Raw genomic sequence first — 57538 nt, 5'->3', positions numbered from 1 at the left:
TCGGCCGGCTGTCGTTCTGGTCGATCAACCGCGACACCTCCTGCTCCTCCTCGTCGGGCGCCACGGGCATCCACCCGGACGCCTCCTCGACGTGCAGCGGCGTCTCGCAGAACCAGCTGGCCTTCAGCGACGCCTTCGCCGCCTTCTGATCCACCCGGCCGCCTCGCGCGGTCCCACCCGGTGCCCCGCGGTCGACGTCGGCCGCGGGGCACCGCCGTGCCGGGCAACGGGCTGCCCGACCTGGGACGCTCCGGGGCGGTGTCGTGGCGGAACAGTGCACGTTCGGCGGCGAGTTGATCAATGTGGGTATGGTCGTACCGGCCGGGGGCAGCCGGGCGGGCGTCGGCCCGTAATGCCGAGCGACGCCGCGGACCGGTACGACCGGACCCGGCCGCCGATTCCCCCATCGAAGGACGACCCCCGTGAAGACCGCTTCCTCCAGCGACGCGCCGATCTACGACAGCCTGATCGCCGAGCGCGGCAACATCCCTGCCGACACCCGGCGGGTGGCCCAGGAGGTCCTGCGCGAGGCCGACGAGGCGCTGCGCGGCTTCACCACCCCGCCCGTCGCCGGCCGCTGGACCGGCCGCTGACCCGCCGAACCGCCCGCCACGGCGGGTTCGGCGCCGCAGCTTCTCCGCCGCGCGTCCGCCGCCCCGGCCTCGCCGCCGCGGGTCCGACGTCGCGCAGTTCCTCGGGCCCGAGACCTCGAACCCCACGCCAGGTTCGCCGCCGCGGGCTCGCCGCCGCAGCCCCGACGGCTCCGGCTCCGCGATCGGCGCCGCGCCCCGAGCACCATGCGGCACCGCCGAACACCGCCCGGCACCCCCGAACACCGCCCGGCCCCCCGAACACCCCGCCCACCGCACCGCCGGAGGCCGTCCGTCAGCGGCCCGCGAGCCGTTCCGCCGGGTCGAGCAGCGCGTCGGCGTGGGCCAGCCCGCTCTCGGCGACGACCTCCTCGATCGTCTGCTCGTCCCGTACGGTGACGAACCGCGTCCGGCCGTCCGGGCCCGTGCTGAACCCGTGAACGGCCGGCCGGGCCAGGCTGTTGTACGTCCAGTGGGTGGAGAAGTAGTACGCCCCGGTGTCCAGCAGCGCGACCACGTCCCCCGGTTCCAGCAGGGGGAGCCGGCGGTCGCGGGCCACCAGGTCGCCGGCGAAGCAGCAGGGCCCGGCGACGTCCTGCGCCGTGACCGGCCCGGTCTTCGGCAGGCCGTCGGAGGTGAACGCGGCCACCCGCAGCGGCCACGCCTCCGGCTTCCACACCGTGCGGGTGGCCACCTGCGCGCCCGCGTGGGTCACCGCGATCGGCCGGCCGCCGGACTCCTTGGTGTACTCCACCACCGACGCCACGAAGCCGTTCTTCGCCAGCAGCGACCGCCCGAACTCCGTCACCAGCGAGTACCGCCCGGACAGCAGCCCCGGCACCGCCGCCGTCAGCGCCTCGACGTAGCCGTCGAACGACGGAGTGACGTCGTCGTCCGCGAAGTTGACGGGCAGCCCGCCGCCGATGTCCAGGCTGGTGATCTGCCGCCGTCCGACGAACGCGTTGATCTCCTCGGCCAGTTCGTACGCCGCCCGCACGCCCGCCGCGATCAGCTCCAGCGGGCAGCCCTGCGATCCGACGTGCGCGTGCAGCCGGGTCAGCCACGGCCGCCGGGCGAACGCCAGCACCACGGCGTCGCGGTTGCCCGGATCGCGCAGCGCCACCCCGAACTTGGAGGTGTCCGTCGCGGTGCTCATCGCCCCGATCGAGCCGGACCCGACCTGCGGGTTGACGCGCAGCCCGACCACCGACAGCGACGGCACCTCGCCCAGCAGGGTGTCGATGCGCTCCAGTTCCTGGAAGTTGTCGGCGTTGACCGCGATCCCGCGCGAGAGTGACGCACGCAGTTCCCCCCACGTCTTGGCGGGGGAGTCGAAGACGATGCGGTCCGCGGCGAACCCGGCGGCCAGCGCCTGCGCCAGCTCACCGGGGCTGGCCACCTCGCACCCCATGCCGCAGGCGGCCAGCAGCCGCAGCACCGGCACCAGCGAAGCGGCCTTGGCGGCGAACGTGTGCAGGACCGGCGCGGTGCCGAAGGCGGCCCGCAGCTCGGCGACCGAGCGGCGCACGCCGTCGGTGTCGATGAAACCGGCCAGCGGAACCCCCTGCCCCACCAGCCCGGCGCCGACCGCCTCGCGCACCACGCGCTCACGGTCCGCGGCCACCCGCGCCGCCCGGCCGCCGTCGACGGGCCCGCCGCCCGGCCGCGGCGAACCGGCCGAACGCGGTGCACCTGCGAGGCTCGGTGCACCTGCGGGATTCGGTGAGTTGGTCGACCCGGTCGACCCGTTCGAACGGGTCGAACCCGTCGTGTTCGTCGTGCTGGTGGAACCGGTGGCGGTGGACATCACGCGACACCCCTTCGCTTGCTCCTCGTCAGCCCGCGCGACTCCCCACGAGCGTTCCACCAGCATGGACGCGCCGCCCCCGCCCGGTCTTCGGCCCCTGGGACAGACTCCGGCGCCTCCTGTTGTCCAACCGGACAGCGTCGCGTCGCACCGGACAGCGGCTTGTCGTACGGGACAGCGGCGCGTGCCGACCGCCGGCCCGGCTCCAACGCCCGGCCTCCACGGTGCGCCGCCCCGGCCACCCGCCCCGCCCGCCACCGGGCGTCCGCCCACCCCGCCCCCGTAACCCCCGCGCCCGCTACCCCCGCCCGACGGCCCCCTCAGCCGTCCTCGCGCAGCAACCGCACCGCCAGCATCGCCAGCAGCCGGGTGTCCGGGTCGTCGAGGTCGACGCCGAACCGCTCCCGCATCCGGCGCAGCCGGTAGCGCAGGGTGTTGGTGTGCACGGTCAGCCGGGCGGCGGCGGCCGCGACGTCCCCGAACTCGTCGAGATAGACCGCCAGCGACTCCAGCAGCTCACCGCCGTGCTCGCGTTCGTGCTCCGCGAGCAGGTGCAGCGGCCCGACGCCCTCCTGCCAGGCGGGGCGTGCCGCGTCGAGCATCCGCAACAGGGTCGCCGGCACGGCGACCTCCTCCAACCGGGCGCTGCGGGACCGGTCGTCGCCGTGCCGCGTGCGCAGCACCCGCAGGACGCGCTCGGCACCGGCCCGCGAGGTGTCCGCCTCCAGCGCGCCGGCGACGACCGGGCCGACGCCGACCAGGACCGGTCGCCGGGGCGTCAACGAGTCGGCGAGCGCGGCCAGTTGGCGTCCCAACTCGGCGGCCTGCCCGCCGCCCGGCGGTTCGGGCAGCAGCACCAGCATCCGGTCCACCTCGCGCAGCACCTGCACCCGGTCCCGCGCCGCGCCCGCGCGCACGACCAGCGCGTTGAGGGTGCGCGCCATGTCGCCGCCGGGCCGCAGCGGTTCGGCGACCAGGACCGCGCACGGCTGGTCGGTGGCCAGACCCAGCGACACCGCGTGCGCCGGCAGGTCGCCGCGGCCGTGCAGCAGCGAGCGGATCGCCTCGTCGCGGCGGCCGGCCGCCGCCTGGTCGCGTACCCGGTGGTACATCAGGTGCGGGACCGCCATCCGGGCCGCGTCGGTCAGCGCGCGCCGGGCCCGGGGCGGCAACGGTCCGCCGTCGGGCGCCAGCCAGAGCGATCCCAGGATCTCGGTGCCGGCCCGGACGGCGATCACCATCCGCTCGGGGTTGCCGGCGTCCGCCTCGCGGTGCACCACCTCGTGGGAGGCCAGCACCGCCCGGAACAGTCCGCTGCGCCGCAGTTCGTCGACCCGCCAGCCGGGCACCCGGCCGCCCAGGATGGTCTGGCGGCGCAACGGGTCCGCCTCCATCCCGGTGCTCGAATGGGCCAGCACCCGGGAGGCGTTGTCCTCGACGGTGACCGAGCCGCCGGTGAGTTCGGCGATGACGTCGGCCAGCGCGGCCAGGTCGCCCAGCCGCGCGCCGGGCCCCTCGGCGGGGTCGGTGGTGGCGTAGGCGACGGCGGTGCGCAGCACGCCCGCCGCGTCCGCCCAGTCGACGCCGGACGCCCGGGTCAGCACCGCGACCCCGGCGGCGTCGGCCGCGGCCCGTACCGCCGGCCGCACCCGCCCGTCGGGGGCCGGCCGGTAGACCACGGCCGCGGCCCCGGCGTCCGCGGCGGCCCGCATCGCCTCCACCGCGCGCGGCGTGAGCGGATCGACGCCCACCGCGAGGACCACGCAGTCCCGGGCCCGCGGCAGGTCGCGTTCGTCGAGCATGACGACGTCGCGCAACGGCACGTCCAGACCGCGCGGCGCGCTCACCACGTCGAGCGCCTCACCCGCGCCGAGCGCGAGCACCGTACGCAACGTCGCCCCGGCCGCGTTCGCCGACGCCGCTGTGTCCGCCGTCTCCGCTGTCTCCGCCGCGTTCGCCGTGTGCGCCGCGTCCTCCGCCGCCATGTGCCCTCCCGTCGTTCCCGTTCCGGTCGGTGCCCTGTCGTTTTGCTCCGGTCGGTGCTCCGTCGGGCCCGCTCCGGTCCGCCCCGTGTCGTCCCTGCCTGCGCCGGCCCGGGACCCGGCGTGCCCGTCCCGGTCCGCGCCGCCCGCCGCTCACCCTGTTCCGTGTGGCGGAAGACCGCGGGCCGCGCCCGGTCCTCTCCGCTCGGGTCCGTACCGCCCGCGGGCACCCCGTGGCGGGCTGCCGCACCCGCCCGCGCGGCGGCGACCCGGTCACTCCCGGGCCGTGAACAGCCCTTCCAGCGCCCGTTCCATCGTGGCGAACGGCAGCGGATCGCGGCCGCCGGTGTTGGCGCGGAAACCGCGGTCGAGCCGGATGCCGCGGATCGTCGCGCCGAGGAACGCGGCGAGTTCCTCGCCGCTGAGCGCCGGCGGCCGGCCGGAGCGGCGCAGCAGTGCCTCCAGTGGGGTGCCGACCCGGCGGTTGAACTGCTCCTCGTGCTCGGTCAGCGCGGCGGCCGCCTCCTTGTCGCGGATCGCCATCAGGCGGAACTCGATGTTGAGGAACAGCCAGCGGTCGTCCAGCGCCCGGTCGGCGATCTCCGTGAAGAGCCGGGCGAGTTGCGGCGCCGGGTCGCGGCCGGTGTCCACCGCCGCCAGACCCTGTTCCACCCGCTCGACCGTCCGGTCGCTCTGCCGCCGGAAGACGGCCAGGAAGAGCTGGAGCTTGCTGTCGTAGTTGGAGTAGAACGCACCGGTCGTGCGGCCCGCACACTGGCAGATGTAGCCGATCGACGCCCCGTGGAAACCCCGTTCCACGAAAGCCCGTTCGGCCCCGGCGAGCAGGGCTTCCACCGTCTTCGACCGTTGCGGCGGCATCCCTCACATCCTCTCCCGGCGCGCCCTTGGCGCGGTGCGCCAGCTTACGGCAGGGCGGCCGGTTTCCCCGGGCCCTCTTTTGCGTAGGGAACCCTACCGGTAGGGTTCCCTACACAAGCTGCGGAACCGGGGAACCACTCCGGGGCCCGCACGCGCGTCCCCGGTCCCCGACCGCCGCGGGGACGCGCGCCCGCCGCACCGCCGTTCGCGCGCCGACCCGCCGGGGACCGGCCGGATCCGCCAGGAGGCTCCCGTGAGCACACCCTTAACCACTGTCCACGAGACCGTGCCGGGCTACCCGCGGGTGCGGGACGACTACGTCGACCCGGCCCGCGTCCTGCTCGACCTGCCGGCCATCAGCCCGCTGACGTTCGCCGGCGGCAGCGTCGGCTGGCTGGTCACCGGCTTCCACGAGGCCCGCTCGGTCCTGTACGACCCGCGCTTCAGCGCCGAACGCTGGCGCGGCGACGACACCGTCCGGCCGATACCGCGCCGCATACGCGAGAACCGCGGCCTCGGCCCCGGCTCCTTCCTGTCCATGGACGCCCCCGAGCACGACCGCTACCGCGGCCTGCTCACCAAGTTCTTCACCGTGCGCCGCATGCGCGCCCTCGAACCGCGCATCGCCGAGATCGTCGAATCCTGCCTGGACGACCTGGAGAACGCCGGCCGGCCCGCGGACCTCGTGCGGCACTTCGCCCTGCCGGTGCCCTCCCTGGTCATCTGCGAGATGCTCGGCGTCCCCTACGAGCAGCGCGCCGGCTTCCAGCGCGCCAGCGCCCGGCTGCTGCGGCAGAACGTCACCGAGGCGGAGTTCGAGGAGAACTTCAGTGCGCTCATCGCCTTCGTCGACGACACCATCCGCGCCAAGCACGCCGAACCGGGCGACGACCTGATCTCCGCCCTCGTCGCCTCCGGTGAGCTGACCGACACCGAGATCAACGGCATAGCCCGGCTGCTGCTGGTCGCCGGGCACGAGACCACCATGAACATGCTCAGCCTCGGCACGTTCACCCTGCTGCGCCACCCCGACCAGATGGCCCGGCTGCGCGAGGACGACACGCTGGTCCCGCTCGCCGTCGAGGAACTCCTGCGCTACCTCAGCATCGTCAACGCCTTCCCGGTCCGCGTCGCCCTGGAGGACGTCGAGGTCGGCGGGATCCTCATCACGGCCGGCACCTGCGTCGCGGTCTCGGTCCCGGCCGCCAACCGCGACCCCGAACTCGTCGAGGACCCCGCCCGGCTCGACGTCGGCCGCTCGCGCAGCAGCCACCTCGCGTTCGGCTACGGCATCCACCAGTGCCTGGGCCAGCACCTCGCCCGGACCGAACTGGCCGCCGGATACCGGGGGTTGCTCAAGCGCTTCCCGGACCTGCGGCTGGCCGTCGCCCCCGAGGACGTGCCGATGCGCAGCGACATGATCATCTACGGCGCGCACGAACTGCCCGTCACCTGGTGACCCGCGGACTCCGCCACACCGGTGTCCGCCGCACCGGTGTGTTTTTGTCCGCTGAAGTGGGATCGGCCCCCGGTGAAGTCCGTCCCCATGGAGTCGGCCCCGGTGGAGTCCCTCCCCTCGCATCCGTCCCGACGAGCACAGGAGCGTTGCGGTGAAAATGCTGGTGGACATCCCCAAGTGCATCGGCTCCGGCCAGTGCGCGCTGATCGCGCCCGACGTCTTCGACCAGGACGACAACGGCATCGTGGTCGTCCTGCGCGAAGACCCGCAGGACACACCGGAGTTGCGCGAGGCGGCCGCGGTCTGCCCGGCCGCCGCGATCGAGTTCGCCGCGGGCTGACCGCCCGCGCACCACCACGGCGGCGAGCCGGACGCCACCTCGCGACCGGCCCGCCGCCACACGGTCGGCCACCGGGCCCGCCACCGCACGGTCGGCCACCGGGGCCCGCCGCCAACTCGCCCCGGCCTTCCGCCGTCCCGCGAATCGGGCACCGTACGGGCATACTCGACCTGTCCGTCCGCCGCCCCACGCGAGGTGAACCACAGTGCGCGTCCTGCTGGGCCTCGCGGGGGCCGTCGTCGTGCTCGGCATCTTCTCCTCGGTGCTGCGCACCCTGGTCATTCCCCGGCCGTCCAGTTCCGGCTTCACCCAGGTCGTGCAGCGCCTGGTCCACCGCCCGTTCCAGCTGCTCGCCGACCGGGTGCCCGGCGCCGCGGGCAAGGACCGGGTACTCGCGCCGGTGGCACCGCTGTCGGTGGTCATCACCCTGATCGGCTGGCTGGTCTCCCTGCTGCTGGGCTACGCGCTGCTGGAGGCCGCCGCCAGCGCGCTCGGCCCCCGGGAGGCGCTGGTCGAGGCCGGCTCGTCGCTGTTCACCCTCGGCTTCGCCAGCGGCAACCGCGTCACGCTCAACGCCATCGACTTCTGCGCCGCCGCCACCGGCCCGATCGTCATCGGCCTCCAGATCGGCTACCTGCCCGCCCTCTACGCCGCCTACCAGAGCCGCGAGACCGAGGTCACGCTGCTCCAGGTCCGGGCCGGCAGCCCGCCGTGGGGACCGGAGATCCTCGCCCGCTACGCCCAGGTCGAACTGCTCGACAGCCTGACCGACCTCTTCCGCAACTGGGAGCGCTGGAGCGCCGCGGTCAGCGAGAGCCACACCACCTATCCGGTGCTCATCCAGTTCCGTTCGCCCCGGGCCGACCGCAACTGGCTGATCGCCCTGCTGGCCGTCATGGACGCCGCGGCCCTGCGCCTCGCGTTCAACCCCGCTATGCCCAGGGCCGAGATCCGCCTCGCCCTGCGGGCCGGCTTCGTCTGCCTGCGCCAACTGGCCGACATCCGCGGTATCACCTACGACCAGGACCCCGACCCCGACGGCCCGATCCGACTGGATTACGCCGACTTCCTCAACGGTGTCCAGCGCATGCGCGAACAGGGCTACCCGATGGAACGCACCCCCGAGCAGGCCTGGCCGGACTTTCGCGGCTGGCGGGTCAACTACGAGTCCCTCGCCTACCGGCTCGCCCACGACATCGACGCGGTCCCCGCCCCCTGGTCCGGCCCGCGCCGCACGGCCCTCGCCATCGACGCGCCACGCACCCCGATGGACCGGCGGCCCAAGGGGTAGGGATCCGGTCGCGGGTCCGGCGGGTGCTTCGCGGCCGGGGCGGGGCGGGCGTGGAGTCGGCGCCGGTCCGGTGTTCACCGGGGCGGAGCCGGCGAACCGCCGTCCATCAGTCGTCCATCAGCCGTTCACCACGGCGGCGAACCGCCGCGACACCTCGCGCCATACCGGCTCCGACGCCGGTTCGTCGCGCAGCGCGGCGGCGTACAGCTCCTCGCGGTCGAAGCCCTGGGCGGTGAGCCGGTCGGCGTCCCAGCCGCGGATGCGGCCGGCCGGGACCTCCGGGTGGAACTGCACGCCCCAGGCCCGGTCGCCGACCCGGAACGCCTGATGCGGACAGCGTTCACTGCTCGCCAGCCAGGTCGCGCCCGGCGGCAGGACGGTGACCTGGTCGACGTGGTGCTCGACGGCGGTCACGCGGGCCGGCAGCCCGTGCAGCAGCGGATCCCCGGCCGCCTCGGGACGCAACGTCAACTCCGTGCTGCCGCACTCCGGCCGGCCGTGGGCACCGCGCACCTCACCGCCGGCCAGCCGGGCCAGCATCTGCCCGCCCAGGCACACCCCGAGCATCGGCGTGGCGGCGTCCAGCGCCCACCGCACCAGCTGCCGGGTGGCCGGCAGCCAGGGGGCGCGGACGTCGTCGTCGGGCAGGAAACCGCCGCCGAGCACCACGAGCGCGTCGTGCGCCGGCCGTCGCGGCAACGGCTCGCCCGCGTGGGCGGCCACCACGTCGAGCACGAGCCCGTCCGCCGCCATCCACCGCCCGAGCCGGTCCGGCCCGCCCGCCACGGTGTTCTGCACCACCAGTACCCGGCGCAACGCCCTCACCCCTCCCCAACGACCGCGCCGAGCCTACGCCGCCGACGGCGATCGCGGCGGAGGGGCCGAACGTGGTGAACGCGGTGGCAACGGTCACATCCGGTCCGTGGCCGGGCCGCGCGGAAGGCCCGGAAGCGCCCCACCCGCACCCCGGTAGGACACGGGGTCCGAAAGACATCTCCGTCCGATCGTGCGACCAGCTCGTGCGCTCAGCTCGTACGCTCAGCCGCCCGTTGCGGCCGGCGGGCGAGGCGGCTGACAGGGCGATGGCTGACAGGGCGGTGGCCGACAGGGCGGCGGCTGCGAGGCGGGTCTGGCACGCTGGTCCGCATGGAAACGCATGCCCATGCGGCGGACGGTTCACTGTCTGCGACGTCCGACACGATGTGCGACCGGATCGATGAGTCGGACTCCGCGATCCACGCCTTCGTCACCGAGTCCGAGACGAACGCGGAACGCCGTGAACGGGTTCGTCAGGAGCTGCGATCAGTGCACGCCCGGTGGCCCGTTGCCGGCTCGCGACCACCGTTGTTCGGCGTCCCCGTCGCGGTGAAGGACATCGTCCGTGTGGACGGACTGCCCACCCGCGCCGGCTCGCTGCTGCCTGCGGAGGTGTTCACCGGCGGACAGGCAGCGGTCGTCGACCGCCTTCGCGAGGCCGGGGCCCTGATCGCGGGCAAGACCGTGACGGCGGAGTTCGCCATGAGCGCCCCCGGCCCGACACGTAATCCGCACGCGCTCGATCACACGCCCGGCGGCTCCAGCAGCGGGTCGGCAGCGGCCGTCGCAGCAGGAATGGTGCCGCTGGCCATCGGAACGCAGACGGTCGGGTCGGTGATCCGTCCCGCGGCGTACTGCGGTGTCGTCGGGTTCAAGCCGACCGCCCGTCGGATCCCGATCGACGGCGTGATCGCCAACGCACCGTCCTTCGACACCCTGGGGATCTTCGCCAGGACGCTCTCCGACGTTTCGGTGGCGGCAGCCGCCCTGTGCGACCACTGGCGGACCGTACGCGCCCCCGAGCGGAGACCCCCGGTGCTCGGCGTACCCGACGGGCCCTACCTGGAACGAGCCGGGGCGGCGGCGCTGGCCATGTTCGAACGACAGGTGGCGGCGCTGACAAGCGCGGGGCTCCCCGTGCACAGAGTCTCCCTGTTCCCGGACTTCGAGCGGAACATCGGCGACCTGTTCACGGTGAACCGCTATGAGGCCGCACAAAGCCATGCCGAGTGGTTCCCCCGGTACGGCGCGATCTACCGGGAACAGTCCATCGCCACGATCCGCCAGGGTCAGGCGATCAGCCGGGAGCAGTACACGCAGGGACTGCGACGGCGGCAATCCTTCCGCACCGACGTGTCGGCGGCGACCGAAGAGGCAGGGGTGGACGTGTGGATCTGCCCCGCCGCCACGGGCCCGGCACCACGCGGGCTCGCCAGTACGGGCGACTCCATCATGTGTCTGCCCTGGAGCAACGCGGGATGGCCCTCTCTGACCATTCCGGCCGGACGAGCCGCGAACGGCTTGCCGCTCGGCCTTCAGTGTGTCGGCCGCGCTGGAAGCGATGAGCGGCTGCTGGACTGGGCCCGGATCATCGCGGGGCCGGTGTCCCCGAACGGATTCGCGACTCACGGATGATGTCCGTCACCGCGGACGGCGCTCGGCGCGCGCACGCCGCAGCCTGCCGGGCCGGTCGGGAAGCCGGTCGGAACACCCGCCGAGCACGTTGATCCGGCGGCGGACGAACGGTAGGAGCCGGCCGCGACTTCCCCGTCGCGGGCATCGAAGGTCTTCGGCCCCGGACGGGCGAAGAGTCCCCCCGGTACCTCGGGCCGAGTCTCGCCGCGGAGTTCAGCTCGGCCGGGAGGACCTCGTACAACCGGCGCCACACCGGCCTCCTCGCCTTCGCTGCCGCGTGCACCTGCTGGAAGAAGCTTGCTCAAGTCATCAAGCAGAAGACGGCCCTACGGACTCGTCGTGGTGACGAGGCTGGAGGAGATGTGGGCCAGGGCGGGGTCTGCGGCGATGAAAAACGTTTCGACCCCGGCCAGTTCGCGGTTCATGCGGGCCATCGGCATTTCGTAGTCCACGTCGTGACTGTCACGGACTCCGCGGATGACCACATCGATTTCGGCTCGGCGGCAGTAGTCGACCAGCAGACCACCGGTGTGCGAGTCGACCCTGACGTTGCTCAGGTCGGTTGCCGCCGCGCGGAGCCGGTCCAGCCGTTCGGTGATGGGAAAGCGGCCGGTCTTGTTCGCATTGAACATCACGCAGACGACGACCTCGTCGAACAGGAGCGCGGCGCGGCGGAGAACGTCCTGATGCCCTTGAGTGACCGGATCGAAGGAACCTGGGAAGAGGGCTCGCACGATCCGAAGGAATAACAAGCGGACGGCTCCGGTAGTGACCTGCCCGGGATTTTGGGCCTGGTGGCGGCGTCGCCAGGTGGACCAGGCACGCCGCCGGGCGGCACTGGGGGTGCGGTGGATGACGAGGGCGGTGAAACAGGTGCCCGAACCTCGTTGACTGGCCGAAGGCCGGGCGTTCTTTGGAGGCGGCGTCCCGGTGCCCCGGACGTCGTCCGACAAGAAGGCGAAGCCCGTGTCACGACAGCTCGCAGGTCCGCGGGGCTGAGACGACTCCGGCCTTTCCCCATGGTCCTGCCACGCTGGACGGCGGCGTGTCGGTCCGGAAGCGCGTTGCTGTTCGCTGGAACCGTTGACTGGACGTTGACTTCGACAACTTCGCTGAATGGGACACGGCGCGAGGTGCGTGGAGCCGGATCGTTCCGGACGGGCTGGGGGAGACGGCGAGGCTGCTGGGCCCGCCGTCCAAAGCCCGGTCACGAGGTGGCGGGACGCAGGGCACGGTCTGATGAGACGCTCTTTGTCGCGATCGTCTCTACGTGCAGGTCAGTGGCTGCGGCTGGCGGGCCTGGCCGCCGTGGTCTTCCTTTGCGGGCCCGGGCGTGGGAGTCGTCGATCATGCAGGCGTCCATGCCAGCAGGCCCGCACCGCGCAGTTCGGCCAGCGGTGTCCGGTGCAAAGCCGGCCACATGCCCGTTTCGGTCCACTCACGCGGCCGGCGCCGGCTGGTTACTCCCGAACAGCCCAGCACCTGGACCGGGACATCACGCCGGGCTGCGACCTTGCGCAACATGTGGATGATGCTGGCCGGTGCCACCCGGATCCGCCTCGGATATCGATGCCTGCGCGCCGGGACGGCGGCAACAACGGCGTTATGCGCTCGCACAGTTCATCCGACACGAGGTCGGCAGGCACCCCGTAGAGCCTGCCGAGGTCGCGTCCGATCTGCGGTGTAAATGACGACGAGCGTAAGTTCCGTGCAGAACCTGCCAGTTCGCACGATCGGAACCCACGCCCGTGTCCCGTCGAGTATCACCCACCGATGCCATCCGCTCCGAGATCGACGCCCTGTTCGCCGGCGACCGTGACCTGGTCGAGGTCCTTGAGGACGTCGCCCGCCTCGGTGCCCGCCTGATCATCCAAACCGCCGTGGAAGCCGAGGTCGACGCCTTCCTGGGTCGCTCCCACTATCAGCGCGCCGCCACCACCGCCGGTGCCGAGGGGCAGGTCACCGCAACGGCCACTGCGATACCACCGTCAAGACCACCGCCGGCCCGATCAGGGTAGCCCGGCCGAAGCTGCGCGGTACCACTGAGAAGTTCGCCTCCCGCCTGTTCGGCACCCACGTCACCCGGACCAACGCCCAGGAAACGCTCGTCATCGCGTCCTTCGTTCGGGGGATGTCGGTCCGCGACGTGGAGGCCGCCCTCGGCGACGCCCACGGCCCCGAAGCGGCCCTGAGCAAGTCGACGGTGGCAACCGTATGCACCGCGATCCAGGGCGAGTTCGAGCGGTGAACCTGCCGCGACCTGTCCGGCCTGACGCTGGACTACTTGTTCCTGGACGCCTCGCACTTCTAGATGCACGACGGCGCGTCGGCCGAACCGGTGCTCGCCGCCTGGGGCATCACCACCGAAGGCAAGCCGGTCTTCGTCGGCCCGGACGCCGCGGCCTGCGAGTTCACGACGCCTGGCACGACTTCCTCACCGACCTGCGCGACCGGGGTCTGCGGCCCCCGCTGCCGATCGTCTCCGACGGCGCGAAGGGCCTGATCGGCGCCGTCGAATACGTCTTCTCCCACGCGCTGCGACAGCGGTGCACCATCCACAAGATGTGCAACGTGCCGGCCAAGGTCTCCAAGGACGACCAGGAGACCGTCCGGGCCGAGTTCTGGCGGATCTTCGACATCGCTGACCCGGACATCCGGCCCGGACAGGAGCTCGTCGGCACCGTGCAGCGGCGCATCGACTCGTTCGTCGCGACCTGGGAGGCGAAATACCCGGCCGCGATGAAGGCCATGGCCACCGACCGGGCCTCGCGCACGACCCACCTGCGGTTCCCCGTCGAGCACCACAAGCGGATCCGGCACAGCAACTTCATCGAGAGGACCTTCGGCGAAACCCGCCGCCGGGCCAAGGTCATCGGCCGCTTTCCCAGCGAGAAAACCTGCACCAGTCTCGTCCGGGCCGTGCTCGACCGGGCCTCCCGCGGCTGGCGCGGCTTCACCATGACCCCCGCCGGCCTCCGCTGCCTGCACGACCTCCGCCGAGCTCTCCTCGAACCCCCGACCATGATCCGCGAGAACACCAACGAGATCGCCGAGACACTCACCAACGCGGCATAAGATGCCCATCACGGCACTCACCTCGTTGAGCTTTTACACCGTTCCGAGGACGCGACCGCCTGCCGACGAGAATCGCCCGACGCGAGCAGACACACCGATCTCATTCTGAAACGATCAGTGAAGGGCGTCAGTTCTGTGCCGCTCGGGAGAGGCCGAAAGCCGACGCCGTCCCGGAAGCCTCTGGGGACGGCGGTGTGTCGGTCCGGAAGCGCGGTCCTGTCCGTTGGAATCGTTGACTGGTTGTTGACAGCGACAACGGTTTGGCGCCGCTAATTCGTTGACCCCCACAACGACCAGTCAACGAATTTGCAAACTGGCACCGCCGCTCCGGCTCGACACGCCGGAACGACCACCACCGGCCCGGTTCGTTCACGGCCTGATCGTGGTCGCGGGGTGTCTGGCCGACGAACGCCTGTGCAACTGCGCCGCCCGCAGTGGGTGCACTTCGGCGGTGGCCCAAGCCCCGGGCCTGAGCTTGTTCTGCAACCCCGCGTCGCGTCGGAGGGTCGCGCGGTGGGGTGAATGTCAGTGCGTGCCGGGGGCGGAGTGGTCAGACTCGTGGCATGACAGCGAAGATCAGCCGCATCAACCCCGATCAGTTGCACGACACGCCGGGCTATCACCACATCACCGTGGTGGAGGCTGGCCGAACGGCTTATCTGGCGGGGCAGTGTCCCCTTGACCAGGGTGGCTCTCTCGTCGGAGCGGGTTCCCTCGACGTGCAGGTCGATCAGGTCGTCGTGAACGCACTCGCTGCCCTTGCGGCGGTGCATGCTCAGCCGCAGCACGTGGTGCGTTCGGTGATCTACGTGCGCAGCGATGACCAGCAGGACCTGGGCCTTGCCTGGCACCGGCTTACCGCTTCCGCCCTCGGGCCGGCGTTCACGTCCGCCAGCACGCTCCTGGGTGTCGCGCAGCTGGGCTTCGCAGGGCAGTTGGTCGAGGTGGACCTGACTGTCGCGCTGCCCGACTGAGCGGTCCTCACGCCTCGTACGGCGTCTGGAACTGCTGCGTCGGCCTGGTCATGTGCCGGACGCCGAGGCGGCCTCCGCCCGATCATGTGCTCCGGCCAACGTGCAGGTGAACGACGAAGGCGGTGAGGGTGGGTGAGGCGTTCGAGGAAGCGTCACGCTTTCGGGACGAGTTCTACGCGTGTCCGACCGTGCGGGGCGACGAGCTGTTCGAGCTGTCGGATGCGGTGTTGTGTGCACCCGGTGCGGTGGCCTCGGCGGTGGAGCTGACGCTGCTGCCCGAGCACGGCGCGATGTACGACGCCCTGAACCGCGGCCGGATCGACACCGGGCGGCTGCGGTCGTTGCTGGCCGGCCCGCCGCCGCCCCGGTTCCCGGACGGCCGCCCGGTAATAGCGGTGGACGTCTCGCCGTTGCTCCGGTCGGACGCGCCGTGTTCAACCGACCGGCTGTTCTGCCACGTCCATGGCCGGGCGAAGGCGGCCTCGCAGTTCATCCCGGGCCGGCCGTACTCGTTCGTCGCGGTACTGGAGATGGGCGCCGTGTCCTGGACACAGGTCCTGGATGTGGTCCGGCCCGGCCGACGACGCCACGGCGGTCACTGCCGCTCAGCTCCGCGACGTCGTCGAACGGCCCAGCTCCGCGGGGCAGCGGCAGCCCGGCGAGCCGGACACCGTCATCGTCACGGACGCCGGTTACGACGTGACCCGCCCGGCCCGGGTCCTGCGGGATCTGCCGGTCGAGTCGATCGGGCGGATCCGCGGCGACCGCGTGACGCGGTTATCGAAGCCGCCGCGGGTCCACGACCCCAAGGGCGGCCGACCGCCCAAGCACGGTCCGCAGTTCCGCTTCGCCAATCCGGAGCCCCGGCCCGACCCGGCGGTCATCACCCACACGGCAACCGCGAACCACGGCCAGGGCCGTCACACAGGCATGGGACCGGACCCACCCATGGCCGACCCACCGGGCCGCACGGCCGGCCCACGAAGGAGAACTTCCCCTGATCGGGGGGACGTTGATCCGGCTGGAGGTCGAGCACCTGTCGAAGGACCGTGAGGCGCCGGCGGTGCGGCTGCGGTCCTCGAGGACGGGCGCCGGCGACGCAGACGTCGACCGGGCACGGCAGGCGTTCCTGCGACGCTTCGACCTGGAACATGCGTTTCGGCTGTTCCAGCAGTTCCTGGGCTGAACGAAGCCCCGACTGCGGGAGCCGGCGGCGGCCGACCGATGGACCTGGCCGATCATCTCCGCATACACCCGGCTCCGGCTGGCCCGCTGGCCCGCTGGCCCGCGGTATCCGTGGGAGGAGCCAGCAGCACCGAGCGCCTGCCCGGGTCCGCCGGACGTTTCGCAACCTCCGCCAGCACCTGCCCTGCCCCGCCAGGTCACCGAAACACCACCGGCCGGGACCTGGACGACCACCCGGCACCAGGATTGCGTTCCTCCGCAGCGGTCAGGCTGCAAGGCCTGCTGGTGGCGGGGTTGTCCGTGAGGATGCGGGCCGACGCGCCGGGGCGGCGGATCAGGGTTGCCCTCCGGCATGGTGAACGAGGCGCCGGCCGCTCGTGTCCCGGCCTTTGCTCGGGCAGCACCACCGCCCCCAGCACGTTGTTGCCGTCACCGGCCACGGAGCGTCCGGCCTCCGTATTCCGGTTCCTGAGCGCGGTGAGTCCGTCGCGGTCGGTGGCAGCACGCATGCCGCTGTCCCGCCGAGGAGGGGGATTATGCCGCAGCACGGGTCCGCGCGGTCGCAGTCGCGAACCTCACGACCGCCGTGCTCCCGCCCGGCCGTCGCGTTCCGGAACGGCCGCTTCGGCGTCGTGGCGGGCCGTCGGGGGACTTCAGCCGAACGTGATCTTCACGGTGGTGTAGCCGAGGGAGTGCAGCATGCCCTGGAGCATCCCCTTGGTGTTGGTCTCGGCCCGCTGCTTCAACTGGCTCTGCTCGGCGGCGTCCTGGATCTTCTTGGTCGCCAGTACTTCCAGTTGCTGCTGCGTGTTGGGGTTGTCGGAGAAGAACGATCCGATGCGGTCGAAGATGCCGCGCTGCTGGGCGAAGACGTAGGAACGCTTGGGATCCAGCGCCGCCTGGGCCAGTTGGGCGTGCGGCAGGCGCAGCGTCGCGGTGGTCCGGTCGGCGGAGACGGTCACCGCCTTGCCGCTCAGGTGCCCGAAGTCGACGTAGGCGTCGACCGAACCGGCGCCCACGTACAGCGTGCGGTTGCCCAGGACCGCCGAGGGCAGGAACTTCGCCTCCTTGTCGAGGTCCACCACGACCTGGAAGTTGCCCTCCGCGCCCTCGTAACGGCTCAGGTTGTCGACCGACTTCAGCAGTACCGGTCCGCTGCGGTCCACCGTCCGTTCGCCGAACGGGTCCGGCAGCCCCGGCAGCCAGCCGAAGTGGCCCACCGCAACGAAGACCGCCGCGATCACCGCCAGCGTCACCGGCAGCCCCACGTACCACGGCACGCGCCGCCGCCCGCCCTCCCCGGCCCTGTCAGCCATCACGCCCAGCTCCTCCGTACCGTTCGACCCGCTTGTCGTGACCTACGTACCCAGATGGTGCGCCCTCACCGCACGAGATGCGAACTGAGCGACGGGCAGCGGGAGTTGTCACGACGATCAAGGGACGACACGGGGGAGTGGGGGAGGGGTCACCCCGTCGCCGGGCGCTCCGCCTGCTGTCCTATCCACGCGTCGACCAGCGCCCACTGCTCCATCAGCCACTCGGCCCGTGCCGCGTCGCCCGGCGGGACGGCGGCGGCCGGTATTCGCCACCAGTGCGCCCGGACCCGTTCCCGCAGTGGCAGCGCTGCCCAGCCGTGCCGTGCGGAGTCGATCGCGTCGAGTCCGGTGTGGGCGACGAAGACCACGTCGGCGGTGGGCGCCGCGTTGAGGACGGCCAGCGGGCCGGAGGTGCGCGGCGGCAGGACGTGCGGCATGTGTTCCGCCTGGCGGGCCGTCCGCCGCAGGCCGTGCCGGCGGAGGCTCGCGATGGCCAGCCGGTGGCGCCGTTCGGTGAAGTTGCCGCCCTCGGGGAACAGCACCAGCGCGTCGCCGTCGCCCAGTCCGGCGGCCAGTGCCGTCATGTCCCGGGTCACCGGCACGCCGCGCGGCGCCGGCACGAAGCAGTGCGGCACCCGGCTGAGCAGCAGGTCCAGGCAGGGGTCGAAGCGCAGCATCCGCTTCAGCACCACGTGCGGCCGCAACCCCGCCTGCGCCAGCAGGGCGTGCACCAGCAGGAACGAGTCGCCCGGCCCGGCGTGCCGCACGAACAGCACCACGGGACCGCCCGCGTCCGGCCCGCCGTCGAACGGGATGGCGGGCGTGACGTCCACGACGACGCCGAAGGCGCGCGACGCCACCCGGCGCACCGTCCCCAGCAGGCGTTCCAGCAGTACCCAGGTGACCGCCGTGAGCCGGGCGCGGTGGGCCGCCGAATACGGTGGCCAGCGCAGCCAGGTCACCACCGCGGCGGCCACCCCGGTGAGGTCCGCCACCACGTAGGCCAGCGCGGCCGACAGCAGCCGGACCGCCCGCCATCTCGCGTTGCCGCGCAGCAGCGACACCGGCGCGGTGCAGAGGGCCGCGCACACCAGCAGCGCGGCGACCACCGGCAGCAGGGCGAGCAGCAGTGCGACGGCGGTCGGTCGGCGGATCGCGCTGAGGGTGCCGCCCAGCACGGCCCGGCCGCGGCCTGTCGCGAGGAGCGGGGCGGTCAGCACGGCGGGGGGCCGTCGCCGGCCCGCGGTGACTGTTCCAGGTAGCGGCAGGACGCTTCGTACGCCCGCTCGATCCGCTCGCCGGTCCGGTCGAAGTCCCGGTGCGCGAGGCGGGCCACGGTTCCCTCGCTCTCCGGTGCTCCGGAGGGCAGTACGTGCACGGTCACCGACGGCGGCAGGTCGGCCATGTCCCGGGCGAACCGGTGCCGCCGGGCGATCTCGAAGGCGACCATCGCCACCTGCCACGGGTACCTCGGCGGGCGCAACGGCGTCTCGATCCGGCCTACTTGCAGGACGTAGACGGTGTCGGCGCCGAGCGCGACCGCCCGGCCGACCGGGATGCTGTTGACCAGGCCGCCGTCGACGTAGGTCTGCCCGCCGACGCGTACCGGCGGCAGCAGGCCGGGCACCGCGCACGACGCGAGCACCGCCTCCACCAGTGGTCCGTCGCGGAACCAGTGCTCGGCGGCCTGTTCGATGCCGGCCGCCACGCACTGGAACGGCAGGGCGAGGTCCTCCATCCGCCCGACCGGCAGGTGCTCGGCCAGCAACGCCCGGAGCGGTTCGGCCGTGTACAGGTGCGTTCCGCTGCTCACCACGGTACGCAGCCGGCTCAGCAGCGAGCCCGAGAAGACGCCCGCCCGGCCGAGCCCGGTCCACAGGCCGGTCAGCCGGTCCACCGCGGCCGGCGACGGATCGGCGGCCACGGCGGCACCGTTGATCGCCCCGACCGACGTGCCCACCACCAGGTCGGGACGTACGTCGTGCTCCAACAGCGCCCGCAGCATGCCCACTTCGTGTGCGCCCAGCGCTCCGCCGCCGCCGAGTACGAACGCGCACCGGCGCGATTCCGCCGCCTGCCCGTCGTCGCCCATGGCCGTAGCGTGCCCCGAGCGGCCCGCCGCATGCGCGAGGGGCTCGGCGGGCCGGGTCTTGGGCGGGGTGGGCCTTCGGCAGGGGAGTCTTCGATCGGGGTGTCGTCACCCGGGGCGGGAGGCCGTCCACCAGCTGTCCGCAGACGTCGGGGTACGCCCCGGGGCCGTGCGCGGGGTGGGAGCGGGGGGAACGGTGCCGGTGGCGGGACGGCGCAGGTGTCCGGGTCGCGAAGCCCCGCGCCGTGGGGCGCGTCCCCCGTACCGCCGTGGGGCGTCCCCTTTACCGCCGTGGGCCGCCCCCGTACCGCCGTGGGCCGCCCCCGTACCGCCGTGGGCCGTCCCCGTACTGCCGTGGCGCGTCCCTCGTACCGGTGACTCCGGCCTGTGGCGTGGTCGCGAACGGGTCGCCGTGCCGTAGACCTTGACCATGATCCGGTCGTCCCTGCTGCTCATCGGCGCGGTCCTGTTGGCGGGCTGTACCGTCGTGCACCCCGCGCCCGCCCGGCACGTCGCTCCGCCCGCCGGCTCCGTACGCGCCGCGCCGCCCGAGAGTGCGCCGCCGGAGAGCGCGCCGCCGTCCGCCACGCCGAGCCTGGTGATGACCGGCCCGGCCCCCGGCCCGCGTCCGTCGGCGCACCACAACCCGCCGCCCGCGGTACGGCATGTGACGCGACGTCAGGTCGCGATCCGCCCGGCACGGCATCCGCGTTCCCGGCCGCGCGACGCCGTCCGCCGGGCGGCCCCGGTGCCGGCCAACGCCGCCGCCCTGTGCGGCCAGGGGGTGCGCACGCGCCGCATCCCGGCCTCGTGGGACGCCATCTGCCGGGCCGCGCTGGGCGGTTGAGCCGGGCACGGGGCAAGCCGCCGGCGCCGTAACGGTGTTCGTGGGTGAAGGCGGCGGCCGGCGGCCGGTCGAGGGTGCGCAATCCGGTCGGCCGTCCCGGGGCCGGGGGAGCACGATTCCGGCCGCGTGACCCCCGAAGTGCCGACTCACCCCCAAGGCGCCCGCCCCAAGGCGCCCGCCCCAAGGCGCCCGCCCCAAGGCGCCCGCCCCAAGGCGCCCGCTCGCTCACGGCGCTTGCCCGCCCGAGGCGCTCGCAGGCCCACGGCGCTCGCAGGCCCAAGGCGCCCGCTCGCTCACGGCGCTTGCCCGCCCGAGGCGCTCGCAGGCCCACGGCGCTCGCAGGCCCAAGGCGCCCGCAGGCCCAGGGCGCCCGCCTCCGACGAGTCCGCCCCCGACGAGCCCACCTCCAGCGCGCGCCCGCCCGCCCCCGTGCCTGAAAATAGTTATGCCTCACCAACCATTGGCGTACCTTAACCATTGGTGTGTATTAACTATTGTCTCGTCTCGGGAGGGAGGTCGACGTTGCCGAACCGAGGACCGACCCGGCGTCCGCTGGTACTGGCGATCTGCTGCATGAGTGTCTTCATCGCGGGCGTCGACGCGACGATCATCAACGTGGCCCTGCCGGCGATCCAGCGCGGCATGCACGCGTCGGTCAGCGGGCTTCAGTGGACCATCGACGCCTACACGCTGGTGATCGCCTGCCTGCTGATGCTGTCCGGGTCGCTGGCGGACCGGTTCGGCCGGCGCCGGGCGTTCCGGACCGGGCTGGCGCTGTTCTCGATCGGCTCGCTGCTGTGCTCGGTGGCGCCCGGCCTGGGCTGGCTGGTCGGCTTCCGCGCCGTGCAGGCCGTGGGCGGGTCGCTGCTGAACCCGGTGGCGATGTCGATCATCGTCAACACCTTCACCGACCGCCGGGAGCGGGCCCGCGCGGTGGGCGTGTGGGGGTCGGTGGCCGGGCTGAGTCTGGCGGCCGGGCCGGTGCTGGGCGGGCTGCTGGTCAGCGGGCTCGGCTGGCGGTCGATCTTCTGGATCAACGTGCCCATCGGGATCGCCGCGATCGTGCTCACCCAGCGCTTCGTACCGGAGTCGAAGGCGGCGCGCGCCCGCAGGCTGGACCCCTTCGGCCAGGTGCTGGTCGTCGTGCTGCTCGCCTCGATCACGGCCGCGATCATCGAGGGACCGCGGCGCGGCTGGGGGTCGGCGTCGATCGTCACCCTGTTCGTGGTCGCCGCGCTGGGCGCCGGAGCGTTGGTCGTGGTGGAGACGCGCCGCCGTGACCCGTTGATCGACATGCGGTTCTTCCGCAGTGCGCCGTTCTCCGGAGCCATGCTCATCGCGGTGGCCGCCTTCGCGACCCTCGGCGGATTCCTCTTCCTGAACACCCTCTATCTCCAGGACGTCCGCGGTGAGAGCGCGTTGGGGGCGGGGGTGCGGACGATCCCGATGGCGGTCGTGATGGCGGTGTTCGCCACGGTCTCCGGCCGGCTGGTCGCGGCGAGGGGGCCGCGGCTCCCGCTCGTGCTGGCCGGACCGCTGCTGGCGGTCGGAGCGCTGCTGTTCCTGCGGCTCGACGCCCGTACCCCGCTGTGGTACCTCGTCGTCGCCTACGTCGTCTTCGGCGCCGGATCCGGACTGGTGACCGCGCCGATCACCAACACCGCGGTGTCGGGGATGCCGGCCGACCAGGCGGGCGTGGCCGGGGCACTGGCCTCGACCAGCCGCCAGTTCGGCTCGGCGGTCGGCGTCGCCGTGACCGGTGCGATCATCGCCGCCGGCACCGGCGCCGGGTTCGTGACCGCCTCCCACGCCGCCTGGGCCGTCATCGCCGGCTGCGGCGTCGCCGTACTGCTGGGCGGCCTCGCGTCGACCAGCCGCTGGGCGCGGCAGACCGCACGGCGCAACGGCGAACGGCTCGCCGCAGCCCGGACGCGGGAGGTGACGCATGCCGACAGCGGAAACACCGTCCGCTGACCGCGGCCGGGACACCGCCGGCGGTCCGGCCGGCAGCACCGATGGGCCGGCCGACAGCACCGGCGGTCCGGCCGATGCGGCCACCCTGGCCTGGACGGCCATGCAGGCCTTCGTCACCGCCCAGGACCGCCGGGGCCGGCTGCGGGACGAACTCGACCTGGGCCCGCTCAGGCTGGAACTGCTCCTGCGGCTGGCCGACGGGCCGATGACCCTGCGGGAGGTCGCCGTGCTGATCGGCGCCGACCCGCCGTCCGCCACCCTCGCGGTCGACAAGATGCAGGCCCGCGGATTCGTCGAACGCACCCCGCACCCCGACGACAACCGGCGCAAGCTGGTGCACCTCACCCCGGCCGGCCGTGTCGCGGCCCGCGCCGGGCACCGCGTCATGACCGACCCGCCGCCGGCGGTCGCCGCGCTCTCCCCCGCCGACCTGGCACGGCTCACCGATCTGCTGGCCCTGCTGCGCCCCGAACCGCCCGCCCCCTGAGCCACCGCCGCACCGGGCCGGGCCGCCGAGCTCCAACGCCCGGCGGCCCGGGGCCCGTTCACCACGCGGCCCGGCAACGCGACGTCTCCGCGACAACCTGACGGGACCGCGACGGCACCACGTCACCCCGACGCACCGCGGCAACGGACGGCATCGCCACGTCACCGCGGGGGCACGTCACCGCGGCGTACCCGACGTACCGCTACGCCAAGCGGTCCGTCAGCTCCGCGAAGGCCGTACGGACGGCCGCCGGGTCGTCGAGCCACGGCCAGTGGCCGGCGCCGGGGATCACGTGGCGGGTCACCGGGGGACGGGCGAAGCCGGGCTCGGCGTCCCACAGGCGCTGGTCGACGACGTGGTCGTGTTCGCCGCTGACGATCAGCGCCGGGATCGTCGACGGCACCCAGCGCGCGCGGTAGCCGGCGTCGAAACCGGCGTCCGCCCAGGCCACGGCGGCGTGGCAGTACGGCAGGCCCTGGAGCAGTTCGCGTCCGGCGGGCAGTGCGCCGGCGCCGAAGTTCCAGGGGGCGGCGGCCAGGGTCAGGGCGCGCAGGGTCCGGTCGTCCGGGGTGCGGTCGTACTGGGCCGCCGCCGCTTCGACGGCCGGGAGCGGGTGGCCGGCGGCGTAGGCGGCGAAGGCGTCCCGCCAGCCGGAGTGCGGTGCCCCGCTGATCAGGGCGAGCCCGGCGGCCCGTTCCGCCAGCGCCGGCACCGACAGGATGAACATCGCACCGGTCGAGTGGCCCGCCAGGACGACGTGGTCCAGCTTCTCCGCCGCCTCGGCCAGCACGTGCGGCCACCGCCGGTACGGGTCGGGAGGGACGCCGGGCAGAGCGCGGTTGGAGCCGTCGCCCGGCAGGTCCACCAGCCAGGAGCGGCCCGGGACGTCGACCGCCCGCACCAGATCGGCCAGCGACTCCGAGCCCAGCCCGGGACCGCCGGGCACGAACAGCCAGTTCCACCGGCCCGGCCGCACGGCGGCCTCGCGCAGCCGCACCCCCGACCGCGTCCAGCGCTCCCGCACCCGCGCCACCCGCCCTCCGCCATCGTGTCGGCCGTCCGGCCCCGACCCTCCCACACGGGGTGGCGCGCGAGGCGCAGCAGGACAGCGGCTGGCGGGAGGGCGGGTGCCGCGTCACCGCGGGTGGCGGGCGGGTCGCCGTACGGCATCGGTCGGCGCACGACTCGCCGTACGTCGCGGACGGTGTCGTGGTCCGTGTGCGGGGCTTCGCCGCTGACCTGGCGGGCTCGCGAGGCGGACGGCGGTGGGCATCTCCGCGGAACGCGCCTCGCCGCCGCCCCCGCCCGCGGCCCCGAGCCGTTCCGCGCTCGCTGGCGGCCCGGGGTTGCGGCCGGTGCACCACCCGTCGTCCACGCGCAGGGCCACGGTGAGGCCCGCGTCGGCACCGGATTCGACAACGTTCCGCGTCTGATCACCGGCACCCCGGCAGCGGCCCGTCCGTTGTCCCGACCCCGCCTCCGCGTCCACGGCTCGGACACGGCCCGGTGCGGCGGCATCCGGAACCGGTCTCCACCCCCGGCCTCCACCCGGCCTCCGGCGGAACCGGCCCGCACCCCCGACCTCCGGCGGAACCGACCTCCGGCGGAATCGGCCTCCGGCGGAACCGGCCTCCGCCTTCGCGAACCCGACGGAGCGCCCCCCGGGCGGCCCGTTCGCCCTCCTGACAGGCTGCCGGTCATCTGATAGTACGGATACCGTTCGGGCGGTATGGAGGGATGTGCGATGGGCGACTTCGGTGTGGAGGCGGAGGCCGGGGAACTCGGCTTCGACGCGCGGCGGCTGGAGCGGGTGGACCGGCGCCTGCGCGCCTACGTCGACGACGGCCGGCTGCCCGGATGGCTGCTGTCGATCAGCCGGGCCGGCCGGGTGGCGCACCTGTCCACGTACGGCAGCCGCGACCTGGAGTCCGGCGCGCCGGTCACCGACGACACCGTGTGGCGCTGGTACTCGATGTCCAAGCCGGTCACCTCGGTGGCCGCGATGATGCTCTACGAGGAGGGCGCGCTCCAACTCACCGATCCGGTCAGCGACTTCATCCCGCCCTTCGCGGACCTGCGGGTGTACACCGGTGGCAGCGACCTGCGCCCGTCGACCGTTCCGGTGGCCGAACCGCCCACCGTCTGGCACCTGTTGACCCACACCGCCGGGCTGACCTACGGCTTCATGCGCGCCCACCCGGCCGACGCCATCCACCGGGCCCGGGGTTTCGAGTGGAGCCGGCCGGCCGGCTTCGACCTGGCCGACTGCTGCGAGGCGTGGTCCGGGATACCGCTGCTGTTCCAACCGGGCACCGGGTGGAACTACTCCGTGGCCACCGACGTGCTCGGCCGCGTCGTCGAAGTGGCCTCCGGCGTCAGCCTGGAGGAGTTCTTCCGCACCCGGATCTTCGAACCGCTCGGCATGACCGAAGCCGCCTTCCACGTTCCCGCCGAACGCCGTGACCGCCTCGCGTCGCTCTACTTGCCGGGACCGGACGGTACGGCCGTCCCGGGCGGTGAGCTCGGCAAGGTCGGCTCCCGGCCGCCGCGCACGCTGTCCGGCGGCGGCGGACTGCTGGGCACCGCCCGCGACTACCACCGCTTCACCCAGATGCTGCTGGGCCGCGGAACGTACGACGGCGTGCGGCTGATGGGCAGCCGCACGGTGGACTACATGACCCGCAACCACCTGCCGCACGGCGCGGACCTGGCCGCCTTCGGCCGTCCCCTCTTCAGCGAGACGCCGTTCGACGGCACCGGCTTCGGCCTGGGGTTCTTCGTGGTCGGTGACCCGGTGGCCCTGCGCGGCATCGCCTCGGTCGGCGAGTACGGCTGGGGCGGCGCCGCCAGCACGCTGTTCTGGGTCGACCCCGCCGAGGAGATCACGGTGTCGTTCTTCACCCAGCTGCTGCCCTCCGGCACCCATCCGCTGCGCGCCCAACTGCGCGCGCTGGTCCACCAGGCGCTCGTCGACTGAACCCGCCACCACGTCCCTGGGGACTGCACCGGTCAGAGGACGCCGGCGGCGGACGTGGTGAAGTACGCCGCCGGGCAACGCGGTTCGCGACACCGGAGGCGGACGAGGCGACGACTGATGCGCCGACCGATGTGGCGTTGGCGCCCACGCAGCCCTCGTTGGACGACGTGGCCGACGCCAGGCCGGCGTTCCGCCGGCGCGGCCCGGCCCCGGCTCAACCCGGCCCGGCGCGCCCCGCCCCGCTGCCGGACACGTTGCCGTACGGCGAGGGCCACCGCTCCCGTGCCGCGTCAGGGACCTCCGCCTTCCGGTCGGCCGACATGCCGGTCGATGGTCACGCCGACATGGCCTGCCCTCCGGCTCCGGCGTCGGCGTCGGTGTCCTGCGCGCAGGCGGTGGCCAGGTCGTCCAGGGACAGGTCGAGCGCGTGGGCCAGGGCGGCGATGGTGAAGAAGGCGGGGGTCGGGGCCCGGCCGGTCTCGATCTTGCGGAGTGTCTCCGCGGACACTCCGGCCGCCGCCGCCACGTCCACCATGCTGCGCTCGCCACGGGCCTGGCGCAGCAGGGCGCCGAAGCGCTCTCCGCGTCGGCGCTCTTGCGGGCTCAAAGGAACTCTCACCATGCCCGTGATACTAATACCGGTATAAGTATTGGGTAGCGTCGCATGGCAGGGAGTCACGGCACATGGTGGAGATCAAGACCGACACGGCACTGGAGTTGATGCGCGAGGCCGGACGGGTCGTGGCCAACGCCCTCGCGGCCGCCCGCGAGGCGGCAGGCGTGGGGGTGCGCCTGCGCGAGCTCGACGAAGCCGCCCGAGCCGTGCTGACCAGGGCCGGAGCACGTTCGCCGTTCCTGGGCTACCAGCCCTCGTTCGCCCCCAGCCCCTTTCCCGCGGTGATCTGCGCCTCCGTCAACGACGCGGTGGTGCACGGCATCCCCGGCGACTACCGCCTGCGCGACGGCGACCTGGTCAGCCTCGACTGCGGAGCCGAACTCGACGGCTGGACTGGCGACGCCGCGATCAGCTTCACCACCGGCACCCCCCGCCCCGCCGACCTCGAACTCATCGCCGCCACCCAGCGGGCCCTGGACGCCGGCATCGCCGCCGCCACCGTCGGCCACCGCATCGGCGACATCGCCCACGCCGTCAGCACCGTCGCCCGTACCGCCAAGTGCGGCATGCCGACCGACTTCGGCGGCCACGGCATCGGCCGCCGGATGCACGAGGACCCCCACGTCCCCAACCACGGACGCCCCGGCCGCGGCTTCCCCCTGCGCCACGGCCTCACCCTCGCCATCGAACCCATGCTCATGGCCGGCGGGCACAACGAGTACCACACCGACCCGGACGGCTGGACCCTGCGCACCACCGACGGCAGCCGCGCCGCCCACATCGAACACACCGTCGCCATCACTAACGACGGCCCCCGCATCCTCACCCTGCCCTGACCCTGACCCTGACCCTGCCCCTGAACCCCCACCCACGCCCACGCCCACCCGCAGCGGACGACGCCGGCGACCCCGGCAAGCGCACCCCGGCGATCACCGGCGTCGAGCCGCAGGGGACCGGCCGGGCACCGTTGCCTGCGGAGCGCACGGCACGCCGCCGCACGCCCCGCAGGGACCGGCTCCGTCAGCTCTTCGCGAACGTCAGCAGGTCCTCGTTGAGCCGGTCGGCGTGGGTGGCGAACAGGCCGTGCGCGGCGCCCTCGTAGGTGATCAGCTCGCTGCCCTTGATCAGGTCGTGCGTCCTGGGCGCGCACAGCGCGTAGGGCGCGCCCAGGTCGGCGGCGCCGTGGATGATCAAGGTGGGCACGGTCACCGCCGCCGTCTCGGCACGCTGGTCGGTGGTGAACAGGGTGCGGTAGATCTCGACGCCGGCCCGGGGGGAGGTGTCCAGCGCGGTGCGGACCAGCCAGTCGGCGAGTTCGGCGGAGATCGGCAGCTGGGCCGGGTCGCCCCCGGGACCGCCGAAGAACGGGCCGCTGAGCTGCCCGAGCCACTGCGCGCGGTCGTGCCGGATGGCCTGGGCCATCTCGTCGAACAGGGCGATGTCGAGGCCGTCGGGGTTGTCCTCGGTCCGCAGCAGGAACGGGGTGGTGGAGGCGACGAGCGCGAGCTTGCCGACCCGGCCCTCGCCCCCGTGCCGGGACAGGTAGCGCACCGCTTCGCCGCCGCCGACCGCGTAGCCGACCAGCAGCACGTCCCGCAGGTCGAGGTGGTCCAGCAGGTCGGCCAGGTCGTCGGCGAGGGTGTCGTAGTCGTAGCCCTGCCACGGGGTGTCGGAGGCACCGCAGCCGCGCCGGTCGTAGCTGACGCAGCGCAGGCCGTGCTCGGCCAGGAAGCCGGCCTGGAACTCCCACATCCGGTGGTCCATCATCGCCGTGCCGAGCAGGACGACCGGACGGCCGTCGCCCCAGTCGTCGTAGCGCAGCCGCGTACCGTCCCTGGTCGTGGTGTAGGGCATGGTGATGGACCTCCTGGAACTCCTGGAAGTGATGGGGGCGGTGGAGCGCTTGCCGGGCGGGCGGCGCGCCCGATGACGCGCCGCCCGCCCGCAGAACCTCCCGCGCCGGCTCGGACTAGACCTTGGCGCGGGAGCGGGTCAGCAGGACGAGGACGGCGGCCACGGCGCAGAAGACGACGAGCGGTGCCAGGGTGACGTCGAGCGCGTGGGCGTAGTCGCCGTGGTGTCCCAGGGCGGGGAAGAAGAAGGTGCCGGCGATGGCGACGCCGATCGCGGCGCAGCCCTCCTGCGCGGTGTTGAGCAGCCCGGAGGCCGACGCGGCGTGTTCGGGGTCCGCCGAGGCGAGCACCAGGTTGGTCAGCGGACCGGTGGTCAGGCCCATGCCCAGGCCGGCCACCACCAGCGGGAGCACCAGCCACAGCACCTGGCCGCCGGTGCCGACGTGGGCGATCGCCAGACCGAGCAGGACGTAGCCGGCGGCGAGGGTCACCGGACCGGCGGCGATCCGGCCGGCCACCACGTCGGTGAAGCGGGAGGAGAAGACCGAGGCGGCGAAGTAGCCGCCGCCCACCGCGAGGAAGACGGTGCCCGAGCCGAGCGCGGACATGCCCCGGCCGAACTGGAGGTAGAGGGCGAGGACGAAGAAGAACGATCCCATGGCGAGGAAGTAGGCGCCGGTGGCGGCCAGGCCGAGGGAGAAGGGGCGCGAGCGGAACAGGGCGGGGGCGACCAGCGGCCCCCGGCCGGCCGCGGCGGTGCGGCGCACGTGCCGTACGGCGGCCGCGGTCAGGACGGCCGCGGCGGCCAGGCACGCCCAGCTCCAGGCCGGCCAGCCCTGCGCGCGGCCCTCGACGAGCGCGAAGACCAGCAGGGCCAGGGCGGCGGTGACGAGAGCCGCGCCGATCATGTCCAGCCGGCTGCCGGCGGCGGCCCTGGACTCGGGGACGGAGCGGCGGACGAGGGCCAGTGCCACCACGCACAGCGGGATGTTGATCAGGAAGATGGCCCGCCAGCTCGCGCCCGCCACGTTCCAGGTGATCAGCGCGCCGCCGATCAGCTGGCCGAAGACGCCGGCCATCCCGATGACGAGGCCGTACAGGGTGAACGCCCGCGCGCGGTGCGCGCCCTGGTAGACGGTGCCGATGATGCCCAGCACCTGCGGGACCATCAGCGCGGCGGCGACGCCCTGCACGACCCGTCCCGCGATCAGCGCTCCGGCGTCGGGCGCCAGACCGCAGGCGGCGGAGCTGAGCGCGAAGAACACCATGCCCAGCACGAACATCCGGCGGCGGCCGTAGAGGTCGCCGACCCGGCCTCCGGTGATCAGGCCGGCGGTGAAGGCGACGCCGTAGCCGATGATCACCATCTGGCCCTGCGTCGACCCGGCGTGCAGGTCGCTCTGGATGGACGGGATCGCGACGTTGGCGATGAAGTAGTCGAGAACCGTGATGAACGTGCCGACCAGGACCACGATCAACGCGGTGGCCGAGGGCGCGGCCGGCCGGGTGTCGTCCTCGAGAGCGAGGCGTGGGGTTGCTTCGGAGGTCATACGGTTGGCGCTCCTGTCATCGTTCCCGGCCGTGCGGCGCGGGAGTGGTCACGTCATCAAGCCTGGCAACGCTCCCGGAGGGTGGCAATTACGTCCCAGGTAATGCCGGGAGGCCGGCCGGGCCCCGGGGGAGCGGTGCCCGGCGACCGCGCGCGACGTCGCACGGGCCGCCGCCGGGCCCCCGCGCACGCCCGGCCGGCGGCCCGCCGCGGCACCGTGATCGGCGTGCGGCGGCAGGCCCCGGTGCCGGGCGGTCGGCGGCGGAGCACCGGGGCGTCGGCGCGGCCGGGCCACCGGTACGTCACCGCGGCCTCGGCGTCACCACGCCACCGGCGGGTCACCGGCGCGTCGGTGTCACCACGTCACCGGCAGGCGGGTGACCCCGTGGAAGACCGTGCCCCGGCGGAAGACCGCGCGGGCGTCCTCCGCGAGGCGCAGCCGGGGGAAGCGGCGCAGCAGGGACCGCAGGGACAGTTCCATCTCCAGCCGGGCCAGCGGGGCGCCCTGGCAGTAGTGCGGGCCGTGGCCCCATTGCAGGTGGGCGCTGGTGTCGCGGTCGACGTCGATCCGGCGCGGGCAGCCGAACACCTTCTCGTCGTGGTTGGCGGCGGGCACCGAGATGACCACCGCGTCGCCGGCGGCGATGCGCACCCCGCCCAGTTCCATGTCCTCCAGCGCCTGCCGCACCATCGCGTCCTGGGAGATCGACCAGTACCGCATGGACTCCTCGACGAAGTTCGCGATGGCCGCGCCGTCGTCGGCCGCGACCCGCTCCCGCAGTTCGTCGTCCAGCAGCAGGCTCAGGATGTTCAGGGCGATCTGGTTGGTGGTGGTCTCGTGGCCGGCGACCAGCACCAGGCGGGCGACGCCGACCAGTTCGTCCAGGGTGATCTCCCCGGGGGCGAGGTACTTCACCGCCAGGGTGCTGATCAGGTCGTCGCCGGGGTGGTCGCGCTTGTACTCGGCCAGTTTGCCGAGGTACTCGCTCATCTCGATGAACGCCGCCTGGGACTTGGCCGGGTCCTCCTGGCTGATGGTCGTCCTGGTCTTCTCCACGAAGAACCCGGAGTCCTCCTGCGGGACGCCCAGCAGCCGGCCGATGACCAGCGTGGGCAGCTTCCGGGAGAACGCGTCGTGCAGGTCGGACGGCTGCGGCGACTCGGCGAACCGGTCGAGCAGTTCGTCGGTGAGCCGCTGGATCGGCTCGGTCAGCCGGCGGACCCGGCGCATGGTGAACTCGTTCTGGATCATGCCCCGCAGCCGGGCGTGGTCGGGGTCGTCCAGGCGCAGGAAGGAACTCGGGTTGCCGCCGGGCGGCACCTGGATGCGCACCGGCGCCCCCGGCCGCCGCTCGTCGGCGCTCAGCCGGGGGTCCGACAGGGCCTGCTTCACGTCGTGGTAGCGGGTCACCAGCCAGGCGAGCCGGGCCGGCGCGGCGCCGGCCGGCAGCCGGACCACGCGGGGCGGCTGGGCGCGCAACTGCGCGAGGATGGCGGGGGGTTCGCCGTCCTCGGTGCGGGCGAACGGCCAGTCGAGGACGTCCGGGGCGGTGTCGAGCGGCATGCGAAACACTCCTTCGGGTGACGGGTGGTGGTGCACCGTGCGGATCACGTACCGCTCACGCCCCGAAGCCCGGCCCGGCCGGCGGCCCCCCCGGGCGGTCAGCCCGGCAGGCCCACGTACGTCCCCATCGCCGCCGCCGCGTAGGAGAAGAACGCGGCGGGGTCGGCGGCGACGCCCGCGATGTGGCCGTAGACCTCGAAGGCGACCATGCCGTGCAACTGGGTCCAGGCGACCAGCATCCGGGCGATGACCGGATCCGGCAGCCCCTTGAGCAGGCCGTCGGACAGCGCCGAGACGTTGGCCCGCATGCCGTCCGGCAGCGGTGCGTCGTCGAGTCGTACCGCCGTGCCGCTCGCGTGGGCGTCCCGCAGGACGTCGAGCAGGGCGAGCACGGTCCGGGCGCCCGCCGCCATGGTCTCCGGCGGCGCGCTGTACCCGGGCACCGGCTGCCCCCAGATCAGGGCGTACTCGTCGGGGTGCGCCAGCGCCCAGCCGCGCACCCCCAGGCAGATCGCCGTCCAGCGGCCGACCGGGGAGGCGTCCTCGGCGCGGGCCCGGGCGGCCGCCGCCTCGGCGCTGTCGCTCATGGCGTTGTAGGCGTCCAGTACGAGTGCGGTCAGCAGGTCCCACGTGCCGGGGAAGCTCTCCCTGGCGCGCTCGGGGTCGGTGCCGGCCGCCGCCGACACGGCGGCGAGGTCGAGGTCGACCGAACGCCGTCCGGCCAGCCGGCGGACGGCCTGGCGGGTGATGCGGGTACGGATGTCGTCGGTCAGCTGGTCTGTCATAGCGGCAGCATGTCCGGGCGGGCGGCGCGCGTCGATTACCGCTGAGGTAAGCGGCGCCGCTCAGCGGCCGGCCGGCGCCTCGCGCTCCAGGTGGCGGGCGAAGTCCGAGGTCACGGCCAGCGCGTGATGGTCGATGTAGAAGTGCCCGCCGGCGAATTCGCTGTGGCCCAGGTAGCGGGGGCTGACCGGCTCCCAGGAGGTGAAGGCGCCGGCCTCCTCCATCAGGGCGTCGTCGCGGCCGCCGTAGCTGACCAGCGGGCAGTCCACCGCGCTGGTCCGCTCGACACGCCGGGAGCAGACCGCCAGGTCGGAGCGGAGCGCCGGGATCACCATCGCCAGCACCTCGGGGTTGTCGTAGATCTCCGCCGGGAAGGAGCCGAGCCGCTTCATCCAGTCGATGAGTTCCTCGTCCGGCATGTCCACGTCCTTCTCCGAGGGGTTGAAGAAGCCCTCCGGGGCCCAGCCGGAGACCCCGAGCAGCACCGGGCCGGCGATGCCCTCCTCCTTCAGCCGGACGGTCAGGTGGTAGGCGAGCTGGGCGCCCAGGCAGTGGCCGAAGAACGCGAACGGCCGGTCGTCCAGTTCGGCGCAGACCGCGTCGTACAGCGCGTCGAGCAGCGGCTCCCAGTCGGTGAAGGGTGCCTCGGCCGACCGCTCCTGACGGCCCGGCAGGGTGAGGGCCTGCATGCCGACGTCCGCCGGCAGCAGCCCGCCCCAGTCGCGGTAGATGATGGCGCCGCTGCCCGCGTGCGGGAACAGGAACAGCCGGATGCGCGCCTCCGGTTCCACCTCGGCGGGCTGGAACCACCGGCCGGCCGTCGCCATCGTGGTGATGACGGTCTCGCTCATGGGTGTACCTCCGTTGGGATCAGGGCAGTCGGCGCAGCGCCGGCACGATGGCCTCGGCGATCTGCTGAAGGTGCGGCAGCGGGGTGAGCGAGCCGACGCGCAGCACGATGTGCCGGGCACCGGCCCGCACGTACCCGGCCAGCCACCGCGCGACCTCCTCGGCGTCCCCCCAGGCGTACGCCTGGATGGTGGCCATGAAGTCCAGCGGCCGGCCGTAGTAGTGCTCGATGTAGTGCTCCAGCTCCTGCCGGGCGCTCTCCCGGTCGGCGCCGAGGGTGACGGTCGCGTACAGCGCGGGGGTGATCGCGCCGGCCGGCCGGCCCTCCCGTGCGGCGAGCCGGCCGATCTCGCGCCAGGCGGTGCCGTACGCCTCGGCCGTCGGCAGGAACGGCAGCCAGCCGTCGTAGTGCCGGGCGACCCGGGCCAGCACCCTGGGGGTGTCGCTGCCGGCCAGCCACAGCGGCGGACCGCCCGGCCGGTGCGGCGGGGGCAGCCGGTCCAGGCCCTCGGCCTGCCAGTAGCGGCCCTTGAAGGCGGTCGGCCGGTCCGGCCGTGCGGCGTTCCACGCGGTGCGCCACAGCGCGGCGTTCTCGTCCAGCCGGGCCGCGCGGGCGGTGAACGGGGCACCGACCGCGGCGAACTCCTCCTGCGTCTCCGGCAGCGGGAAGCCGGAACCGAGGCCGAGGACCAGCCGGGAGCCGCACACGTGGTCCAGGCCGGCGACCATGTTGGCGCCGATCAGCGGGTGGCGCAGGGCCGGGGTCAACGCGGCGGTGCCCAGCGTGATCCGGCTGGTGGCGGCGCCGGCCGCGGCCAGCACCACCAGGGGGTCGAGCCGCGGACGCGCGGTGAGGGAATCACCGGTCCACAGCGAGTCGAAGCCGAGGTCCTCGGCACGCCGGGCGAACTCCAGCAGCGGGCTGGCGCCGAAGTCGCCGGTCATGGCCTGTTCTCTGGTCGGCAGCAGAACGCCGACGCGGGTGGTCACCGGGCTCACCTTCGTCCTGTGGGGTGTGACTGCGGAGGGGAGGGCACGCCCTGCGGGGGGCCGGACGTGCGGTGGAGCGGGGGTCAGCGGACCGGGTCGGCGGTCGCCGCGCGCAGCCGCTGCCGCACCTCGCGGCGCAGGATCTTTCCCGCGGGGTTGCGGGCGAGTTCGTCCACCGCGTGGAAGGCGACCGGGATCTTGTAGCCGGCCACCTGCCCGCGCAGGAAGAGCAGCAGTTCGCGCGGGGTGGCCCGGGTGCCGGGGCGGAAGGTGACGCAGGCGTGCACCGCCTCGCCCCAGTCCTGGTGGGGCAGCCCCACCACGGCGGAGTCCGCCACGGCCGGGTGCTCGGCGAGCACCCGCTCCACCTCCGCCGGGTAGACGTTCTGCCCGGCCACCACGATGGTGTCGCTGATCCGGTCGCACAGGTAGAGGTACCCGTCGTCGTCCAGGTAGCCGACGTCGCCCATCAGCAGCCAGTCGCCGTCGATAGCGCCCGCGGTCGCCTCGGGAAGGTGCCAGTAGCCGAGCATCCGCGCCGGGGTACGCACGCAGACCTGGCCGATGGTGCCCGCCGGCACCGGCCGGCGGGCTTCGTCGACCACCTTCACCCCGGTGCCGGGGCATGCCCTGCCGGCCGCCCGCAGCCGGGGACCGCCCACCACGTGGTCGGCCGGCGGCAGGCAGACCACGACCGTGCCGGTCTCGGTGCTGGCGTAGATCTGCGCCAGGTCGCAGCCCAGCACCTCGATGCAGCGGGCCAGCAGCGATTCGGAGATCGGCGCGCCGCCGTAGGCGACCTTGCGCAGCGAGGCGAAGGTCGCCTTCGTCACGCCGTGCTCCTCCAGCATCATCTGCAACTGCGCGGGCGCCGCGTAGGTCGTGGTCACCCCCAGCTGCGCGGTCAGCCGGACCGCCTCCTGGGCGATGTAGGTGCGCATGACGACGTTGGTGGCACCGGCGTTGATGCCGTGCATGAACCAGGCGAGCCCGGCGATGCCGAACCCCGGCAGCGAGATCAGGCTGATGTCGTCGGGCCGCCAGTCGATCCAGTCCACCCCGCTGTCGCGGGAGGCGGCCGGCAGGGTGAAGAAGCTGCGGTGCGCCAGGACCACGCCCTTGGGCCGGCCGGTCGTACCGCTGGTGTAGATCTGCACCACGGCGTCGTCCGGCCGGGCCGCCGGGCCGAGCGGTTCGGTGTCGGGCGCACCGGCCCACCACGCGCGCATCCCGGCACCCGGGTCCGGATCGCCGGGCCGGTCGACGGTCACCACGTGCCGCAGGTCCGGCAGCCCCGGGGCGACGCGTTCGACGACCGGGCGGAACTCGGTCTCGACGAAGAGGAGTTCGGCGTTGGAGTCGCCCAGGATGTGGTCGACCTCGGCGGCCGTCAGCCGCCAGTTGACCGGGATCAGCACCGCGCCGGCCTTGGCGCAGGCCAGGATCGCCAGGTAGAAGTACTCCGACTCGCGGCCCAGGAACGCCACCCGGGCGCCCGGGCGCACGCCCGCGGCGCGCAGGGCGTGCGCGGCCCGGTCGGTGTCGAGGTGCAGTCGCGCGTAACTCGTGCGGCGGTCCTCGCAGATGATCGCGGTGTGGTCCGGACGGTCGGCGGCGCGGGCGGCCGAGGTGGCCGGCAGCGTCCAGTGACGGGGTGCTTCCACGATGTCTCCCGGGGTCTCAGGCGCCGCGCGCCGCGGTGAGCCGCGCGTCGATGAATTCCGCCACGTGCTGCGGCGAGGGGTGGTCGAAGGTGAGGCCGGCCGGCAGCGGCACCCGCAGCAGCGCCTCCAGGCCGGACCTGAGTTCCAGGGCCATCAGCGAGTCGAGGCCGAGGCCCACGAACGGGGTGTCGAGGTCCAGTCGCCCGGGGTCCTCCTCGTGCAGCGCGGTCGCCACCCCGGCCAGCACCAGCGCGCCGATCTCGGCGAGCCGCTCGGCGTCCGGCTTCGCCAGCAGGGCCACCACGTCGTACCGGGGCCCGGCGTCCTCGTCGCGGTGCCGCACGACGCGGGAGTACAGGGCGTTGTCCAGCAGCTTCGGCGCGAGCGCGGCCCAGTCCAGCTCGCCGCCGATCCACTGCTCGCCGCCCGGCGCGCACAGCAGCGCGGTCAGCTCCCGCAGGGCCCGCACCGGGGAGAACAGCCGGATACCGCTGCGCCGCAGCTCCCGGCCGAGGTCCTCCCCCAGCCGCGCGGACATCCCGACCCGGCCCCAGGCGCCCCAGTTCACCGACAGGCCCGGCAGGCCCAGACCGCGGCGCCAGGCCATGAGCGCGTCGAGGAACGCGAAGGCGGCCGCGTAGTGCGCCTGGGTGGCGCCGCCGATGACCGCCGACAACGAGGAGTGGACCACGAAGAAGTCCAACTCGGGCATGTCCAGGCTCAGTTCGTGCAGCAGCCAGCCGCCGTACGCCTGGGCGCCGAGCTGGGCGTCGATGTCCTGCCACGTCAGGTCGGCGATCAGGCCGGTGCCGTCGGTGCCCGCCGCGTGCACGATGCCGCCGACGGGCACCGGCTGCGCGCGCAGCCGATCGGCGACCCGCGCCATGTCGTCGGCCGAGGCGACGTCGGCCCGCAGCACGGTCACCCGCGCCCGCCGCGACAAGGCGGCCAGCGCCTGCGCGGCGGCGTCGTCGGCCGGCCGGCCGCTGCGGCCCAGCAGCACCAGGTGCCGGGCGCCGAGGTCGGCGAGCTTGCCGGCGGTGACCAGCCCCAGCCCGCCGAGCCCACCGCTGACCAGGTAGGCGCGGTCCGCACGTACCGGCACGGGCCGAGCGGGCGCGGGGCCGGCGGGCAGCCGCACCGCCACCGCCGGCCGGTCGGCCAGCCGTTCCAGCGCCTCGTCCAGCTCGTCGAGGCCGTAGGTGTCGCGGTCCGCCGCGAGGAACTCTCGCGGCGCCGCCGGGGCCAGCGCCGAGGCCGCGACGGTGACCGTCGAGCGCAACGTGCCCGGCCCGGTCACCCGCACGCGCTCGCCCACCCGGTACGCCTGGTCCGGGCCGGCGGCCTCGACGGTGCCGAGCGCCTGCGAGCCGCGCACCGGTCCCGGCTCGCCGGCCGTGAGCCGCGCGACCTCGACCCGGACGCGCACCTGGCCGCCGGCGGGCGGCGCGTCGTCGGCCGCGACGGGCACGTCCTCGCCGGTGCGCACCTCGAAGCCGCCGGGCCCGGGCGGTACGGCCGAGCCCGCCAGCACCCGGCGGACGTAGCGCAGGCCGCCGCGGTGGGCGATCTGGTACTCACCGGTGTCCGGGGCCCGCAGCTCGGCGGCCAGCACGGCGGCGTCGGTGCCGGCTGCCAGGTCCACCAGCGTGGCCCGTACGGTGGGCTGTTCGTTCAGCAGGGAGTGCACGAAGCCCGACAGCGCGGCGGCGGCGATCCGCCCGCCGGCCCGCGACCGGTCGCCCGGCACCTGCTGCGCGCCCTCGGAGACCACCCACAACCGGGGCGGCCGGGCCGCGTCGGCGGCCGTCAACGCGGCGATCACCGCGAGCAGTTCACGGAAGTTGAGCTCGAACTCCGCGCGCAGTCCCGCGGCCGACATCGGGCCGTCGGGGCAGGTCCAGCACCAGCACACGTCGGTCGCCGCGGTGTCGGCCAGCGCGGCGGGCAGCAGGTCCGGCCCGGCCAGCGCGACGACCCGGACGCCGTCGGCCGCCAGCCGTTCGCCCGCCGCCCCGGCGAACCGGTCCCCGCCGGACACCGCCAGCAGCACGTGCTCGCGCTCGTCCCGCCCGGCCGGCAGGTCGCGCCGCAGCCAGCCGACCCGGTGCAGGAACGCCGACCCGTCGTAGGCCGGCGGCGCCAGCTCGACGCCGGTCAGCTCCGCCACCGGCACGCCGTCCTCGACCAGCAGCACGTCCGCGTACCGGCCGCCCCGCCCGGCGGGCCGGGTGCGGGCGGCGACCCGCAGCACGGCGCCGCGCGGCTTCTTCAGCAGCCGCACCCGCCCGAACCGCACCGCGGTCAGCGCCGGGCCGCCGGGTTCCAGCACCGCGACCGCCCGCAGCGCGCTGTCCAGCACGTCCGGCGGCAGCAGTTCGACGGCGGAGGCCGGGCGGCAGGTGACCTCGGCCGTCACCGCGTCCCCGGCGTGCCGCACGACGCAGATGACGCCGCGCGGGGCCGCCGGCTCCCGGCCCACCGAGGCCAGGTCGGTGTGGACGTCGGCGCCGTCGGCCCGGTCCTCGGCGGCCGGCGGGTACATGGCGAGCGCGAGCAGACCGGGGGCGGTGTCCGGCCCGTCGTGCCCCGGCGCCGGGACGCCCCGCTCCAGCACGGCGGTGGCGTGCAGCCGTTCGGTCGCCGGATCGCCCGGGTCGGTGCTGACCACCTGCACCGCCGCGGTGCCGCCGGGGCCCGGGGTGACCCGGGTGCGCAGCACGGCACCGGTGCCCGCCGCGCCGGCCAGCGGCGCCTTCAGGGCCAGGTCCCGCAGCCCGGCGCGGGTGTGGCCGTCGAGCGCGTCGGCCAGCGCCAGCAGCAGTTCCACGTACGCGGCGGCGGGCAGCACCGGCACGCCGTCCGGGCCCGTCACCCCGGCCGGCCAGGCGGGCGAGCCGCAGGTCAGCTCGGTGACGAACTCGCGGGTCGCCGACGCGGGCGCCGTACCCGCGTCGGGCCCGGCGGCGGCGGTCGTCTCGCGGCCCAGCAGCGGGTGGACGGCCGGCCCGGAACCGGTGCCGCCGCCGGCCGTCGCGGTGGACGGCAGCCAGTGCCGGCGGCGCTGGAAGGCGTAGCCGGGCAGCGGCACGGTGCGCAGCTCACGGCCGCGGTGCACCCCCGGCCAGTCCACCGCGAGCCCGGCGCCGTACAGGTCGGCGAGGCCGCGCAGCACGGTGCCGGCGCCCGTGCCCGCGGCACGGCGGCGCAGGCTGGTGATCCACACGTGGTCCTCGACCGGCAGGCACTGGCGGGCCAGCGCGGTCAGCGCGCTGGAGGGGCCCACCTCGACCAGGACGTGCCGGCCGCGCTGGGCGACCGCCCGGATGCCGTCGAGGAACCGCACCGGTTCGCCGATGTGCCGCACCCAGTAGTCGGGGGTGGCGATCTGCGCGAACCGGGCCACCTTGCCGCTGATGTTCGACACCATCGCGATCGACGGCTGCCGGAACGTGATGTCCGCGATGGCCGCCCGGAACTCCTCGAACACCTCCGCCATCAGCGGCGAGTGGAAGGCGTGCGAGACGGCCAGCGGTTCGGCCCGCAGACCGTCCTCCCGCAGCCGCGCGGCCAGCTTCTCCAGCGGTTCGCGCGCTCCGGAGACCACGCACTGCGCCGGCGCGTTGACCCCGGCCAGCGCCAGCCCCGGGTACCGCGCGATCAGCGGCTCCACCTCGGCGGCCGGCGCGCCGACCGCCACCATGCCGCCGGGCTCGGTCACCGACTGCATCAGCCGGCCGCGCACCGCCACCAGGGTGACCGCGTCCTGCAGGCTGAACAGTCCGGCGACCGCCGCCGCCGTCACCTCGCCGATGCTGTGCCCGATCAGCACGCTCGGCCGCACCCCCCACGACATCCACAGCCGCGCGAGGGCGTACTCCAGGGTGAACAGGGCGGGCTGGGTGTACTCGGTGCGGTCGATCAGGGCGCGGTCCACCGGGTCGCCGCCGGCGACCCCCGGCCGGTCGCCGGCCAGCAGCAGGCTCCTGACCGACACCGGCAGGTGCGCGGCGAACAGCCGGTCGCACGCGTCCACCTGGTCGCGGAAGACCGGGAACGCCCGGTAGAGGTCCGCGCCCATCCCGGCGTACTGGCTGCCCTGGCCGCTGAAGAGGAAACCGGTCTTGCGGGGCTGGGATGCGGCCGGCTTTAGCCCGGCCGGGCCGGCGTCCAGCAGCCTCAGCAGCGAGGCGCGGTCGGTCACCGGGCCGGCCAGCCGGTGCGCGAAGTGCGAGCGGCCGACGTTGGCGGTGTAGCACAGCCGCGCGATGTCGGCGTTCGGACGCTCCTCCAGATGACGCCGGTAGGTCTCGATCTGCGCGCGCAGCGCCGGCTCGTTCTTGCCGGAGACGGTGAACAGGCCGAGCGCCGGCAGGTCCTCGCCGGGCGCCGGGGCGAGCGGCCGGTCCGGCGCCTGCTCCAGGACGGCGGCCGCGATGGTGCCGGCGAAGCCGAAGCTGTTGACCACCGCCCGCCGCGTCCCTTCGCCCGGCCACGCCACGCACCGGGTGGGCACGCTGACCGGCAGGTTGTCCCAGGGGATGCGGGTGGAGGGAACGGTGAGGTTCAGGTGCGGGTAGACGGTGGCGCCGCGCAACTGGAGCACCGACTTGATCACCCCGACGATCCCGGAGGCCGGCTCCATGTGCCCGAGGTTGGTCTTGACCGAACCGACCAGCACCGGACGCTGCCGGGTGTGCGACCGGGCGAACACGTCGCTGATGGCGCCCAGTTCGATCGGGTCGCCCAGCGGCGTACCGGTGCCGTGCGCCTCCACGTACTGGATGTCGCCGGGCGTCAGCCGGCTCGCGGCCAGCGCCCTGCGGATCGTCAGTTCCTGGGCCGGCCCGTTGGGAACCGTCAGGCCCGCGCTGTCGCCGTCCTGCCCGATCGCGGTGCCGCGCACCAGGGCCAGCACGGTGTCGCCGTCCCGCTCGGCGTCCGACAGCCGCTTGAGCACCACCATCCCGCAGCCCTCGGCCCGAACGTAGCCGTCGGCCGCGTCGTCGAAGGTCTTGCACAGCCCGTCCGGGGCGAGCATCCGGCCGTGCGAGAACATCACCATGATCCGCGGGCTGTGCAGCGCGTTGACGCCGCCGGCCAGCGCGATGTCGCACTCGCCGCGGCGCAGCCCCTGCACCGCCATGTGCAGCGCGCACAGCGAGGAGGAGCAGGCGGTGTCCACACTGACGCTCGGACCGCGCCAGCCCAGGAAGTACGACAGCCGCCCCGACAGCGGGAAGAGGGTGATGCCGGAGGCGAGGTGCCCGTCCAGCTCCTCGTACGGCAGGGTGTCCAGCTCCAGGGCGTAGTCGATGGAGCTGGCGCCGACGTAGACACCGCCGTTGCCGCGCCGCAGCCGCGCCGGGTCGATGTTGGCGTCCTCCAGCGCGTGCCACGCGGTCTCCAGCAGCATCCGCTGCTGGGGGTCGATGTACTGCGCCTCCTTGGGGGAGATGTTGAAGAACGGCGCGTCGAACAGGTCGATCCGGTCCAGGAACCCGCCGCCCGAGGTGCGGATACGCCCCTTGTCGTCGGGCCCCTGCGGGACGAACCGCTGTGCGTCCCAGCGGTCCTGCGGCAGCGGCCTGATGCCGGACCGGCCCTCGCGCAGGAACTCCTCGAAGGACTCGGGGGTGTCGCAGCCCCCCGGGAAGCGCAGGCCCATGCCGACGACGGCTATCGGCTCGTACTTCTCCAGCAGCAGCCGTTCGACGCTCTCCTCGGCGTTCCCCACGTCCTCGGCGCGCTCCAGCGGTTCCACGGTCTCACGCGGCATCCCGCGTCTCCTGTCTGCTCGGGTCTGGTCGAGGTGGGGCGCACGGCACCCCCGCGGGCGGCCGGGCCCGGTGCCGGGGCCGGCCGGTGGCGCGCGGCGGCGGTGGCGCGGGACGGCCCGCGGGGCGGCGGTGGTCAGCCGGCGGCGGGCGCGGCGGCGCCGATGGTGTCCGTCAGGTGGTCCAGCAGCCGTTCGACGGTGGGCTGGTTGAACAGCACCGTCGCGTCGATCTCGACGCCGAGCCGCGCTTCCAGCCGCTTCTTCAGCTCCATCAGGCGCAACGAGGTCAGGCCCAGGTCGAAGTAGCTGAGTTCCTGGTCGAGTTCCTCCTCGTCCTCCATCAGGAGTTGCTCCCGGAACAGGGACACCACCAACTCCTCCAGCTCTTCGCGAAGTTCGAGGCGCGGCAATCCGCGCAGCTCAGCTCCGACATCCACGGTCGGCCCCTCTCCGTTGCGCGCTTCCCGACGGCGGCACGGGATGTCCGCGAAAACCGATGCAACCAGCACCGCCTGACACGGCACTGATCCGCCGCCCGGTGCCGCCCGGCCGAGGCCCGCACGCCCCCCGCACCCGCACGCCGTACGCCGGCCGCCGTACGCCGCGCGGCACCCGGCGGACGTCAGCGCCGGGTCAGCGCCGCGTCATCCGCTGCGGTCACAGTCGCTGACGTCCGCCGGGGGTGAGCGGCGGTCGTACGGGCTCCCGCGCGCACCGGCCGGACCGGCCGGCGCCCTCCCCGCCACCGACCTGAACTGGAGTTGGGCACCCCATGGCCGAACCGGGCACCGCGTCGCCGCAGCACGCGCTGATCATCGCCAACCCCACGGCGGGCACCACCGGTCCACAGCTGATCGAGGAGGTGGCCGCCCTGTGCCGCAGCCGGCTGCCCGGGGTGCGCCTGCACCTGACGACCCGGCAGGGCGACGCCGTCCGCCAGGTCCGGCAGGCGTGCTCGGGGGCCGGTCCGGCCGCGCCGCCCGATCTGGTGGTGGCCGTCGGCGGCGACGGCACGGTCCGCGAGGTCGTCGAGGGGCTGGCGGGCAGCACCGCCGCGCTGTTCATCGTGCCCGCCGGCACCGGCAACTCCGGGTACCGGATGCTGTGGGGGGAGCGCCCCTGGCGTGCGGCGCTGCTCGCGGTGCTGGGCGCGGCGGGGGAGCCGTCCGGCGCGGCACGGCTGCGCGGGCTGGATCTGGCCCGGCTGGCGGAGACCGGCGCGAAGGTCTTCCTCGGGGCCTGCTCGGGCGTCATCGCCGAGGCCCTGGTCACCGCCCGGAGCATCCCGCTGACCGGCCGGCAACGCTACGCGGCGGCCTTCCAGCGCACCGCCGAGGCGTTCACGCCCTATCCGGGCCGGGTCACCGTCGACGGCCAGGTGCTGCACGAGGGCCCGACCGTGCTGGCCAACGTCGGCGGCGGCCGCTACCGGGGCGGCGAGTTCCTGGTGCTGCCGCACTCCGTACCCGACGACGGCCTGCTCGACGTCTGCGTGGTGGGCGGCGAGGTGGCGCCCACCCGGGTGCCGGAGCTGACCCGGCACGCCGAGCACGTGACGCTGCCCGGCGTGGCCTACGGGCGCGGCCGGCGGATCGTCGTCGAACGGCTGGACGGCGAACCCCTCCGCTTCGAGCACGACGGCGAACTCCAGCCGCTGACGGGCCCCCGCATGACGCTGGAGGTACTGCCCGGCGCGCTCACCGCCTGGGGCGCGGCGGTGTTCGACCAGGCGGTGGTCTGAGGTGACCGCCCGGCAGGGACCGCCGCTGGGGGACGTCCGCGCGGCGAGGGCGCAACGAGGCCTGTCGGCGTCCGGCGCGGTCGCGTCGCGAACGGTCGGGTCGCGAACGGTCGCGTCCGGGACGGTCGGGTCCGGCAAGGTCGCGTTCGGCAAGGCCGGGTCCGGGACGGCCGCGTCCCACCGGTTTCGTACGGCCGCGTCGCGAACGGCGCCGTCCCGCAAGGCCGCGCCCGGCCCGGCCGCAATCCGCCCGGCCGCCATCCGCCCGGCTCCGTCCCGCCCGGCGCCCTCCCGCCCCGCCGCGTCCGTACACCCGGTGAACTCCGAGGAGCCGCGATGACCGCGCTGGAAGCACTCGCCGAGTGGGCCTCGGGTCTGGAGCACGGTGACATCCCCGACCCGGTGCGCGCGCTCGCCACCAGCCAGGTGCTCTCCCAGCTCGGTTCGATCCGGGCCGGTGTCCACCATCCGCTCGGCCGGCGCCTGGTGGCCGCGTTCGGCGGACCGTGGCAGGCCGCCCCGCGCATCGGCGCCTGCGTGCTGGCCGGGCTCGGGTCCTGGCTGAATCTGGACGACACCGCTTACGCGGGCCACCTGTCCAACTCCACGGTGGCGGTGCCGCTGGCCTACGCCCGGGCCGGCGGGCTGGACGGCGCCGCGCTGATCACCGCCGTGGTGGCGGCCAACGAGTGCGCCGCCCGGATCACCGCGGCGGCCACCTTGGGCCCGTTGCGCGGCCAGAGCGCGGTGCACACCCACCTGGCGGGCGGCGTCGCGGGCCGGCTGGCCTGCCAGGGCGCGCCGGCCGCCCGCTGGACGGACGCGCTGGGGCTGGCCTTCGCGATGCCGGCCTGGCCGCTGATGCGGGCCTTCCTGGCCAGCGACGCGCGGCTGTTCAACGCCTTCGCCCCGGTGCGTACCGCCATGGACGCCTGCGACGCCGCGGCGGCCGGACTGCGCGGGGCGCCCGACATCCTCGACCACCCGGACGGGTTCCTGTCCCGCTTCGCCTCCGTCCCGCTGCCCGGCGCCGTCGACGACGGGCTGGGAACGCGCTGGTACACCCGGACGCTCTCCTTCAAGGTCCGACCGGGCGGCCCCGGCATCGACGCCGCCGTGGACTGCGCCATCGAACTGCACGGCGCGCTGGGCCCGTTGCGCGAGCAGGACGTGGCGGACGTGGTCGTGGAGGCGTCGCTCTACACCCTGTACGCAGGCCGTGCCGCCGAGCCGTACGTCACCGGACCCGGCGCCCCCCTCGGCGCGCTGGTCCTGCACACCCCCTACCCGGTGGCGACCGCGCTGCTCACCGGCGGCCTCACGGTGGACGACTTCGACGCGCCGCTGCTCGACCGCGCCGACCGCTGGAAGCTCGCCGAGCGGGTCGTCCTGCGCCACGACGAGGACTTCACCCGGGCGCTGTTCGGCTCGGTGGCGCCGTTCGGGGAGGCGGTGCGGCAGGCCGGCGCCGCCGCGGGGCCGTGGCTGCGGGCGTTCGGCGGCCCGCGTACGGAGGAACTCGCCCGGGGACGGGACGATGCCGCCGGCGCGGCCCCGGCGCCCGGCGACTTCCGCGACGCGACGAAGGCGACGCCGGCGCGGGTCACCGTGCGGATGCGGGACGGCCGTACCGAGGTCCGCGAGCGGCTGGTGCCGATCGGCGCGGCCGGGCCCGACACCCGCGCCCGGCACGCGGAACTGACCCGGGAGAAGTTCGTCTCGCTCGGCGGCGCCGAGGACGTGGCACGGGCGGCGCCGGACATCGGATCGATGGACCCGGACACGCTGGCCGACTGGCTGGAGGCGAGCCTGCGATAGGGCCGGCCCCGGCGGGCCGAAGACGGCCGGCAGAGTACCGCACCCCCTCACCGCCGCACCCTCGCACCCCCGCACCGCGTCACGCGGCGCGCCTCCCGGCGTCCGGCACGCCCCCGGTGCCCGCGAGCCCCCGCACCGGCGAGCCCCGCCCCGGCGCCCCGCCCCGCCCCGGCAACCGCCCCTGACCGGCCCTCATGCCCCGTTGGAGCGCTGCCGCGTTCACCCGTGCGACCGGCTCCGCGCCCCGCGCGGCACGCCGGCCGGTCCGCGCCGCGCCCCGGGGGGCGAGCGGGCGACTTCGGCCACGCGATGGCCGAAGTCCGCTTCCGGCAGATCATCCGGACCGCCGGATCGGGTACCGTCCTGGTCATGACGACTGCCATGACCAGGACGGTCGACGACGTCAACGTCGGGAGCCTGTTACGGAGCTGGCGCAAGCTGCGGCGCATCACCCAGCTCGAACTGGCCCTGAAGGCCGACAGTTCCGCACGGCACATCAGCTTCATCGAGACCGGCCGGTCCATGCCGAGCCGGACCATGGTGCTGCACCTGGCCGAACAGCTCGACGTACCGGTGCGGGAGCGCAACTCCCTGCTGATGGCCGCCGGTTACGCCCCCTCGTACCCGGAGACGCCGCTGGCCGACCCGGCGATGACACCGCTGCGGGCCGGCCTGGAGCAACTGCTGACCGCCTACGAGCCGCACCCCGCCCTGGTGATGGACGGGATGTACGACGTGGTGGCCGCCAACCGTGGCGTGCGGATGCTGCTGGACGGGGTGGCCGGCCACCTGCTGCGGCCACCGATGAACGCCATGCGCCTGACGCTGCACCCGCAGGGCCTGGCCCCGCGCATCCGCAACCTGCCCGAGTGGCGCGCGCACCTGCTGGAGCGGATGGAACGGCAGGCCGCGATGCGCTCCTCGCAGACGTTGCAGAGCCTGTACGAGGAGGTCGCCGGCTACCCGGTGCCGGGCGGCGACGGCTCCCAGCCCGCCGCGCCCGGGCACACCGCCGCGGACGGCACGGCGGCACACCCGTACGCGCTGCCGCTGCGCATCGAACTGGGCGGCCGGGTGCTGTCGTTCATCTCGACGGCCACCACGTTCAACACGCCGATGGACGTGACCGTCTCCGAGCTGGCGGTCGAGACCTTCCTGCCCGCCGACCCGGAGACGGCCGCCGTCCTTCACGCGGCGCGCTGAACGCTCACGCCCCGGGCAGCCGGTCCAGGAAACCGGCGACCGTGGTGATGCGGCCGTCGTCGGCGAGCGTGATCACGTCGAAACCGGCGGCGGGCGCCGACCCGTCGGTCTTGTTGACCAGGTCCCAGGTGAAGCGCACCAGGTTGTGGTGCGCGTCCGGGGTGCCGGTCGGCTTGAACGCGAAGCCGGGGAACTGCTGCTGCGCGCCGGCGATCGCGGCCGTGATCCCGTCGTGCCCCTGCACCTCGGCCATCGGGTCGGTGTAGGTGGCGTCCTCGGTGAACGCCGAGGAGACCGCCTTGGCCAGTTCCTCGGGCGTGGCGGCGTTCCAAGCGGTGAAGTAGCGCTCGACAGCGTCCTCGTGAGCGGTCACGGCGGTGTCCTTTCGTCAGTACGGTGCGCCCGAACGGCGCGTTCACGGCAGCGCCCCGCGTCCCGCCCGGCGCTGCGGCCGGGCCGGGACGGGGAGCCGGGCGACGGCGGTGCCGGGCACCGTCTGTCGCCCCCATGTGCACCGAGCGTGCCGTACGCGCCGCGGCCGGTCGATTACCGCTGAGGTAATCAGCGGGGGAGCCGGGCCGCCGCCGGCCCCGGAACGCGGTGCCACGCCAACCCCGTCGCCGTACCGTCGCCCAACGCCGGGCGCCGGCCGCGGCCGGCCCCGGGGCGCCGTGCCACCGCCCGCCTCCACCCGGCCTCCGCCGCGCCTCCGCCGAGCGCCTCCGCCGGCTCACCCCGCCGCAGCGTCACCCCGCCGGAGCGGGACGCGGTGCGATGACCGCCTGGCTCTGCGTGGTCTGCCCGACCCGGCGGTCGCGGTCGTCGTAGAGATCGGTCTGCACGACGATGAACGTCCCCCCGACGTGCAGCGGTTTGGCCACCGCCCGCACACCGCCCTGCCGGACGGCGCGGAAGAAGTTCGTCTTGGACTCCACCGTGGCGGTGCCCGCGCCGGCCGGCAGATTGAGGTAGGCGCACACCGCGCCGACGCTGTCGGCCAGCGCCATCAGCGCCCCGCCGTGCAGCACGCCCCCGGCGGTGCAGCGCTCGGCGGACCACTCCAGCCGTCCGCGGGCGACCTGCGGCCGGGCCTCGGTCAGCTCCACGCCCAGCGCCACCGCGTACGGCATCGCCGCCAGCAGCCCGTCCGCGAGGTCGTCCCGGCCGGTGCCGGACCCGTCACCGGGCGAGGCGGCGGCGGGATCGGGCGAGGCGGCGGGGGAAGCGGGGGAGGAGGCGGGGGCGGTCGGTTCGGTCATGGGGAAACACCTCTCGCGCGGTCGCACCGGTGGGAAGGACGGGGGAACCCTATCGCCGCCCCGAAGACGACGATCACCGCCGAAAACACCCGCCGCGCCCGCCGGGCGGACCGGCGGGGCACCGGCCGGCGCGACGCCCGCCGGCGGGCGGCAACCGGCGGTCCGCGAGCATCAGTTGGGCGTCAGCGACAGGTCAGGCGCCCTTGCGACGATCGGCGCGATACGGCGGGACAGCCCGGCTGCCGCCGAACGGACGGTGAACGTCCACGCCACGACCCGTGTGCGCGCCCCCGGCGCGGTCCACGCCGGTCCGGCCTCCCCCGCTCGCCGGAACCTCACCGGATTCTCTTCGAAAGGCTCATCATGCTGCTCGACGGAACCACCGGGGAGAGCACGCCCCCGCGCCCCGGCCGCTGTGCGGCGGCACCGGACGGCAGGCCCGATGCCGCACCCACCCGCAGCTACCCGCTGTACATCGCCGGCAAGGACCTCGACGGTGACGGCTGGGTCTACACCGTCAGCGGCCGCGCGCTCCTGGAGGACGTCTTCACCAGCGTCTCCCTCAAGCGCTCGCTCGAACGCGACCCCGACTCCCCGCAGGCCGGCCACCCGTACGTGGTGGGGCGCTGCGCGGTCGCCGGCGACGGCATGATCGACCTGGCCACCGAGGCCGCGGCGGCCGCCGCGCCCGGCTGGGCGGCGCTGCCGCTGGACCACCGGATGCGGCTCGGCACCCGGTTCCGGCAGGAACTGGTCCGCCGGTCGGCGGAGTTCCTGCGGATGCTCACCGACGAGGCGCACCCCGCCAAGCTGGCCCGCTGGGAGCTGAGCTGCCTGCTGCAGATCTACAGCGAGGAGAGCCTGGGCTGGTACCGCCGGCAGATGCACACCGAGTTCCGGCACGGCGACCGGCGGCTGATCGTGCGCCGCCAGCCGGACGGCGTGGTCGCCTTCAACCCCCCGCAGAACGCCCCGCTGCCCAGCGCCGCCCTCGCCGTCCTGTGCCTGATGGCCGGCAACGCCGTCGTCATGCGGGCCCCGCGCAGCATCGCGCTGAGCACCATGTGGCTGATGCGTGACGTGGTCGCGCCGCTGCTGGACGAACTCGGGGCGCCGCCCGGCACCCTCAACGCGGTGTGCAGCAACCCCAAGCAGACCATGGACCGCTGGGTCGCCAGCCCGCTGATCGACGACATCTTCTACATCGGCGGCAGCGCGGAGGGACTGCGGTTCGAGCAGGAGTGCGTCGCGCACGGCAAGAAGCCGATCCTGGAACTGGCCGGCAACGACGGCATGGTGGTGTGGCACGACGCCGACATCCCGCTGGCCGCCGAGGCGGTCACCGAGGCGTTCTACGGCTCCGGGCAGATCTGCATGGTCCCCAACTACGTGCTGGCGCACCCGGCGATCGCCGACGAGTTGCTCGCCGCCGTCAAGGAGCGGGTGGCCGGCATCCGCCCGGGCTACCCGGAGGACGAGGACGTACTGCTGTCCCCGGTCCGCCGCAGCGAACGCTTCTTCCGGCTGCTGCGGCAGGCCACCGACGCCGGGGCGCAGGTGGTGACCGGCGGCCGGCGCACCGAGATCGACGGCACGCCCTCGCAGACCGGCGTCTTCCTGGAGCCCACCGTGGTCAAGGTGACGGGGCTGGCCGCGGCCCGCACCTACGACCTGGTGCGCGAGGAGACCTTCTTCCCGCTCATCCCGGTGATCGTGCCCGAGGAGGCGCCCGACGAGCAACTGCTCGACGCCTTCCTGGACTTCGTCAACAGCAACGAGTACGGCCTGCGCAACTCGCTGTGGTCGCGGTCGGACGGCGTCATCGACTTCTTCGTGGACCGCGTCGTCAACGGCGGCCTGCTGAAGGTCAACGACTCGCACATCGGCTTCCTGCCCTACCTGCCCAGCCACGGCGGCACCGGCCTGACCGGCGGCGCGTTCGGCGAGGCCAACTACCCGATGCTGCGCACCTCGCACGTCCAGGGCGTCAGCATCGGCCGCGACATCAGCCCGTACCGCGCCGTCTTCGGCGACTAGAGCTCGCGGCGCCGGCGTCGACGACCGCGCCGGCGCCGCGAATCCACCCCCGCCCCGGGCCGCCCGCGCCGTCCCGCCCCGGCGCGTCCGCGACCGGGCCCGCCCGTCCCGCCACCACCCCAGGAGGTTCCCCGTGCGCTCCCTCGACCAAGCCCGCACCGTGTGCGAGCGGTACCACCCGGGGCTGCTGCCAGCGCTCGCCGAGATCCCGTTCGCCGAGCGGGAGGCGCCCGGCAGCCCGGCGATCGACCTGTTCCGCAAGCACGGCGGCGCGGGACTGCTGGTGCCGCGGGAGTTCGGCGGCCAGGGGGCGGACGCGCTGGACGCGCTCCGGGTCCAGCAGGCCATCGGCGCGCTGTCGCCCTCGCTGGCCGCCGCCGTGTGCATGCACCACTTCACCGCCGCGATGCTCTACTCGCTGGCCGGCGAGCACGACCGGCTCACCCCGCGGCAGCGCGACCTGCTGGGCGCGATCGCCCCGGGCGGGCTGGTGATGGCCTCCGGCTGGGCCGAGGGCCGCACCCAGCAGAACGTCCTGCTGCCCACGGTGACCGCCCGCGCGGCCGAGGGCGGCTACCTGCTGACCGGCACCAAGAAGCCGTGCAGCCTGTCGGGCTCGATGGACCTGCTGACCGCCAGCATCGCGGTGCCCGGCCGGAACGGTGAGCCGGAACTCGCGCTGGCGCTGATCCCGGTGCCGTCCGCCGGGCTGACCGTCCACCCGTTCTGGGGCAACACCCTGCTGGCCGCCGCGGAGAGCGACGAGGTGCGGCTCGCGGACGTGTTCGTGCCGCGCGAGATGGTCGTACGCACCTCCCCCGAGGACCCGCACCGGCTGGCCGACCTGCAGACGGCCGGGTTCATCTGGTTCGAGACGCTGATCTGCGCCGGCTACGTCGGCGCCGCGGGCGCCCTGGTCGAGGCGGTCGTCGACGGCGGCCGCGGCATCCCGGCCGAACGGGCCGCGCTGGTCCAGCAGGCGCAGGCCGCGCTGGCGCTGCTGGAGGGCGCCGCCCGCGCCGTGCAGGCCGGCGTCCGCGGCGACGAGGCGGTGGCCGCCGTGCTGGTGGCCCGGTTCGCGGTGCAGGACGCCCTCCCGCAGATCGCCTCCCGGGCGCTGGAACTGCTCGGCGGACTGGACTTCGTCAGCTCCCCGGACCACTCCCAGCTCGCGGCCGCCCTGCGCGCGCTCGCCTTCCACCCGCCGTCCCGTGCCGCCTGCGCCGAACCGCTGATGGGCTACTTCGCCGGCTGCCCGCTGGAACTGGCCTGACCGGCCCGGCCGCTGACCGCCGGCCACCCGCCGGCACATCCGACGACCCGTGAGGAGTGACTAACCCGTGACCGTGATCGAGGAAGCCGGGGCGGACACCGAGCAGGAGATCCTCGGCCTGTACCGGGCCCATCTCAGCAAGGGAAGGGCCACCCTGGCCGAGCTGTTCGGCAGCCACATGGAGGTGTACTCCAGCGGCGCCTGGCTGACCACCGGCGACGGTGAGCGCTTCTTGAACGCCGGCGGGTACGGCGTGTTCATCATGGGCGCCCGGCACCCGATCGTCCTGCAGGAGGTGGAGCGGCAGCTGCGCACCCACCCCACCGCCACCCGCATCCTGCTGGAGCCGACCGTGGCCCGGGCCGCCGAGGCCCTGGTGTCGGTACTGCCCCCGTCGCTGGACCGGGTGCACTTCTCGCTGTCCGGCGCCGAGGCGGTGGAGACCGGGCTGAAACTGGCCCGCGCGGGCGGCTTCCGGCGCACCGTGTCGATGCGCGGCGGCTACCACGGCAAGACGATGGGCGCGCTGTCGGCCACCGCCAAGGAGGTCTACCAGAAGCCGTTCCGGCCGCTGGTGCCCGACTTCCTCCACCTGCCGTTCGGCGACGCCGCCGCCCTGGAGGCGGAGTTGGCCGCCCACCCGGGCGAGGTCTGCGTGATCATCGAACCGGTGCAGGGCGAGGGCGGGGTGATCATCCCGCCCCCCGGCTACCTCAAGCAGGTCGAGACCCTGGTCCGCGCGCACGGCGGCTTCCTCATCATGGACGAGGTGCAGACCGGCTTCGGCCGGCTGGGGGAGTGGTGGGGCGTCGACACCGAGGGCGTCACGCCCGACGTGCTGCTCACCGGCAAGGCGCTGGGCGGCGGGGTGCTGCCGGTCTCGGCGGCGGTCGCCACCCGCACCGCCTTCCGGCCGTTCGACAAGGACCCCTACATCCACACCTCGACCTTCTCCGGCCAGCCGCTGCTGATGGCCGCCGTGCAGGGCGCGATCCGCGCGATGAAGGAGGAACAGCTGGTCGCCCGGGCGAAGGACCTGGGCGCCCGGCTGCTGCCGAGGATCACCGAGATCGCCCACCGCAACATCCCCGAGCTGGTGGTGGAGGTACGCGGCCAGGGCCTGCTGATCGGCGTCGAGCTGACCGAGGCGGGCCTGGCCGGCGAGCTGCTGATCGAACTGTTCAACCACGGGGTCGTCGCCAACCACTCGATGAACGGCAGCGCGGTGGTGCGCTTCACCCCGCCCGCGATCCTGACCGACTCCGAGACCGACTACCTCTGCGACTCCTTCGACAAGGCCACCCGCGACCTCGTGCGCGGCTCGGCCCGGATGCCGGAAGGCGGCAAGTGATCATGCGACACGTCGAACTGGAAGCCCGGGTCCCCGCCGAGCGGGCGGCGACCGTCTACGAGGCGATGGGCCACTGGGAGCGCTACCCGCGACTGGCACCGCACGTCAACGCCACCACCGTGCACGCCGCGCCGCCGGCCGCGACGTGCGGCTCCAGCTGGGAACTGCACTTCCGCAGCGGCCTGCTGCGCTGGACCGAACGCGACGACTTCCGCCCGCAGGCGCTGGAGATCGGCTTCGAGCAGACCGACGGCGACTTCGACACCTTCACCGGGTGCTGGACGATGCGCCAGGACGACCACGACGTCGTGGTCCGCTTCGAGGCCGACTTCGACTTCGGCATCCCCAGCCTCGAAGGCATCCTCGACCCGATCGCCGAACGCGTCATCCGCGAGACCGTCGCCTGGGCGGTGACCGGTCAGTTCCCCGCCACCCGGCTGGCCGACGACGAGTTCGCCCCCGCCCGCCCGGACACCGTCGCCCGCTGACCGCGTCCGGCCGGCGGCCCTCACCGAAGCGTCCTCCCACAGGAGCACCCATGGACCAGGCCAACCCGTTCGAGACCCCGAGAACGTACTCCCTGCACCGCGCCGAGTACCTGGTCGCGCTGGCCGTCACCACCGGCCTGATCATCGCCCACCTGGGCGAGATCCGCTGGTGGGTGGCCGTCGTGCTGTTCTTCTACATCGACCTGATCGGCTACATCCCCGGCGCGATCGCCTTCCGGCGCAGCGGCGGAGCGCCGATCCCCAAGGCGTACTACGTCATGTACAACGTCATGCACAGCCTGCTCACCCAGGGGGCCGTCGCCGCCCTGTGGTGCTGGCTGGTGAAGCCGGAATGGGCGCTGCTGCTGATCGCCTTCCACCTCTTCGGCGACCGGGGCCTGTTCGGCAACTTCCTCAAGCCGTTCTCGCTGCCCTTCGAACCGGTGCGGCAGCACGGCTACCTGCGGCTGCTCGACGACCTGGGCGTGGCCCACCCCAAGCCGGTCGGCCACGCCGCGGACCCGGCCCCGGTCGGCCACGTCCCCGCCGCGAAGCGGCCGGCCGCCACCGCCCGTCCGCAGCAGGACGCGGTGCGGTGACCGCCGTGGACCGGTCCGGCGAGCCCCGCCGCGCGACCGCCGCGCCACCCACCGTCCAGGACGACGCGCAGCGCCGCCGGGCCCTGCGCCGGCTGGCCGTCCCGGTATCGGTCCTGACCGTCTGCCACGAAGGACGGCCGCACGGCACCACGGTCAGTACCGTCACCACCTGCTCGCACGAACCGCTGCTGCTCGGCGCCTCGCTGCGCGGCGGCTCCTCCTTCGCCGAACTGGCCGCCGCGGCGGGCCGCTTCGTGGTCAACGTGCTCAACGCCTCGCAGGCGGACGTGGCCCGCTGGTTCGCCGACCGGGCCCGGCCGGCCGGCCTGCCCCAGTTCGCCGGACTGTCCGGGCACGACGACCCGTACGCGGGCGCGCCGCTGCTGGACGGCGCGCTCGCCACGTACAGCTGCCAGGTCTTCGGCCGGTCGGCCGTCGGCGACCACGAGCTGCTGCTCGGCCTGGTCACCCACGCCTCGGTGGGCGAGGGCGACCCGCTGCTCAGCTACACCGGCGGCCTGTTCGCCGGCTCCCTCAGCCCGGCCCCGGTCAGCGGGCCCGGCCCCCGCAACAGGAAGGAAAAGGTGGCCCCATGACCCACCACGTTGCCCCCGAGGCGGACTGGGACAAGGCGCCCGGCCTGCTCGACGGTGCGAAGGAGCTCACCCTCGGCCCGGCCGAGTGCGACCTGGCGTACTGGTTCACCTCGGTGGCCCAGGGCACCCTGCGCGACCGCGGCGAGACCGGCCACCACCGCGACGCCACCGTCCCCGGCTTCCTCAAGGCCCCCGGCCCGCTGCGCGACGCGCTGATCCTGGAGTTCGGCTTCCGCGGGCTGTCGGAGGAGATCGCCACCCGGCTGCTCGGCCACTACGTCTCGCTCGCCCCCGGCCTGCCGGAGATGGAGTTCTACGCCACCCAGCTCATCGACGAGGCCCGGCACGCCCGGGTCTTCCGCAACCACCTGGTCGAACTCGGGCAGCCGGCCGCCTCGCTGGCCAGGGACATCGACGAGATGGCCGCCGACTACCGCGCCCGGGTGCTGGAACCGGTGGTCGACTTCACCTTGGACATCGTGCGCGACCAGGCCGACTTCGCCGGCGGCGTCGCCGTCTTCGCCATCGTCATCGAAGGCGTGCTGGCCCCCGCCGCCGAACTGAGCGAACGCAAGTGGACCCCGCTGTCCCCGGCCACCGGCGAGATCTCCCGCGGCACCGCGATCGACGAGATCCGCCACCTGACGGTGGCCAGCACCATCCTGCGCGACCACGTGGCCGCCCACCCCGAGTACCGGCCGCGGCTGCTGGAGATCCTGCGCGCCGGGGTGAAACTCTGGGACGAGGTGCCCGACCGGGAGTTCGTCATCCACCGCGAGGAGCTGTTCCAGAAGGGCATGCAGGAACACGCCGACCTCATCGGCGACTACGAGATCTGGCCCGGCGTCCGGATGCTCGACACCACCCCCGACCAGCGCTACGACATGGCCGAGCAGTGGACCGACGAGATGGCCGAGGTCCGCATGGCCTACATGGGCCTGCCGCTGGGGGTCCTGGCCTCCGCCGAGGACCCGGCGTGACCGCGGCACCCCCGCGGTCGGCCGTACTGGCCGGCATCGGCGCCTACGTGCCGCCGAACCGGGTGACCAACGCGGAACTGACCACCCGCCTGGACACCACCGACGAGTGGATCCGCACCCGGACCGGCATCGCCGCCCGGCACGTCGTCGGCCCCGGCACCGCGACGTCCGACCTGGCGGTCGAGGCCGGGCTGCGGGCGCTGAAGTCCGCGGGCGACGACCACGCCGACGCGGTGGTGCTGGCCACCACCACCCCGGACCGCCCCTGCCCGGCCACCGCACCGGACGTGGCGGCCCGGCTCGGCCTGCGCGGAGTGGCGGCCTTCGACGTCGCGGCGGTGTGCTCCGGCTTCCTCTACGGCCTGGCCACCGCGTCCGGGATGATCGCCGCCGGGCTCGCCGACACCGTCCTGCTGATCGCCGCCGACGCCTTCACCACCATCATCGACCCCGAGGACCGCACCACCGCGGTGATCTTCGCCGACGGCGCGGGCGCGGTGGTGCTGCGCGCCGGCCGGCCGGACGAACCCGGCGCCATCGGCCCGATGGTGCTCGGCAGCGACGGCGGGCTCAGCGACCTGATCGAGGTCCCCGGCGGCGGTTCGCGCGAGCGCTCCGGCGGCCGGCCCGCCGAGGAGTACGGCCGGTACTTCCGGATGGCGGGACGCGAGACCTACCGGCACGCGGTCGAGCACATGACCAGCGCCTCGCAGCGCGCCACCGAACTCGCCGGCTGGCCGATGGCGGCCGTCGACCGCTTCGCCGCCCACCAGGCCAACGCCCGCATCCTGTCGGCGGTCGCCGAACGGCTGGAGATCCCCGCCGAGCGGCAGCTGTCCAACATCGAGAACTACGGCAACACCGGCGCCGCCTCCCTGCCGCTGCTGCTGGCCCAGGAGGCACAGCGGGGCCGGCTGTCGGCCGGCCACCGGGTGCTGCTCACCGCGTTCGGCGGCGGGCTGGCCTGGGGCGCCACCACGCTCAGCTGGCCGCAACTCACCACCTCCTGACCGCCGGCGCACCCACGCCCGGTACCCCCCCACGCCCGGTACCCCCCACGACCGGCCCCCGCACCGCCGGCCCCGCGCACCCGACGCGCGCACCGGTGGAACCGCAAAACCGCACCGCCGGTCCCGCGCACCCGACCGACCGACATCACCGAAGGAGCAACAGGACATGTTCGAGCAGCTGAAGGACCTGCTGGTGGCCAAGCTGAAGGTCACCCCCGAGTCGATCGTTCCCGAGGCCACCCGGGAGGACATCGAGCTGGACTCGCTCGCCGTCGTCGAGCTGTCGATGATCCTCCAGGCCGAACTGGGCGTCGTCATCAGCGACGACGAACTGCTGGCCGCGGAGAACGTCGGCGAGATGGCCCGCATGATGGAAGAGCGGGGCGCGAAGATCTGATGGACGCTCACGTCGTTCACCGTGCAGCCGCCCGCGCGGGCACCGACGTGGCGGTCACCGGCATCGGCCTGGTCACCCCCGGCGGCATCGGGGTGGCGGCGAGCTGGGCGGCGGTCCGCGCCGGCCGGTCGCCGGCCGCGGCCGACCCGCTGCTGGCCGGCGGCCCGGTCGCGTTCTCCTGCCGGGTGCCGGGCTTCGACGCCGGCGCCCTGCTCGGGGAACGCCGCGCCCTGCGCCTCGACCGCTTCACGCAGTTCGCCCTGGTCGCGGCGGCCGAGGCGGTCGCCGGCGCCGGCCTGGACCCGCTGACCTGGGACGGCGCCCGGGTCGGGGTGGTCCTGGGCTGCGCCGACGGCGGTCCGGCGACCGTGGAGGGCCAGCACGACCGGCTGCGCGACCACGGCCCCGACCAGGTCTCCCCGCTGCTGCTCCCGATGCAGCTGCCGAACATGATGGCCGGTCAGACCGCCATCCAGTTCGGCGCCCGCGGACCCAACCTGGTGGTCGCCACGGCCTGCGCCTCCGGTGCCACCGCCATCGGCACCGCCCGGGACCTGCTGGCCCTGGACCGGTGCGACATCGTGCTGGCCGGCGGCAGCGAGGCGATGATCACCCCGCTGGTGATGGCCGGCTTCGCCCGGATGGGGGCCCTGTCCCGCCGGGCGGACGACCCGGCGGCCGCCTCCCGCCCCTTCGACGCCGACCGCGACGGCTTCGTGGCCGGCGAGGGCGCCGGGGTGCTGGTGCTGGAACGCGCCGCCGACGCGCGGGCCAGGGGCGCCCGGGTCCACGGCCGGATCATCGGCCACGGCGCCTCCGCCGACGCCCACCACGTCACCTCACCCGCCCCCGACGGCTCCGGCGCCGAGGCCGCCGTCCGTGCCGCGCTCCTGGACGCCGGCGCCGGTCCCGGTGACGTCCAGCACGTCAACGCCCACGGCACCAGCACCCAGCTCAACGACCTCGCCGAGGCGGTCATGCTGCACCGCGTCTTCGGCGGCGGCCCGCTGGTCACCTCGACCAAGGGCGTCACCGGTCACCTGCTGGGCGCCGCCGGCGCGGTGGAGGCCGTCCTCACCGTCCTGGCGGTGCAGCAGGGCGTCGTGCCGCCGACCGCGAACCTGGAAACGCTCGACCCCCGGATGGAGATCAAGGTCGCCGACCACGAGACGGAGACCCGGATCGACCTGGCCGTCAGCACCTCCTGCGGCTTCGGCGGCCAGAACGCGGTCCTCGCGATCGCCGCGCCCTGAGCTCCGCGTCCCGGCCGCCCCCGCGGTCCCGGCCCGGCCCCCGGACCCCCGGCAGGTGCACCCCGATGAAGACGCCCCTGGTGAAGACGCCGTTGCGGACGCCGCTCGTGCTCAACGTGGCCGGGCTGGCCGGTGTGCTGGCGCTGGCGCTCTCCGGCTGCGG

Annotated in this window: 50 protein-coding genes and 2 pseudogenes (1 of these 52 cut by a window edge); 29 read left to right on the top strand and 23 right to left on the bottom strand. The window is 74.1% G+C overall.

All coding sequences use genetic code 11. The features are described from left to right. A protein-coding gene (locus POF43_RS07295; RefSeq protein WP_271324709.1) for a chitinase crosses the window boundary here: on the top strand, nucleotides 1–149 show its end. The gene continues 889 nt to the left of window position 1, outside the view; only the last 149 of its 1038 coding nucleotides appear in the window; the start codon falls outside the window, past its left edge; it ends in the stop codon at nucleotides 147–149. Between the two features lie 273 nt (nucleotides 150–422). Then, nucleotides 423–593, top strand: coding sequence for a hypothetical protein (locus POF43_RS07290; RefSeq protein WP_271314964.1), 171 nt, complete (start codon nucleotides 423–425; stop codon nucleotides 591–593). A 292-nt stretch (nucleotides 594–885) separates the two neighbouring features. Here the strand turns inward: POF43_RS07290 and POF43_RS07285 are convergent, their stop codons facing one another. From POF43_RS07285 to POF43_RS07275, 3 genes are all read right to left on the bottom strand, one after another. After that, nucleotides 886–2193, bottom strand: a complete 1308-nt coding sequence (locus tag POF43_RS07285) for a type III PLP-dependent enzyme domain-containing protein (protein ID WP_308217727.1) — start codon at nucleotides 2191–2193, stop codon at nucleotides 886–888. A gap of 524 nt (nucleotides 2194–2717) precedes the next feature. Next, nucleotides 2718–4382, bottom strand: coding sequence for a PucR family transcriptional regulator (locus POF43_RS07280; protein WP_271323251.1), 1665 nt, complete (start codon nucleotides 4380–4382; stop codon nucleotides 2718–2720). 270 nt (nucleotides 4383–4652) lie between these two features. Then, complete coding sequence (locus tag POF43_RS07275) at nucleotides 4653–5258, bottom strand: TetR/AcrR family transcriptional regulator (protein WP_271314042.1); 606 nt, start codon at nucleotides 5256–5258, stop codon at nucleotides 4653–4655. A gap of 253 nt (nucleotides 5259–5511) precedes the next feature. Between POF43_RS07275 and POF43_RS34830 the strand changes: the two genes are divergently transcribed. The 3 genes from POF43_RS34830 to POF43_RS07260 all read left to right on the top strand — a co-directional run bounded on the left by POF43_RS34830 (nucleotide 5512) and on the right by POF43_RS07260 (nucleotide 8348). After that, entirely contained in the window at nucleotides 5512–6717 is a 1206-nt protein-coding gene (locus POF43_RS34830) for a cytochrome P450 (protein WP_271323252.1), read from the top strand. A 151-nt stretch (nucleotides 6718–6868) separates the two neighbouring features. Continuing rightward, entirely contained in the window at nucleotides 6869–7057 is a 189-nt protein-coding gene (locus POF43_RS07265; protein ID WP_271314044.1) for a ferredoxin, read from the top strand. Between the two features lie 205 nt (nucleotides 7058–7262). After that, nucleotides 7263–8348 carry a hypothetical protein gene (locus POF43_RS07260; RefSeq protein ID WP_271323253.1) on the top strand — a complete coding sequence of 362 codons (1086 nt, stop codon included), beginning with the start codon at nucleotides 7263–7265 and terminating at the stop codon, nucleotides 8346–8348. A 117-nt stretch (nucleotides 8349–8465) separates the two neighbouring features. On the opposite strand, the gene POF43_RS07255 is transcribed toward POF43_RS07260, so the two are convergent. Then, nucleotides 8466–9164, bottom strand: a complete 699-nt coding sequence (locus POF43_RS07255; protein ID WP_271323258.1) for a type 1 glutamine amidotransferase — start codon at nucleotides 9162–9164, stop codon at nucleotides 8466–8468. Nucleotides 9165–9494: 330 nt separating this feature from the next. Here POF43_RS07255 and POF43_RS07250 point away from each other — a divergent pair, with 330 nt between their 5' ends. Continuing rightward, on the top strand, nucleotides 9495–10799 hold the full coding sequence (locus tag POF43_RS07250; RefSeq protein ID WP_271323254.1) for an amidase: 1305 nt from the start codon (nucleotides 9495–9497) through the stop codon (nucleotides 10797–10799). 326 nt (nucleotides 10800–11125) lie between these two features. Here the strand turns inward: POF43_RS07250 and coaD are convergent, their stop codons facing one another. Then, nucleotides 11126–11533 carry a pantetheine-phosphate adenylyltransferase gene (gene coaD / locus POF43_RS07245; RefSeq protein ID WP_271323255.1) on the bottom strand — a complete coding sequence of 136 codons (408 nt, stop codon included), beginning with the start codon at nucleotides 11531–11533 and terminating at the stop codon, nucleotides 11126–11128. Between the two features lie 1029 nt (nucleotides 11534–12562). After that, nucleotides 12563–12718, bottom strand: a complete 156-nt coding sequence (locus POF43_RS07235; protein ID WP_271323256.1) for a hypothetical protein — start codon at nucleotides 12716–12718, stop codon at nucleotides 12563–12565. Between the two features lie 59 nt (nucleotides 12719–12777). Between POF43_RS07235 and POF43_RS07230 the strand changes: the two are divergent. Continuing rightward, nucleotides 12778–13047, top strand: a pseudogene (locus POF43_RS07230) (transposase); the annotation flags it as partial. 59 nt (nucleotides 13048–13106) lie between these two features. Here POF43_RS07230 and POF43_RS34825 read toward each other — a convergent pair. Continuing rightward, entirely contained in the window at nucleotides 13107–13331 is a 225-nt protein-coding gene (locus POF43_RS34825; RefSeq protein WP_271323262.1) for a hypothetical protein, read from the bottom strand. On the opposite strand from POF43_RS34825, the gene POF43_RS07220 reads away from it, so the two are divergent. The 4 genes and pseudogenes from POF43_RS07220 (at nucleotide 13242) to POF43_RS35115 (ending at nucleotide 16034) form a co-directional block, all read left to right on the top strand. Then, nucleotides 13242–13874: a transposase gene (locus tag POF43_RS07220; RefSeq protein ID WP_282704478.1), complete on the top strand. Its 633-nt coding sequence runs from the start codon at nucleotides 13242–13244 to the stop codon at nucleotides 13872–13874. The two genes, POF43_RS34825 and POF43_RS07220, sit on opposite strands and share 90 nt — an antisense overlap. A 563-nt stretch (nucleotides 13875–14437) precedes the next feature. Beyond that, nucleotides 14438–14848 carry a RidA family protein gene (locus tag POF43_RS07215; RefSeq protein WP_271314050.1) on the top strand — a complete coding sequence of 137 codons (411 nt, stop codon included), beginning with the start codon at nucleotides 14438–14440 and terminating at the stop codon, nucleotides 14846–14848. Nucleotides 14849–14970: 122 nt separating this feature from the next. Further along, nucleotides 14971–15901: pseudogene (locus POF43_RS34820) on the top strand (transposase). Next, on the top strand, nucleotides 15861–16034 hold the full coding sequence (locus tag POF43_RS35115) for a hypothetical protein (RefSeq protein WP_271323257.1): 174 nt from the start codon (nucleotides 15861–15863) through the stop codon (nucleotides 16032–16034). The pseudogene POF43_RS34820 and the gene POF43_RS35115 overlap by 41 nt, the downstream one beginning before the upstream one ends. 652 nt (nucleotides 16035–16686) lie before the next feature. Here POF43_RS35115 and POF43_RS07205 read toward each other — a convergent pair. From POF43_RS07205 to POF43_RS07195, 3 genes are all read right to left on the bottom strand, one after another. Continuing rightward, the gene (locus POF43_RS07205; RefSeq protein ID WP_271314051.1) at nucleotides 16687–17349 is read right to left on the bottom strand and encodes a DUF4230 domain-containing protein; all 663 of its coding nucleotides are present in this window, start codon (nucleotides 17347–17349) and stop codon (nucleotides 16687–16689) included. Between the two features lie 149 nt (nucleotides 17350–17498). Further along, nucleotides 17499–18569, bottom strand: a complete 1071-nt coding sequence (locus POF43_RS07200; RefSeq protein WP_271314052.1) for a 1-acyl-sn-glycerol-3-phosphate acyltransferase — start codon at nucleotides 18567–18569, stop codon at nucleotides 17499–17501. Further along, complete coding sequence (locus POF43_RS07195) at nucleotides 18563–19441, bottom strand: patatin-like phospholipase family protein (protein ID WP_271325763.1); 879 nt, start codon at nucleotides 19439–19441, stop codon at nucleotides 18563–18565. The genes POF43_RS07200 and POF43_RS07195 overlap by 7 nt, the downstream gene beginning before the upstream one ends. A gap of 427 nt (nucleotides 19442–19868) precedes the next feature. Here POF43_RS07195 and POF43_RS07190 point away from each other — a divergent pair, with 427 nt between their 5' ends. From POF43_RS07190 to POF43_RS07180, 3 genes are all read left to right on the top strand, one after another. Next, a complete protein-coding gene (locus POF43_RS07190) occupies nucleotides 19869–20285 on the top strand; it encodes a hypothetical protein (RefSeq protein ID WP_282704469.1) in 417 nt (138 codons plus the stop codon). A 573-nt stretch (nucleotides 20286–20858) separates the two neighbouring features. Beyond that, nucleotides 20859–22259: a DHA2 family efflux MFS transporter permease subunit gene (locus tag POF43_RS07185; RefSeq protein ID WP_271325801.1), complete on the top strand. Its 1401-nt coding sequence runs from the start codon at nucleotides 20859–20861 to the stop codon at nucleotides 22257–22259. Next, nucleotides 22231–22746, top strand: coding sequence for a MarR family winged helix-turn-helix transcriptional regulator (locus POF43_RS07180; RefSeq protein ID WP_282704468.1), 516 nt, complete (start codon nucleotides 22231–22233; stop codon nucleotides 22744–22746). Before POF43_RS07185 ends, POF43_RS07180 begins: the two co-directional genes overlap by 29 nt. A gap of 202 nt (nucleotides 22747–22948) precedes the next feature. Here the strand turns inward: POF43_RS07180 and POF43_RS07175 are convergent, their stop codons facing one another. Beyond that, nucleotides 22949–23779: an alpha/beta fold hydrolase gene (locus POF43_RS07175; RefSeq protein WP_282704467.1), complete on the bottom strand. Its 831-nt coding sequence runs from the start codon at nucleotides 23777–23779 to the stop codon at nucleotides 22949–22951. A gap of 711 nt (nucleotides 23780–24490) precedes the next feature. On the opposite strand from POF43_RS07175, the gene POF43_RS07170 reads away from it, so the two are divergent. Further along, nucleotides 24491–25723, top strand: coding sequence for a serine hydrolase domain-containing protein (locus POF43_RS07170; RefSeq protein WP_271325558.1), 1233 nt, complete (start codon nucleotides 24491–24493; stop codon nucleotides 25721–25723). 334 nt (nucleotides 25724–26057) lie between these two features. On the opposite strand, the gene POF43_RS07165 is transcribed toward POF43_RS07170, so the two are convergent. Beyond that, on the bottom strand, nucleotides 26058–26345 hold the full coding sequence (locus POF43_RS07165) for a helix-turn-helix domain-containing protein (RefSeq protein WP_271317651.1): 288 nt from the start codon (nucleotides 26343–26345) through the stop codon (nucleotides 26058–26060). 62 nt (nucleotides 26346–26407) lie between these two features. Between POF43_RS07165 and map the strand changes: the two genes are divergently transcribed. After that, nucleotides 26408–27175 (top strand): type I methionyl aminopeptidase, encoded by a 768-nt coding sequence (map, locus tag POF43_RS07160; RefSeq protein WP_282704466.1) that lies wholly within the window; start codon nucleotides 26408–26410, stop codon nucleotides 27173–27175. A gap of 184 nt (nucleotides 27176–27359) precedes the next feature. On the opposite strand, the gene POF43_RS07155 is transcribed toward map, so the two are convergent. The 9 genes from POF43_RS07155 to POF43_RS07115 form a co-directional block, all read right to left on the bottom strand. Continuing rightward, entirely contained in the window at nucleotides 27360–28193 is an 834-nt protein-coding gene (locus POF43_RS07155; protein WP_271313820.1) for an alpha/beta fold hydrolase, read from the bottom strand. Between the two features lie 115 nt (nucleotides 28194–28308). Then, nucleotides 28309–29742, bottom strand: a complete 1434-nt coding sequence (locus POF43_RS07150; protein ID WP_271323065.1) for an MFS transporter — start codon at nucleotides 29740–29742, stop codon at nucleotides 28309–28311. Nucleotides 29743–30096: 354 nt separating this feature from the next. Next, nucleotides 30097–31305, bottom strand: coding sequence for a cytochrome P450 (locus tag POF43_RS07145; protein WP_271323066.1), 1209 nt, complete (start codon nucleotides 31303–31305; stop codon nucleotides 30097–30099). A 98-nt stretch (nucleotides 31306–31403) separates the two neighbouring features. Further along, the gene (locus tag POF43_RS07140; RefSeq protein WP_271313817.1) at nucleotides 31404–32090 is read right to left on the bottom strand and encodes a TetR-like C-terminal domain-containing protein; all 687 of its coding nucleotides are present in this window, start codon (nucleotides 32088–32090) and stop codon (nucleotides 31404–31406) included. Between the two features lie 60 nt (nucleotides 32091–32150). Continuing rightward, complete coding sequence (locus POF43_RS07135) at nucleotides 32151–32939, bottom strand: thioesterase II family protein (RefSeq protein ID WP_271323067.1); 789 nt, start codon at nucleotides 32937–32939, stop codon at nucleotides 32151–32153. A gap of 19 nt (nucleotides 32940–32958) precedes the next feature. Then, complete coding sequence (locus tag POF43_RS07130) at nucleotides 32959–33927, bottom strand: LLM class flavin-dependent oxidoreductase (protein ID WP_271313815.1); 969 nt, start codon at nucleotides 33925–33927, stop codon at nucleotides 32959–32961. Between the two features lie 83 nt (nucleotides 33928–34010). Next, a complete protein-coding gene (locus POF43_RS07125) occupies nucleotides 34011–35591 on the bottom strand; it encodes a long-chain-fatty-acid--CoA ligase (RefSeq protein ID WP_271323068.1) in 1581 nt (526 codons plus the stop codon). 16 nt (nucleotides 35592–35607) lie between these two features. Beyond that, a complete protein-coding gene (locus tag POF43_RS07120) occupies nucleotides 35608–41370 on the bottom strand; it encodes a type I polyketide synthase (RefSeq protein ID WP_271323069.1) in 5763 nt (1920 codons plus the stop codon). Nucleotides 41371–41504: 134 nt separating this feature from the next. Next, nucleotides 41505–41807 (bottom strand): acyl carrier protein, encoded by a 303-nt coding sequence (locus tag POF43_RS07115; protein ID WP_271313812.1) that lies wholly within the window; start codon nucleotides 41805–41807, stop codon nucleotides 41505–41507. A gap of 335 nt (nucleotides 41808–42142) precedes the next feature. On the opposite strand from POF43_RS07115, the gene POF43_RS07110 reads away from it, so the two are divergent. The 3 genes from POF43_RS07110 to POF43_RS07100 all read left to right on the top strand — a co-directional run bounded on the left by POF43_RS07110 (nucleotide 42143) and on the right by POF43_RS07100 (nucleotide 46132). Beyond that, the gene (locus POF43_RS07110) at nucleotides 42143–43111 is read left to right on the top strand and encodes a diacylglycerol/lipid kinase family protein (RefSeq protein ID WP_271323070.1); all 969 of its coding nucleotides are present in this window, start codon (nucleotides 42143–42145) and stop codon (nucleotides 43109–43111) included. 336 nt (nucleotides 43112–43447) lie between these two features. Further along, the gene (locus tag POF43_RS07105) at nucleotides 43448–44929 is read left to right on the top strand and encodes an MmgE/PrpD family protein (protein ID WP_271325901.1); all 1482 of its coding nucleotides are present in this window, start codon (nucleotides 43448–43450) and stop codon (nucleotides 44927–44929) included. Between the two features lie 381 nt (nucleotides 44930–45310). After that, nucleotides 45311–46132, top strand: coding sequence for a helix-turn-helix domain-containing protein (locus POF43_RS07100; protein WP_372515894.1), 822 nt, complete (start codon nucleotides 45311–45313; stop codon nucleotides 46130–46132). Between the two features lie 4 nt (nucleotides 46133–46136). Here the strand turns inward: POF43_RS07100 and POF43_RS07095 are convergent, their stop codons facing one another. Both POF43_RS07095 and POF43_RS07090 read right to left on the bottom strand, forming a co-directional pair. Continuing rightward, a complete protein-coding gene (locus POF43_RS07095) occupies nucleotides 46137–46505 on the bottom strand; it encodes a nuclear transport factor 2 family protein (protein WP_271318421.1) in 369 nt (122 codons plus the stop codon). A 373-nt stretch (nucleotides 46506–46878) separates the two neighbouring features. Continuing rightward, entirely contained in the window at nucleotides 46879–47391 is a 513-nt protein-coding gene (locus tag POF43_RS07090; protein WP_372515880.1) for a PaaI family thioesterase, read from the bottom strand. Nucleotides 47392–47754: 363 nt separating this feature from the next. Here POF43_RS07090 and POF43_RS07085 point away from each other — a divergent pair, with 363 nt between their 5' ends. From POF43_RS07085 to POF43_RS07040, 10 genes are all read left to right on the top strand, one after another. Next, nucleotides 47755–49428, top strand: a complete 1674-nt coding sequence (locus POF43_RS07085; protein WP_271318469.1) for an aldehyde dehydrogenase family protein — start codon at nucleotides 47755–47757, stop codon at nucleotides 49426–49428. A gap of 133 nt (nucleotides 49429–49561) precedes the next feature. Beyond that, entirely contained in the window at nucleotides 49562–50701 is a 1140-nt protein-coding gene (locus tag POF43_RS07080; protein ID WP_271324835.1) for an acyl-CoA dehydrogenase family protein, read from the top strand. Between the two features lie 67 nt (nucleotides 50702–50768). After that, on the top strand, nucleotides 50769–52052 hold the full coding sequence (locus POF43_RS07075; protein ID WP_271324833.1) for an aspartate aminotransferase family protein: 1284 nt from the start codon (nucleotides 50769–50771) through the stop codon (nucleotides 52050–52052). Between the two features lie 2 nt (nucleotides 52053–52054). Further along, nucleotides 52055–52540, top strand: coding sequence for a type II toxin-antitoxin system RatA family toxin (locus tag POF43_RS07070; protein ID WP_271324834.1), 486 nt, complete (start codon nucleotides 52055–52057; stop codon nucleotides 52538–52540). 50 nt (nucleotides 52541–52590) lie between these two features. Next, nucleotides 52591–53139, top strand: coding sequence for a hypothetical protein (locus tag POF43_RS07065; protein ID WP_271316885.1), 549 nt, complete (start codon nucleotides 52591–52593; stop codon nucleotides 53137–53139). After that, a complete protein-coding gene (locus tag POF43_RS07060; RefSeq protein WP_271316884.1) occupies nucleotides 53136–53735 on the top strand; it encodes a flavin reductase family protein in 600 nt (199 codons plus the stop codon). Before POF43_RS07065 ends, POF43_RS07060 begins: the two co-directional genes overlap by 4 nt. After that, on the top strand, nucleotides 53732–54715 hold the full coding sequence (locus POF43_RS07055; RefSeq protein ID WP_271316883.1) for a ferritin family protein: 984 nt from the start codon (nucleotides 53732–53734) through the stop codon (nucleotides 54713–54715). The genes POF43_RS07060 and POF43_RS07055 overlap by 4 nt, the downstream gene beginning before the upstream one ends. Next, a complete protein-coding gene (locus POF43_RS07050; RefSeq protein WP_271316882.1) occupies nucleotides 54712–55725 on the top strand; it encodes a beta-ketoacyl-ACP synthase III in 1014 nt (337 codons plus the stop codon). Before POF43_RS07055 ends, POF43_RS07050 begins: the two co-directional genes overlap by 4 nt. A 166-nt stretch (nucleotides 55726–55891) precedes the next feature. Next, on the top strand, nucleotides 55892–56122 hold the full coding sequence (locus POF43_RS07045; RefSeq protein WP_271318618.1) for an acyl carrier protein: 231 nt from the start codon (nucleotides 55892–55894) through the stop codon (nucleotides 56120–56122). After that, the gene (locus tag POF43_RS07040) at nucleotides 56122–57375 is read left to right on the top strand and encodes a beta-ketoacyl-[acyl-carrier-protein] synthase family protein (protein ID WP_271325894.1); all 1254 of its coding nucleotides are present in this window, start codon (nucleotides 56122–56124) and stop codon (nucleotides 57373–57375) included. Before POF43_RS07045 ends, POF43_RS07040 begins: the two co-directional genes overlap by 1 nt. Nucleotides 57376–57538 lie beyond the last annotated feature (163 nt).

It is taken from the genome of Streptantibioticus silvisoli (assembly GCF_027947535.2).
GTDB classification, from domain to species: domain Bacteria; phylum Actinomycetota; class Actinomycetes; order Streptomycetales; family Streptomycetaceae; genus Streptantibioticus_C; species Streptantibioticus_C silvisoli.
The sequence above is the reverse complement of the archived record's forward strand: the minus strand, read 5'-3'. Positions and strand labels throughout refer to the sequence as shown.

Excerpts from the sequence above, each read along its gene's own strand:
- POF43_RS07280 (WP_271323251.1), bottom strand. The coding sequence starts at position 4,382 with ATGGCGGCGGAGGACGCGGCGCACACGGCGAACGCGGCGGAGACAGCG.
- POF43_RS07275 (WP_271314042.1), bottom strand. The coding sequence starts at position 5,258 with ATGCCGCCGCAACGGTCGAAGACGGTGGAAGCCCTGCTCGCCGGGGCC.
- POF43_RS07250 (WP_271323254.1), top strand. The coding sequence starts at position 9,495 with ATGGAAACGCATGCCCATGCGGCGGACGGTTCACTGTCTGCGACGTCC.
- POF43_RS07215 (WP_271314050.1), top strand. The coding sequence starts at position 14,438 with ATGACAGCGAAGATCAGCCGCATCAACCCCGATCAGTTGCACGACACG.
- POF43_RS07205 (WP_271314051.1), bottom strand. The coding sequence starts at position 17,349 with ATGGCTGACAGGGCCGGGGAGGGCGGGCGGCGGCGCGTGCCGTGGTAC.
- POF43_RS07195 (WP_271325763.1), bottom strand. The coding sequence starts at position 19,441 with ATGGGCGACGACGGGCAGGCGGCGGAATCGCGCCGGTGCGCGTTCGTA.
- POF43_RS07190 (WP_282704469.1), top strand. The coding sequence starts at position 19,869 with ATGATCCGGTCGTCCCTGCTGCTCATCGGCGCGGTCCTGTTGGCGGGC.
- POF43_RS07185 (WP_271325801.1), top strand. The coding sequence starts at position 20,859 with ATGAGTGTCTTCATCGCGGGCGTCGACGCGACGATCATCAACGTGGCC.
- POF43_RS07180 (WP_282704468.1), top strand. The coding sequence starts at position 22,231 with ATGCCGACAGCGGAAACACCGTCCGCTGACCGCGGCCGGGACACCGCC.
- POF43_RS07170 (WP_271325558.1), top strand. The coding sequence starts at position 24,491 with ATGGGCGACTTCGGTGTGGAGGCGGAGGCCGGGGAACTCGGCTTCGAC.
- POF43_RS07165 (WP_271317651.1), bottom strand. The coding sequence starts at position 26,345 with ATGGTGAGAGTTCCTTTGAGCCCGCAAGAGCGCCGACGCGGAGAGCGC.
- map (WP_282704466.1), top strand. The coding sequence starts at position 26,408 with ATGGTGGAGATCAAGACCGACACGGCACTGGAGTTGATGCGCGAGGCC.
- POF43_RS07155 (WP_271313820.1), bottom strand. The coding sequence starts at position 28,193 with ATGCCCTACACCACGACCAGGGACGGTACGCGGCTGCGCTACGACGAC.
- POF43_RS07150 (WP_271323065.1), bottom strand. The coding sequence starts at position 29,742 with ATGACCTCCGAAGCAACCCCACGCCTCGCTCTCGAGGACGACACCCGG.
- POF43_RS07145 (WP_271323066.1), bottom strand. The coding sequence starts at position 31,305 with ATGCCGCTCGACACCGCCCCGGACGTCCTCGACTGGCCGTTCGCCCGC.
- POF43_RS07140 (WP_271313817.1), bottom strand. The coding sequence starts at position 32,090 with ATGACAGACCAGCTGACCGACGACATCCGTACCCGCATCACCCGCCAG.
- POF43_RS07135 (WP_271323067.1), bottom strand. The coding sequence starts at position 32,939 with ATGAGCGAGACCGTCATCACCACGATGGCGACGGCCGGCCGGTGGTTC.
- POF43_RS07120 (WP_271323069.1), bottom strand. The coding sequence starts at position 41,370 with ATGCCGCGTGAGACCGTGGAACCGCTGGAGCGCGCCGAGGACGTGGGG.
- POF43_RS07110 (WP_271323070.1), top strand. The coding sequence starts at position 42,143 with ATGGCCGAACCGGGCACCGCGTCGCCGCAGCACGCGCTGATCATCGCC.
- POF43_RS07105 (WP_271325901.1), top strand. The coding sequence starts at position 43,448 with ATGACCGCGCTGGAAGCACTCGCCGAGTGGGCCTCGGGTCTGGAGCAC.
- POF43_RS07100 (WP_372515894.1), top strand. The coding sequence starts at position 45,311 with ATGACCAGGACGGTCGACGACGTCAACGTCGGGAGCCTGTTACGGAGC.
- POF43_RS07090 (WP_372515880.1), bottom strand. The coding sequence starts at position 47,391 with ATGACCGAACCGACCGCCCCCGCCTCCTCCCCCGCTTCCCCCGCCGCC.
- POF43_RS07085 (WP_271318469.1), top strand. The coding sequence starts at position 47,755 with ATGCTGCTCGACGGAACCACCGGGGAGAGCACGCCCCCGCGCCCCGGC.
- POF43_RS07070 (WP_271324834.1), top strand. The coding sequence starts at position 52,055 with ATGCGACACGTCGAACTGGAAGCCCGGGTCCCCGCCGAGCGGGCGGCG.
- POF43_RS07065 (WP_271316885.1), top strand. The coding sequence starts at position 52,591 with ATGGACCAGGCCAACCCGTTCGAGACCCCGAGAACGTACTCCCTGCAC.
- POF43_RS07055 (WP_271316883.1), top strand. The coding sequence starts at position 53,732 with ATGACCCACCACGTTGCCCCCGAGGCGGACTGGGACAAGGCGCCCGGC.
- POF43_RS07045 (WP_271318618.1), top strand. The coding sequence starts at position 55,892 with ATGTTCGAGCAGCTGAAGGACCTGCTGGTGGCCAAGCTGAAGGTCACC.
- POF43_RS07040 (WP_271325894.1), top strand. The coding sequence starts at position 56,122 with ATGGACGCTCACGTCGTTCACCGTGCAGCCGCCCGCGCGGGCACCGAC.